Genomic DNA, 43986 nt, shown 5'->3' on the forward strand with positions numbered 1-43986 from the left:
GCCGACCTGACCTGGATCACCGCCTTACCCGCGATTTCAGCCAGCGGTCGAAGGCGACGGCGAGGATGAGGATCAGGCCGATGACGATGCTTTGCGTGTATGACGAGACGTTGTTGAATTGCAGCCCGTTCTGCAGGACGCCGATCAGCCCTGCACCGACCACCGTGCCGCCGACGCTGCCGATGCCGCCGAACAGCGAGGTGCCGCCGATGACGACCGCCGAGATCACCGTCAGCTCGTAGCCGATGCCGGCGACGGCTTCGGAGGAGTTGAGCCGCGCCGACAAAACGAAGGCGGCAAGGCCGGCGAAGAAGCCGACGATGATGTAGACCGAGATCAGGATGCGGTCGACGCGCAGGCCGGAGAGCCGCGCGGCCTCGGCATTGCCGCCGACGGCGTAGACGGCGCGACCGTAGCGCGTGTAGCGCAGCACGATGTGGCACAGGATTGCGGCAATCGCGAAGATGATCGCCGGCACCGGCACCGGGCCGATCAGGCCGGTACCGAACCAGCGCATCGAGGCGTCGAAGCCGGAGATCGGGCCGCCATTGGAGATCGTCAGCGTTAGGCCGCGAAACACGGTGAGGCCGCCGAGCGTGACGACGAAGGGCGGTACTTTCAGCCTGGTGATGGCAAAGCCCTGGACACCGCCGGCCACGGCGCCGACGACGACGGCGGCCAGAAGGGCGGCGAACCAGCCATAGCCCAGCGTGCCCGTTGTCGACAGCGACAGCGTGTTGGCGGTGCCGCCCTTGGCCACCACCGCCGCGACCATGCCGCAGAAGGCGAGCAGCGAGCCGACCGACAGGTCGATGCCGGCGGTGAGGATAACGAAGGTCATGCCTAGCGCGATCAGGCCGGTGATCGAGATCTGGCGCATGATGTTGAACAGGTTGATCGGGTCGATGAAGCTCGGCTTCAGCACGGTGAAGACGACGATCAGCACCGCCAGGAACATCAGCGGGCCGAAGCTCATCAGCAGGCGCGCAAGATTGACGCCGCCGCGCTGGCTCCGTTCGGTCGTGCTGGTCATTGCGTTGCTTCCTGATTCTGGGCTTCCTGCTTCTGGTCGAGCGCCATCAGTTCCATCAGTTTCTCCTCGGTCGCCTCGATGCCAGGCATCTCGCCGGTGATGCGCCCGCGCCGCATGGTGACGATCCTGTCCGACACGGCAAGCACTTCGGGCAGCTCGGACGAGATCATCATGATGGCGATGCCGCGCGCAGCGAGCTCTACCAGGATCTGATGAACCTCCGCCTTGGCGCCGACGTCGACGCCGCGCGTCGGTTCATCGACGATCAGCACCTTGGGATCGCGTGCCAGCCAGCGGGCAAGGATGACCTTCTGCTGATTGCCACCGGACAGTCCCTCGATCGCCTGCTCGGGCGAGGCCATGCGGATCGACAGCGTCTTCCTGTAGTTCGCCAACGCCTCGCGCTCGCGCCGCTCGGCCATGAAGCCGACATTGGAGTAGCGGTCGAGCGCGGCGATCGAGAAATTGGTGAGGATGGCGAGTGCGGCGAAAATCGCCTGGTGCTTGCGGTCTTCCGGCACCAGGCCGATGCCGAGCTCGATGGCGTCGGCGGGCGAGGCCGGCGCGATCGGCCTGCCGTCGAGCACGATGGTGCCGGCGGCAATGCGGTCGGCGCCGAAGATGGCGCGGGCGAGCTCGGTGCGGCCGGAGCCGACGAGCCCGGCGACACCCAGTATTTCGCCCGCCTTAAGGTCGAGATCGACGCCTTCGAGCACGATGGCGTGCGGCGCCTGCGGATCGCGCACCGTGCGCAGGCCGCGCACCGAGAGCCGGACGTCGCCGGCGACATCGCGCAGCGTCGGTCTGGCATAGAGCTCGGACGCGGCGCGGCCAACCATCTTCTCGATGATCTTTGGCAGCTTGATCGGCCCGCCTTCGCGGTCGAGATGGCCGGCCAGCCTGCCGTCGCGCAGCACCGTCATGCGGTCGCAGATCGCCGAGGCCTCTTCCAGCCGGTGGGTGACGAACATAATGGCGACGCCATCCTTGCGCAGCCGGTCCATGATCGACATCAGCCTGTGCACTTCGGTTTCGGTCAGCGCCGAGGTCGGCTCGTCCATGATGATCAAGCGGCTCTTCAGCGATAGCGCGCGGGCGATCTCGACCAGCTGCTGTTCGGCCACCGACAGAGCGGAAACCGGCGTCGCCGGGTCGAGATCGAGGCCGACACGAGCGATGATCGCGCGGGAATCTTCCTCCATTCGCCGCCAGCTGACCAGCCCGAACCGGCCGAGCGGTGCGCGGCCGATGAAAATATTCTCCGCCACGGTCAGCGTCGGGATCAGGCTCAGTTCCTGGTAGATGGTAACGATGCCGTGGCGTTTCGCATCCTGCGGATTGTGCGGATTGAATTCGACGCCGTCGAAGACGATGCGACCGCTGGACGGCGGCATCACGCCGGACAGGATCTTGAGCAGCGTCGATTTGCCGGCGCCGTTCTCGCCGAGCAGGCCGAGTATCTCGCCGGGGCGGACTTCGAGCGAAACGTCGTTCAGCGCGGTGACGCCGGCAAAGCGCTTGGTCACGCCCTCGACGGTGAGCAGGGCGGGGGAGGGTGAAGGCGCAGTGGCTTCAGTCGCGGGCAAAGGTTGCTCCCAATTTGCGATTGGCGGGACAGCACCCCCCTCTGGCCTGCCGGCCATCTCCCCCTCAAGGGGGGAGATTGGCAGCTTCATTGGCCTCGCTTCTTCTGCAAGATCGAAAATTAGCGAAAGCCCGGGTAACATCCAATCTCCCCTTGAAGGGGGAGATGGCCGGCAGGCCAGAGGGGGGTGCTGTCCCGCCGGCTTCGCCTACTTCGTCTCGCCCAGCCTCTCCGCCTTGTCGAGATTGTCCTTGCCGATGACGATCGGCGTCAAAAGCACCAGCTTTTCCTTCGGCTCGGTCTTGTCCCTGGCGTAGGCGACCGCGATCTGCACGGCGGTGCGCGACTGCTCGCCGGGGAATTGCTCGACCGTGCCGGCCAGCTTGCCGTCGCGCACAGCGACCAACGCTTCGGGAAGCGCGTCGAAGCCGTAGATCTTGACGTCGGTGAAGTTGCGCGCCGCGCAGGCTTCAACCGCGCCAAGCGCCATGTCGTCATTGGCGCAGATGATCGCGTCGGGCTTGCCGTTGGCGGCAAGGCCGGCCTCGGTGACGGACAGCGCCTCGGCGCGGGCGAAGTTGGCGGTCTGCTCGAAGATGATCTGGTACTTGTCCTTCATGGGATCAAGGACGTTGTGCACACCCTTGTTGCGGTCGATCGCCGGGCCGGCACCGGGCTGGCCCTGCAGATGGAAGATCTTGGCGCCGTTCGGGAACGCCGCCACCATGGCCTGTGCTTCGGCCTCGCCGCCCTTGACATTGTCGGCGCCGACATGGGCGAGGATGCCTTCGACGCCCTCGACGCGGCGGTCGATAGTGACGACGGGAACGCCGGCCTTCACCGCTTCCTCGATGGCTGGGGCCAGCGCGTTGACGTCGAGCGGCGAGATGACGATGGCGTTGACCTTTTGCACCAGTGCCGCCTCGATGTCGGCGGTCTGCTTGGGCGCCGAATTCTGGCCGTCGCTCTCGACCAGGTTGACGCCTTGCGCCTGCGCCTCAGCCTTGATCTGGTTCAGCATGTGCACGAAGAACGGAAAGCCGAGGCTCGGCACCGAACCGAGGATGGTCAGCTTGTCCTGGGCGAAAGCCAATTGCGGAGCGGCCAGCGCCAAGGCGCCCATCGCCGCGGTCGACAGCAGGAATTCACGTCTGTTGATCAATTTAGTCTCCTCCCAGATGAGCGCATGACCCCGAAACCGGAATGGGTTTTCCGGAAGGTTCCTTGCGTCGATTCAAAAATGGAGTGTCCTTCGAGCGCCCAACTCGTGTTTGAAGGGACGCAACGGCGCTCCAGCCGGTCCACCGCGACGTTCTCCTCCGCTCGGTGCCTGCCGGCGGATGCTAGCCAAGGCCGGAGCTTTGCGCAAGAACGGGAGAAGGCAAGACCTACCGATCGATCATCACCATGGTGCGCTCGCCGTAGCGCGGACCGGCGACCTTGCCCGGCGCCAGCGCGTCGTCGAGCACCTGCATCTCGGCGGCGTCGAGCCTGATCGAAGCCGCGGCGACGTTCTCCTCGAGATATTTTCTGCGCTTGGTGCCGGGGATCGGCACGATGTCGATGCCGAAGTCGCTCCCCTTGTGGAGCAGCCAGGCCAGCGCGATCTGGCCTGGCTTGACGCGCTTGGCCGCGGCGATGTCGAGTACCGTGGCTGCCGCCTGCATGTTGGCGTCATAGTTGGCGCCCTGGTAGCGCGGATCGCCGCGCCGGTAATCGCCCTCTGGATAGTCTTCGGCGCGCCTGACATCGCCGGTGAGAAAACCGCGGCCGAGCGGCGAGAACGGCACCAGGCCGATGCCGAGCTCCTTCAGCAGGGGAATGATTTCCGGCTCGAGATTGCGCTCCCACAGCGAGTATTCGCTCTGCACTGCCGACACCGGATGCACGGCATGCGCCCGGCGGATATTGGCGGCGCCGGCCTCCGAGAGGCCGAAGAAGCGGACCTTGCCCTGAGCAATCAGCTCGCCGACAGCACCCGCCACCTCCTCGATCGGTACCGCCGGATCGACGCGGTGCTGATAGAGGAGGTCGACGTGGTCGCTGGCTAGCCTCCTCAGCGAACCTTCGACAGCCTCGCGGATATGCTCCGGCCGGCTGTCGCGCTCGGTGCCGACTTGCTTGCCGTTTTCGATGCGAAAGCCGAATTTCGTCGCGATCGTCACCTCATCGCGCCGGCCCTGCAGCGCGCGGCCGAGCAGTTCCTCGTTAGCGTGCGGCCCATAGACTTCCGCAGTGTCGAGGAAGGTGCAGCCGAGTTCGATGGCGCGGTGCAGCGTGGCGGTCGATTCCGCCTCGTCGGCCTGGCCGTAGGACTGGCTCATGCCCATGCAGCCGAGGCCGATCATGGAAACCTGCAGCCCCTGGCCGCCGAGTTTGCGTGTCGTCAACGTCATGTGAAGTTCTCCAGGTCAGCATCGCGTTCCAAGCCGCCACGTTCAATATAGCGCGCCGGCTCGGTTTCCACAGAGCCAGAGACGCCACCGCGCGAGGGCTCGCAGCGGCCGCCAAATTGACAGCCGACCCGCTCTCGGCCATCCTTAGGCATGCCGCCTTGCGGCTTTGTGCGTGAGTAACCAGCATGGCCAGTTCCGTCACCAGCCAGAAATCCAAGCGCGCCGCGGTGCGCAAGGCGCTCGACCGCCACAAGGTCTACATCACCGCGCAGCGTTTTTCCGCCGGCGGCTACAGTGCGCGGGTGCTGGTCGACGGCGAGGCCTATTGGGTCGACGAATTCCGGCTCAGCCAGCTGCAGCAGGGCCTGTCGCCGGCCGAGCTCGAATTGACGCCGGCCACCGACGATTGAGCGGCGTGACCTCCCATCCTTCGTCATCCCAGGGCGGAGCAGGAGCGAAGCGACGTCGCGGAGACCCTGGGATCCATGCCGTGACATTGGAGCGCCGCTGCGATGGGATTTTGATGCTGCGTTCGTTGCTTTTGCCCACCACCTACGCCTAGTCCATGCCAGCTCCTTCGAAGCTCAAGGCCTATCGCGCCAAGCGCGAGTTCACGAGGACGCCGGAACCGGCCGGTGGCCTGGCTGCCGGTGAAGGCAACCGCTTCGTCGTCCACAAGCACCACGCCACCGCCGATCACTATGATTTGCGCCTGCAGGTCGGCGACGTGCTGAAGAGCTGGGCGGTGCCGCGCGGCCCGTCGCTGAACCCGGCCGACAAAAGGCTGGCGGTCGAGACCGAGGACCATCCGCTCGAATATATCGATTTCGAGGGCGTCATTCCCGAAGGCGAATATGGCGGCGGACCGATGATCGTCTGGGACACCGGCGTCTGGGCGCCGATGGACGACGTCGAAAAGAGCCTGCGCACCGGCTCCTTCAAGTTCCGGCTCGCCGGCGAGAAGCTCAATGGCGGCTGGATGCTGACGCGGCTGAAACCGAAGCCCGGCGAGGATGAGGGCAAGAAGAACTGGCTGCTGTTCAAGGAGCGCGATCTCGCCGCCGATGCCACGCTCGACATACTGGAAGCCCGGCCGGAAAGCGTCAAATCCGGCCGTCGTATTGAGGAACTGGTGGCACCGCCGAAGCCTGCCGCCAAACCTGCCAAGCCGGTGGTGCTGAAACCCGGCGCTTTGCCGGGCGCCGTCAAGGCGCCCCCGCCTTCCCGGATCGAGCCGCAGCTGGCGACCTCCGTGGCCAAGCCGCCGGACGGTGAGGATACTGGGGAGGAATGGCTGCACGAGATCAAGTTCGACGGCTACCGCACCATGGCGCACCTGGCCGACGGTGCGGTCAGGCTGATCACCCGCGCCGGCCTCGACTGGACGAAGCGCTATGGCGACCTGCCGCTTGCCTTCGCCAGGCTGCCGTGCCGGGAGGCGATCATCGACGGCGAGGTCGTCGCGCTCGACGCCAAGGGCATCAGCCGCTTTGCCCTTCTGCAGGACGCGCTGGCCGAAGGCGCCGGCAACAAGCTCCACTTCTACGCTTTCGACCTCGTCTATCTCGACGGCTGGGACCTGACAAAAGCGCCGCTTCGGCGGCGCAAGGCGCTGCTTTCGCAACTTCTGTCCGGTCTCGGCGCCAACTCCGCCATCCAGCTCAGCGATCATGTCGAAGGCGACGGCCAGGCGCTCTATGACCAGGCATCCGAGATGGGGCTGGAGGGTGTGGTGTCGAAACGCGCCACGGCGATCTACCAGAGCGGCCGCACCAAAACCTGGACCAAAACCAAGGCGCTCCAGACCGGCGACTTTGTCATCGCTGGCTACACCGTCTCCGACGCGGCCGAGGGACTCGCTGCACTTGGCCTCGGCGAATTCGAAGACGGCGAGCTGCACTATCGCGGCAAGGTCGGCACCGGCTTCGATGCCGCGACCGCAGGCGAATTGCTGGCGCGGCTGGAGCCGTTGCGGGCCGGTGCATCCGCGCCCGAGGGCGTTCCGCGCGAGATCATGCGCGAGATGAACTGGGTGCGGCCGCTGCTTTCGGCGCATATCCATTACGCCAACCGGACCACCGACAATGCGCTGCGCCATGCCGTGTTCCGCGGCCTGCGTGACGTCGGCCTGTCGACGCCGGTTTCGGCCAAGCGCAAGCGGCTGATCGCCGAGGCCGACCTCGCCACAATCTGGGTGACCAACCCGACGCGGCGGCTGTTCGGCAAGACCGGCCCGACCAAGCTCGATATCGCCGTCTATTACGCGCTGGTCGGCGATTTCATGCTGCCGCACATTCTCGGCCGGCCGGTCTCGCTGGTGCGCTGCCCGACCGGCAAGCCGCAGGACTGTTTCTTCCAGCGCCACGCCTTCACCGGCATGCCGTCCTCGGTGGCGACCTTCGAGGCGACGAATTCGGAGGGCGAGACCAAATCCTATCTCTCGGTGGAAGACGCCAAGGGATATCTGGCTCTGGCGCAGTTCGGCGTCGTCGAGTTCCACACCTGGGGCACCCATCGCACGCGGCTCGACAAGCCGGACCTGATCGTTTTCGACCTCGACCCGGGCGAAGGGATCGCCTGGCGCGAGGTGGTTGAGGCGGCGGTGCACATTAAGGGCGAGCTGGAAGCGCTAGGGCTGGTGCCGTTCGCCAAGACCTCCGGGGGGCACGGCATCCACATCACCGTGCCGGTGACGCAAAAGCAGAACTGGAAGAAACTGCACCAGGCGACCAGCGCCATCTCCACGCATCTTGCCGCCACCGCGCCCGACACTTTCACCACCACCATGGGCAAGGACAACCGCAAGCGGCGCATCTTCATCGATTTTCACCGCAATGCGCGCGGCCACACCTCGGCGGCTCCCTATTCACTGCGCGCCCGCACCAATTTGCCGGCCTCGACGCCGGTCAGCTGGAGCGATCTGGAATCCATCGATGCTCCGCAGGATCTGAATTATTCCTCGCTGCCGGGCCTTCTGGCGACGTCAGGCGACCCTTGGGCCGACATGGAAGATTTCGCCAGGGATTTGCCGGCGATAGGCACCGCGACGTAGTTCTGCGAGCGCGGCCCAGACTCCATCGACGCTCCGGAAAATTTGAATTATTCTTCGCCACGGACCTCTTGCCTGCAGGCGGCTCCCAGCGGAGGAAGATTTCGCTAGGGATTTGCCGGTATTGTAAGGGGCAATGTAGGATTTCGGCAGCCGCATTCGTCCTCCGGACGAAACAGCGCTGCGAACAGTTCGACAGCACAAGGCCGCGTAGGAGTATTTCATGGCGCCCAGGGCAAGTTGGAAAGGTTACCTCAAGCTCAGTCTGGTCAGCTGTCCGGTCCGGCTCTATCCGGCGACCAGTGCCAGCGAGCGCATCAGCTTCAACCAGCTGCACAAGAAGACGCACAACCGCATCAACATGAAGCCGGTCGACCCTGAACTCGGGTTGGTCGAGCGTTCGGACCTGGTCAAGGGCTACGAATACGAGGACAAGCAATACATCATCATCGACGATACCGATCTCGACGCGGTGCGCATCGAATCCAACCATACGATGAACATCGAGGCCTTTGTCGACGAGCGTTCGGTCGACGTCATCTACCAGGACGCGCCCTATTACCTGGCGCCGGATGGCGCAATGGCCGAGGAGACCTTTGCCGTGTTGCGCGAAGCGATGCGCAAATCCGGCAAGCTGGCGATCGCCCGCCTCGTGCTGTCCAGCCGCGAGCGCGTGGTGACGATCGGCGCGCGCGAGAACGGCATGTTCGTCTGCACCTTGAGGAATCCGAACGAAGTGCGTGGCACGGCTGAATATTTCGGCAATATCCCGGCCGGAAACCCCGATCCGGAAATGCTGCAATTGGCCGAAGCGCTGATCAAGCAGAAGGAAACCACCTTCGATCCGAAGAATTACGAGGACCGCTACGAGATCGCGTTGATGACGATGATCCGCGAGAAGCTCAAGGGCCACAAGCCGATCATCGCGGCGGCGCCTGAGCGCGGCAACGTCATCAATCTCATGGATGCGCTGAAGGCGAGCCTGTCGCAATCGGCCAAGCCGCCGGCCAAATCGAAGAGCAAGGCCGATGAAACGGCCAAGCCTGCGGCGAAATCCGCCAAGGCCGGCGCTGGCGCGGCCAAGGAAAACCCGCTCAAGGCGAACCTTCTCAAAGCCGTCGGCAAGAGCAAGGCGTGACGGCTCTTGCCGGCACGGTCTTCGGCATCGTCGGCGCGCTGGCGGCCTTTCCGCTCAGGCTGGCGGCGCGCGAGGTCGCGCGCCAGCACGGCCAGTTGCGGCGCGGCGTCACTCGGCGCACCACGCATGTCGTGTTGGGCCGCATGTTGCTCGCCAGGGCCGGCGACATCGAGATCGAGCGCCGCGTCGCTGCGGAACGTGCAGCCGGGCGCAGGCTGGTCAGCGAGAACGGCTTCCTGCGGCTGCTCGGGTTGATGAAGGCACCGGAAGCCTCGACGCTGTCGCGGCAGTCGCTGATCGATCAGTCGCGGCTGACCGGCGCCGATCTCGACCTTTTGTCGCTGTTCGACGCCTTCGAGCATGATTGCGAACCGTATTCCTTCCGCGACCTGATCCTCGCCCGCAAATATGCCGGGCTGGTCGCCGGCGGCGCCTCATGGGGGGCGATCGTGCGGTCGGTGCATCGCTCCGGCCCGATCGCCTCGCTCACCGCCAAATCGCTCAATGTCGGCTCGCAGCACGGGCGGGCCGACGCGATCTATCTCGAGGGCGGCCAGAGCGAAGTCAACGGCCAGCTGCTGTTCGATCTGGGAACGCAGGATGACGACACGCTGGAAGAGCTGTTCGCCGATGCCGAGGCGGCGGAAGAGGCTGAAGACCACGAGCAGGCCGCGGCACTCTACCAGCGCTGCCTAGCCATCGACCCGAGCGATGCCATCGCCGCCTTCAACCGCGCCAACTGCCTGCGCGCCTCCGGCCACGCGGCCGAGGCGGCGCACGACTATGCCCGCGCCATCAAGTGCGACCCGGTGTTCGTCGAGGCATGGTTCAATCTGGCCGGGCTGATGAGCGAAGAGGGGCGGGTGGCGTCGGCTCGGCGGCATCTGCTGAAGGCGATTTCGCTAGATGCGAAGTACGCCGATGCGGTGTTCAACCTTGCGAGGCTGGAGTTCGACGCCGGCAATCTAGCCGAAGCGCGGCGGAACTGGGCGCGCTACCTCGAACTCGACGCGGATTCCGAATGGGCACGTATGGCGGCCAAGGGTATCCAGTTCGTCGATTTGCAGCTGGCGCGGATGTCGGCGGGTTAGGGCTTCATTTGGTCGCGCTTGAACACCCCCCTCTGTCCTGCCGGACATCTCCCCCGCAAGGGGGGAGATCGGCAGCTTCTCCTTACCGCCCGCCTTCCAACGTTGGTGATTGGCGAAAGCGATGGCGACATCCAATCTCCCCCCTTGAGGGGGAGATGGCCGGCGGGACAGAGGGGGGTGCGAAGGAACTCGGCCTTCATCTGCGGGCCACCCCATGACGACCTTCCTCTTCGATGGCCCCGACACTGCCCCAATCACCATCTTGCTCGCCCACGGCGCCGGGGCGCCGATGGACTCTGCCTCGATGACCGCGACGGCAAAAGCGCTGGCCGAGGCCGGCTTCCGCGTTGCGCGCTTCGAGTTCCACTACATGGCGGCCCGCCGCTACGGCCATCGCAAGCCGCCGCCGCGCGCCGAGACGGTTAACCCGGAATATATCAAGGCAATCGCCGATCTCAGGGCGAAGGGCGTGAAGGGTCCGCTCATCATCGGCGGCAAGTCGATGGGCGGACGCGTCGCTTCGATGATCGCCGACGAGATGTTTTCAAAGGGCGAGATTTCAGGGCTGCTGTGTCTCGGCTATCCCTTCCATCCGCCGGACAAACCGACGCAGCTTCGGACAAAACACCTCGCCGACCTCAAGACGCCGACATTGGTCTTCCAGGGCACGCGCGACGAGTTCGGGACCAAAGACGAGGTCGCGACCTATGCTCTGTCCGACGCAATCGAGATCTTCTGGCTGGAAGACGGCGACCATGATCTGAAGCCGCGCAAAAACATCTCCGGCTTCTCCACCGCCGATCATCTGAAGACGCTGGCTGATGCAGTGAAGGCGTGGACCGAACGGATCGTGCGCTGAAGCAGGCCGATGAAGATCGCCACCTTCAACGTCAACAACATCAACGGCCGGCTGCCAAACCTGCTCGCATGGCTGGCCGCCGCCAAACCCGACATCGCCTGCCTGCAGGAGCTCAAGGCCAGGCAGACGCAGTTTCCGCGCACCGCGCTTGCGGCGGCCGGCTACGGGGCGGTGTGGGTCGGGCAGCCGACCTGGAACGGCGTCGCCATCCTTTCGCGTGGCTCGGAGCCGGTGCTGACCCGCGAGGCGCTGCCCGGCGACGACGGCGACCAGCAGGCGCGCTACATCGAAGCGGCGGTCAACGGCATCGTCGTCGCCTGCCTCTACGCGCCGAACGGCAATCCGCAGCCCGGCCCGAAATTCCAGTACAAGCTGGCCTGGCACGAAAGGCTGGAGACGCATGCGGCGCAGTTGCTCGACACCGGCCTGCCGGTGGTGCTGGCCGGCGACTACAACATCGTGCCCGAGCCGCGCGACATCTACCCGACCCGCTCCTATGACGACAACGCGCTGGTGCAGCCGGAAAGCCGGGCATCGTTCCAGCGGCTGCTCGACCAGGGCTGGCTTGATGCGCTGCGCAAGAAGCACCCGACGGAGACGCTCTACACATTCTGGGACTATCGCCGCAATCGCTGGCCGCGCGATGCCGGCCTGCGCCTCGACCATATCTTGCTCAGCAAGAAGCTGTCGCGCCGGCTGGTAGCGGCGGGCATCGACCGCGACGTGCGCGGCGAGGTCGGCGCCAGCGACCACGCGCCGGTCTGGCTGGAGTTGAAGTGAGGCACGAAAGCTGGCGCCGCCTTTCCGGGCGGCAACCAGTCAGGTTGGCCGCGCCGCTTCGCGGGCGAACGCCTCGATCAAAGGGGCGTATCCCTCAAGGTCGGGCTGAGTAGCGAAACTGTAGGTAGCGGCGGTCGAAGCCCAGGGCAGCTTTTCCGAAGTGAAGACTTCGACGAAGGGCACGTACCAATGGTGCTCGTCCAGCATGGTCGCGCGCACGTTGACAAGGAAATCCAGGCCATGCGGACGCGTGAACATCCAGTTCTTGCAGTGCGGGCAATAGAGCTGCCGGTGCGGGCCGTGCAGGCCGCCGACCACCGGCTCGCCTTGCGTTATGGCGAAACCGTCGCTGGGCACGGCGATGGTCAGGGAATACGCGCTGGCGCTCAGCTTCTGGCAGCCGGTGCAGTGACACGCCGTCGTCAGCAAGGGCGGCGCGCTGATGCGAAAGCGTATTCCACCGCACAAGCAACCGCCGTCCCAAGGTAGCTTCCAATCGTCCATCGCTGGCCTCGCCTTAGCCTCTGCCAGCGATCTAGCGCGCGACCGCCAAGCTGCAATCTCACCCTTGAGGGTCCCAGAAGGGAGGAGATCGGCAGCTTCACGTCCTTCCCCCAGGAATCGTGAACACCACGTCGGCGCGGCCGTAGCCGCCATCGGCGACCTCCTCGATCAGCACCATCGTGTAGGGGCGCATGCCTTCGCCGAACATCTCGACGAACAGGGCTGTGGTCTTGTGGACGAGGTCCTCCTTCTGTCCGGCGGACAGCGCGCGCTCAGGCACCTTGAAATTTGCAAACGGCATGATGTCGATTTCCTGTTGATTGTTGGAGGTAAAGTCAGACCGTGCCGCCATTGGCGCGCAGCACCTGGCCGTTGACCCAGCCGCTGTCCGGTCCGGCGAGGAACGACACCACGCCGGCGATGTCGGCGGGCTGGCCGAGCCGCCCGAGCGGGATCATCCTGGTGATCGTTTCGACCAGTGCCTCGGACTTGCCGCCGAGGAACAGTTCGGTGGCCACCGGCCCCGGCGCCACGACATTGACGGTGATGCCGCGCGGCCCGAGTTCCTTGGCCAGCACATGGGTCATCGCCTCGACGCCGGCCTTGGTGGCAGCGTAGACACCGTAGGTCGGCTGGTAGAGCCCGACCACGCTGGACGAGAAGCTGATGATGCGGCCGCCTTCGCGCAGCCGCCTTGCGGCCTCGCGCATGCCGCGGAAGACGCCGCCGAGGTTCACCGCGACCTGTTGCTCGAAACCGGCGTCGTCCGTCTGCGCGATCGGCGCGAGCTTCATGATGCCGGCATTGTTGACCAGCACGTCGAGGCCGCCAAAGGCCTGCTCGGCTGCGTCGAACAGATGCGCGACCCCCTTGGGATCACCGACATCGGCTTGAACTGCGATCGCCGTGCCGCCTGCCGCCTCGATCTCGCGCACCACCCCTTCGGCGGCTTCTGCGCCTCTGGCATAGTTGATGACGACCGAAAAGCCGTCGCGCGCCAGCCGCCTGGCAATTTCGGCACCGATGCCCTTCGAGGCGCCGGTTACCAGTGCCACCTTTCCATTCCGCGTAATCATGTCAGCTCTCCAAAATTTTTGTCGACTGAAAATAGGTGATAAATCTTGCGGGATAATCGCCCCGGGACTTGCCAACACCATTCGGATATGGCGAACAATGGCGATGGACAGTCTCGACCGGATGCGCCTGCTTGCCCGTGTGATCGAGCGCGGCAGCTTCACTGCGGCGGCCGCCGATCTGTCGATGTCGCGATCGACCGCCACCGAGGCGATCAAGGGCCTGGAGGCGCGGCTGGGGGTCAGGCTGCTCGAACGCACCACGCGCCATGTCACGCCGACGTTGGACGGCCAGGCCTATTACCAGCGCTGCCTCGCCATCCTTGCCGATGTCGAGGATGCCGAGGCAGGCTTTCAATCGGCGCAGCCGCAGGGCCTTTTGAGGATCGACGTGCATGGCTTCATGGCCCGCCATTTCATCCTGCCGCGGCTCTCCGAGTTCCTCGACCGCTATCCCGGGATCGACCTGCATATCGGCGACGGCGACCGGCTGGTCGATCTGGTGCGCGAGGGCATCGACTGCGTGCTGCGTTCCGGCGAACAGGCCGACAGCGGCATGATCGTGCGGCGGGTGGCAACATTGCGCGAAGTCACCTGCGCCAGCCCCGCCTATCTCGAAAAGCACGGCATGCCGGCAACCCCCGACGATCTCGAAGGCCATCTGATGGTCGGCTTCCGCTCGTCGCGGACCGGCGAGGTCATGCCGCTCGAATTCACCGTTGGCGGCGCGTTGCGCTATGTCAGCCTGCCCAACCGGGTGACGGTCAACGGCTCCGACACGATGGCGGAGCTGGCGCGTCTCGGCTTCGGCCTGGTGCAGGCGCCGCATTACCGCTTCGCAGGGGATTTCGCACGCGGCACGCTTGTCGAAGTGCTGCCGGATTACCCGCCGTCGCCGACTCCACTGTCGGCGCTCTACCCGCAGAACCGCCAACTCGCGCCGCGGGTACGCGTGTTCATCGACTGGGTGACCGGGATTTTTGGCGAGGATGGGACATCGGGCCGGGTGTGATCGTGCACCGGGCCGCCGGCTACTTTGCGAAGGGCGATCGGAACGAGATATGCCGTGACGGGCGGGGTTGGGTGAGGACCTAAGCTGCGCTCTCGCTGCGTTCGCGTCCAAGGGCCGGCAAACTGTAGGAGATCACCGACATCGTTGCGCTGATCGAAGCGAGGGAAGCCGAAAGCCGATGGTCGCGGAACGTACAAAAACGGACCGCGCCTCACGTTCACGATGGAAAATTCGGACAGTTAGCCGACAACTCGGCCCATGCTCGATCCAATTCGAGTTTCGATTGGGTCTTTTCAATGCTTTTCGCGGCAGCGTTGTCGATGAAGTTGCTTTCGATCCGCATGACTCGAAAATGTCCACCTGACGGCCGCTGATAGAGGACAATATAGCCGCAGTAACGATCGATGTTTTCAAACTTCGCCGCTATGTCGACCGCGGCATAAACGCCAGGAAAGGCAGCGTTCGCTGGGTCCTTCAACCACGTGAATTTGAGTAGCCGGCGCTCGCGCACAGCGCCGGCTTGAGAATGAAAATCTTTACTTTGCTCCACGAAGGCGTTCGATGGGATCGAAGCTTTCGCGGTATCAGTCATCATTTCGTATGCCCGCCCATACTCTTGGTTATCGAGCGAAAGGAAATAGCGACCAACCGTTTCCGTTGCATCTCGAACCGCGTCCTCCGAGGGCGTCCACTCTTGCGATTGTGCGGGTAGGATCGCAACCAACACCGAAGTCACGATCGCAAGGAAAGCTACGGCTGCATGTGTCATGGGAATTTCGTCGCAGGAGCTTGCCACGAATGCAATCCGGTCACGGCCGATAGCCAGAATTTCGAACTGACCCACATCCCAATAGCGCGCTATGTTAGCGCTGCTGCAAGCGGACTGTCACGGAACTCCAGCCACCTGCCATTGCGCTGCGCGTCATCGCGGCCCTGATCCTTGATCAGCTCCGCCCTCGTGCTATAAAAAGCTATGTCAGGGACCAGCCCCGCGGCCACTGCGCCGCTCATCGTGATCGATCTTCAGACCGGCATGTTCGACGGCGTTGCCGAACCGCCGATCCATGATGCCGACGGCATGGTTGCCCGGACCCGCGCGCTGATCGAATGGGCACGGCGGAGCGGGCGCAAGATCGCCTTCATCAGGCACGACGGCCCGCAGGGCGATCCTCTGGCGCCGGGTGAGCCGGGCTGGCCGGTGTGGCCGGCGCTCGGCCAGGCCGAGGACGAGCCGATTTTCGCCAAGCGTGTCGGCGACGCGTTCAGCAATGCCGCGCTTGCAGAATGGGTAGTCGGGCAGGGCGCCGGCGAGGTCATTCTGATCGGCGCGCAGACCGATTTTTGCGTGGCGGCCACGGTGAAGGGCGCCTTTGCGGCGGGCCTGGGCGTCACCGTGGTTTCCGACGCCCACAGCACGCTCGACACCACCAGCGAGACCGCGGCGGAGATCATCGTCCGGCACAATGCGGCATTTGCCGCCGCCGGGGTCAAGCTGGCGACGACAAAGGCCCTTACCGATAGCTGATCGCCGGCTCATTCGGCAGGGCTACTTAAGCCAAGACTCGTATGCGGCCCATTCCGTCGTATTCCCATTCGAAGCGTTTTCGTAATGCGCGGACGCTTTCCTTCCACGTTGTTCCTTCGCATTTATCGAGAATGTTGAGGAGGCTTTGTTTGAGACTGGGCCAGTCAAACTCTTCGACGAAGATGACCGCGCGCCGATTGAGATTTATCTGGTCTCTGATCTGGTTAGCGATGACGTACACCTCGAAGTAATCGCTTCCAATATCCTCGTCCCACCCGATCGCCAGGGTTAGTGCTAGAGCGAAGCTCTTGGGATCCGTCGGCCGCCACTGTTCCAGTATTTTCTCGCTGTCCGGGATTTTCATGCCGGAGCGGATTTCCTGCTCGGTACACCCCTCGCTGATCAGGCTTTCCGTAACAAGATGACCGTTTTTCAATATTGGACCGAGATTCCCTGCGCTAACGCCTCTCAACCTCAGCCGGGATGGATAGACGATATTTGACATGGCCGTCTTTGCAAGCTTGCAATCACCGCAAGGTAGTGACCAATTCTCGGCCGGGCAATCGATGTCCATCGACCCTGAAGGCTTTGGGCGATTTGGCGCAGGCGTTCATGATTTGCAGGCTTCCTCTGAGGGGGCCGATCGCGTAAGGCGCGGGGAAAATCCCTGAAGCCTCGCGTGGAAGCATGATACGTCTCGAAAATATCAGCAAGCAGAACGGCCGGCAGATCGTCTTCATCGAAGCCTCCGCCGCGTTGCAGAAGGGCGAGAAGGTCGGGCTGGTCGGGCCTAACGGCGCCGGCAAGACGACGCTGTTTCGCATGATCAACGGCGAGGAGCAGCCCGACGAGGGCCAGGTCTCCGTCGATCGCGGCGTCACCATCGGCTATTTCAGCCAGGATGTCGGCGACATGGAAGGCCGCAGCGCCGTTGCCGAAGTGATGGACGGCGCCGGGCCGGTGAGCGAAGTGGCGGCCGAGATGCGCGAGCTCGAGCACGCCATGGGCGACCCCGATCGCGCCGGTGAGATGGACGAGATCATCGCCCGCTACGGCGAGGCGCAGCACCGCTTCGAGGAGCTCGACGGCTATGCGCTGGATGGGCGGGCTCGCGAGGTGCTGGACGGGCTCGGCTTCAGCCAGGAGATGATGGACGGCGACGTCGGGAAACTCTCCGGCGGCTGGAAGATGCGCGTCGCGCTGGCCAGGATACTTTTGATGCGGCCCGACGCCATGCTGCTCGACGAGCCGAGCAACCATCTCGACCTGGAAAGCCTGATCTGGCTGGAGCAGTTCCTGAAGAACTATGACGGCGCGCTGCTGATGACCTCGCACGACCGCGAGTTCATGAACCGCATCGTCAACAAGGTGGTCGAGATCGACGGCGGTTCGCTGACCGCTTACTCCGGCAACTACGAATTCTACCAGCAGCAGCGGGCGATTGCCGATCGGCAGCAGCAGGCGCAGTTCGAGCGCCAGCAGGCGATGCTGGCCAAGGAGATCGCCTTCATCGAGCGCTTCAAGGCACGTGCCTCGCATGCCGCCCAGGTGCAGAGCCGGGTGAAGAAGCTGGACAAGATCGACCGGGTCGAGCCGCCCAAGCGGCGCCAGAAAGTGTCGTTCGATTTCCAGCCGGCGCCGCGCTGCGGCGAGGACGTGGTGACGCTGAAGAACGTGCACAAGGGCTATGGCAGCCGCTCGATCTACGAGGGGCTGGATTTTCAGGTGCGTCGCCGCGAGCGCTGGTGCGTGATGGGCATCAACGGCGCCGGCAAGTCGACGCTGCTGAAGCTGGTGGCTGGCGCTTCCGAGCCGGATAATGGCACGGTGGCGCGCGGCCCGAGCGTCAAGATGGGCTATTTCGCCCAGCACGCCATGGAAGTGCTGGAGGGCGAGCGCACCGTGTTCCAGACGCTGGAAGACGCGTTTCCGCAGGCCGGCCAGGCGCCGCTCAGGGCGCTGGCCGGCTGCTTCGGCTTTTCCGGCGACGAGATCGAGAAGAAATGCCGCGTGCTGTCGGGCGGCGAGAAGGCGCGGCTGGTGATGGCACTGATGCTGTTCGATCCGCCCAATTTGCTGGTGCTGGACGAGCCGACCAACCACCTCGACATCGCCACCAAGGAGATGCTGATCACGGCACTGTCGCAGTACGAGGGGACCATGCTGTTCGTCTCGCATGACCGGCATTTCCTGGCGGCGCTGTCGAACCGGGTGCTGGAACTGACGCCCGAGGGGATTCATACCTACGGCGGCGGCTATACGGAGTATGTCGAGCGCACCGGGCAGGAGGCGCCGGGGTTGAGGAGCTGAGGCGCGGACCCAGCTCTGCCGCTCGATTCCTGAGGCTAAGCACGAGCTGTTCAGCCGTGTATCGCAATTTCGCGCAGCGGATCGCCGCCGTCGATGAACAGCCGGCCTTGCGCGGTCAACACAGCGCCGAGCCGTTGCAGGGCGATTTTTCCCGCTTCGGGATGACGACCGTCCAGCGCGCCGACGCGCACCGCAACGGCAATGTCGAAGCGCTTCTCGTCGGCCTCCAACTCGAAATCTTCGATCGCGACCTGGCGAAGACTCAACCGGCCTGCCGCAATCTCGGCGCGCGAGGCGGCTCCGGCCTGTGCGATGGCCTTGGCGGAGCGATCGATCGCCAGCACATGCCCGCCGCCGATCCGGCGCGCGATCTCGCGCGCCGCAGCACCTGGTCCGCAGCCGATCTCCAGCACGCGCATGCCCGGCCGCAAAGGCAGCGCGTTGATGATCGCCAAAAGCCTTGGCGACAAGTCGTTCGCCATTCCCTGTTCTCCAGCTTTTTCGCGATCCGAGATTAGCGACCGCGGCCGGCGACGGGAAGAGACGCGGACATCGCCGATGCATTCACCCAGCTGCCGGGTCGAGGAGGGACATGATCAACATCGAAGAGAACTGGTCGGTCGCCTCAATTGCGGCGGCCGAGCGGCCCGGCGTCGTTGACCTGAGGGGTAGGGAGGGACTGGCGCCGAGCCTAACCGGTGGGGGGTAGATTACCGGCCGTTTATGTGTATACGCTCAAGCTAATATAAGAGCAAGCTAATGTTATGCGTCAGCGGGCGGGACGTTGGTTTCTGATCAGTGGACGGCCGCCGCCTCCTGGCCGCGCACTCCAACCGGCCCAACACCGCTTATTGCCTTCAAGTCGTGGCTCCAATGCTGTACCCAGCCCGAATTCAAGGAGCCTCCATGACCTCACATCCCGACATCCCCGACGCCAGCATGGCCGTCGATGCGGCCGGCATGACAGCCGATGACGAGCGTGCCGACGAGGCGGATGCCGCATGGCAGGACGATGTTCGCGAGGGCGTGCGGCACATAGGCGATCTGGATTCCCTGCCGCTGTCGCCTGCCGAGCGCGCGGCGGCCGAAGCCGCGGCCATGCGTCACAAGGTTCGCATTCCCAAGGCCTATCTCGACCTGATCGACTGGAGCGACCCGGCCGATCCGATACGGCTTCAGGTCATCCCGTCGCCCAATGAACTGACGGAGCAGGAGGGCGAGCTCGACGATCCGATCGCCGACCACGCCTTCAGTCCGGTGCCGAGATTGACGCATCGCCATGCCGACCGGGTTCTGCTGTTCCCGACCTATCAATGCGCGGTCTATTGCCGGTTCTGCTTTCGCAAGGAGTCGCTGACCTCGATCGGCCGGGGTTTTTCGCGCGAGGCGCTGGAGCCGGCGTTCGCCTACATCGAGTCCCATCCGGAAATCCGCGAGGTGATTCTGACCGGCGGCGATCCGCTCTCCCTGCCGGACAAGGCGCTGACGGAAATCCGCGCCCGCGTCGAGGCGATCCAGCATGTGCGGCTGTTGCGCATCCACACCCGCGTGCCCGTGGCGCTGCCCTCGCGCGTCACCGGCGGGCTGGTTCAAGCCTTGCAGGGCCGGCTGATGGTCACGGTCGTCACCCATTTCAACCATCCGCGCGAGATCACCGAGGCGACCGAGCGGGCCTGCCGTACTTTAAGGCAGGGCGGCTTCGTGCTGCTGAACCAGAGCGTTCTGCTGAAAGGCGTGAACGACACGGTCGAGGTGCTGGAAGAGCTGTGCCGCGAGCTGATGTACCGCCTTGGCGTCAAACCCTATTACCTGCACCACGGCGATCTCGCGCGCGGCATGGCGCACCGGCGCACCACGATCGCCGAGGGCCAGGCGCTGGTCAGCGCCTTGCGTGCGCGCCTGTCGGGCATCTGCAACCCCGTCTATGTGCTGGACCTGCCGGACGGCGGAGGGAAAGTGCCGCTCGGCCGGTCCTATCTCGAGGCGCGGGACGGGGAGACGTGGCAGATACGTGGGCTTGATGGGGTTGTGAGGGCGTACAGGGAGGTTGCTGGGGAGTAGGGGACGCGCAGCCACCGAACCGTCGAGGTCGCGTTCAGCTTATGTAGTAATGTCCCATATAGATATCATGGTCTAGACAGGACATGTTCGGTTCTGGGAATGTGCATTGGACGTTCCGCTAGTTTAGTCAACTAATATATATCGCCCAACTCATATCGTCGGTTTTGGGCTAGCGGGAAAACCTGCCTCCTGCTTGTACGACGGTGCCTGAGGCCACACTTTACAACCGGCTGGCAAAGCTCCCTTTTGTTGATGTCAGCCTAAATCCGGCTGGTGTTTCGATGCGGCGTTGAGGCTATAAAGCCGTTCAACCGGGCGGCCTTGAGATGCATTTCGGTCGGTCGAGAGGGGGTATGGTGATCGACGGAACGCCAAACGTGATTCTGCTGATCGGCAGCGCCCCCGATGTGGTGCGCTGCGCGGCCTGGCCCAAGCAGGCCTTCGGCAAGATCGTCGCCATCAACAATGCCTGGCGCGTGCGCCCCGACTGGGATTTCCTCGTCCATGCCGGCGATTTCCCGGCGGAGCGGATGCCGCAAGGCGATCCCCTGCAGCAGGCGCAGATCTTCAGCGCCTCGCATTACGTTCCGGCGCAAAACAGCTTTGGCGGCTTCGTCTATGCCGGCGGCACCATGTCGATGACGGCGGCCTACTGGACGATCCACAGCCAGAAGCCCGACGTGCTGGCATTCCTTGGCTGCGACATGATCTACGACCAGCCCGGCAACACGCATTTTTACGGCGTCGGCCGCGCCGACCCTTTGCGCAACGACGTCACGCTGCGCAACCTCGAGGCGAAGTCGGCCCGCCTGCTCATCCATGCGCTCCGGCGCGGGTGCCTGTGCGTCAACCTATCCGACCTGCCGCGCAGCCGGCTGATCTTCCCGCGGCTGACGCTCGACGAACTCGGCGCGCTGTCTTCCTCGCAGCTTTCGGAAATGAAGGCGGAGATGCTTGCCGGCCTGCAACTCGATCAGGCGGAGGAGGCCGACAGGATCGAGAAGGAACTCGGCTATTTCTTCGAGGACGGCATGTACTGGAAGCACCTCGACAAGCTCGACGAGAAATTCCTGGCCGATATCGACCGGCTGTGGATGGCGGCGGTGGAGGCGAGCCAGCCGAAGCTGCCAATCTCCCCCACGAGGGGGGAGATCGGCGTGGCATCCGCTTAGCTTTTGGCCGCCTCGAGCTTGTCTTGCGTCTTCGTCTCGAAATCGCTGGCGTCATGGCGCTCGTGCAGCTGCATCGAAGGCTCGCCGAAGGTGCGATTGACCATGCGGCCGCGCTTGATCGCTGGCCGGGCGTCGATGGCGTCGGCCCAGCGCTGCACGTTCTTGTACTCTTCCACCTGCAGGAACTCGCCGGAATCATCATACATGCGGCCCTTGGCCAGGCCGCCATACCAGGGCCACACCGCGATGTCGGCAATCGTGTAGTCGCTGCCGCCTAAATACTCGCTTTCGGCCAGGCGCCGGTCAAGCACGTCCATCTGCCGCTTGGTCTCCATGGCGAAGCGGTCGATGGCATATTCGATCTTCATCGGCGCATAGGCATAGAAATGGCCGAAGCCGCCGCCGAGATAGGGCGCCGACCCCATCTGCCAGAACAGCCATGACAGGGTTTCGGCACGAGCCGGCTGCTCTGTCGGCAGGAATTCGCCGAATTTTTCGGCGAGATAGAGCAGGATCGAACCGGATTCGAAGATGCGGATCGGCTTTTCGCCGCTGCGGTCCATCATGGCCGGGATCTTGGAGTTGGGGTTGACCTTGACGAAGCCGCTGCCGAACTGGTCGCCGTCATTGATCCTGATCGGCCAGGCGTCGTATTCGGCGCCGCTGTGGCCGAGCGCCAGAAGCTCCTCCAGCATGATCGTCACCTTGACGCCGTTCGGCGTCGCCAGCGAATAAAGCTGCAGCGGATGCTTGCCGACCGGCAGTTCCTTGTCATGCGTCGGGCCGGCGATCGGCCGGTTGATGCTGGCGAAAGCGCCGCCATTTGGCTTGTTCCAGGTCCAGACTTTTGGCGGCGTATATTGGTCCGTTGTGTAGTCGTTCATGTCGGGAGGCCTTTGGATTGGAAGGATTGGGGATTGGAAGGATTGGGGAGGATCTCAGGGTATCAACTTGGGTGATGGAGGAGGAACTTTGCATAGGACAGCTTCGGATAGCCGTAGGTACAGATAGGGCGGCCGGCGCTGTTGCAAAACCCCGGCGCCAACGGCGAGGCGCCGGTCCACACCAAAGCCGGCGCCGCCTCTTGCGCCTGGTCACCTGCGCCATACCTATAGCCCATATCGGCCTGCGAACCTCATATCAGCCTGCGAACATTGCCAGGAACCAAAGCATGAATATCGAGCCCCTTTTGCGATCCATCGTGGCCGTCCGCGCCACCGTCCCCGAAGACGCCTTCACGGCAGACGCGCTGGGCACCCGCCGCGAAGGCAGCGGCGTCGTCATCCGCGGCGACGGGTTGGTGCTCACCATCGGCTATCTCATCACCGAGGCCGAGGAGGTCTGGCTGGCCGACCAGGACGGCCGCGTGGTGCCCGCCCATGCGCTCGCCTACGATCAGGAATCGGGCTTCGGCCTGGTGCAGGCGCTGGCGCCGCTCGGACTGCCCGCCATTGCGCTCGGTGATGCGTCCAGGGCGAAGATCGGCGATCCCGTCGTGCTCGCCGACGGCGTCGGCCGCTCGGTGCGGGCGCAGATCGTCACCAAGCAGGAATTCGCCGGCTATTGGGAATATCTGCTCGACGAAGCGATCTTCACGGCGCCGGCCCACCCCTCATGGGGCGGCGCCGGCCTCATCGGCGCTGATGGCAGGCTGCTCGGCATCGGTTCGCTGCGCCTGCAGATGAGCCGCAACGGTGAGGTCGCCGACATCAACATGGTGGTGCCGATCGATCTGCTGCCGCCTATCCTCGACGATCTCCTGACGCGCGGCCAGGTCGCCAGGCCGCCGCGGCCGTGGCTCGGCGCCTTCTCGGCCGAGAGCGACGGCAAGGTCGTGGTGATGAGCGTCGCCGAGGGCGGCCCGGCCGCCCAGGCGGGCCTACGCCAGGGCGACGTCATCTCGGATGTCCGCGACGCGGCGGTCGACGGGCTCGCCGATTTTTATCGCAAGCTGTGGAAGAGCGGCCCGGCGGGCGCCGAGATCCCGATCCGCGTGCTGCGCGACGGCCGCGAAACCTGGCTGCGCGTCAAATCCGCCGATCGCAACAGCCTGCTGTGGAAGCCGCCGCTGCAGTGAGGCAACCGAAACCTCTCACGCTCCGCAAGCGCTGAAGCCAGTGCCTGGGGTCCACTCCGCGAACGGGATGACCTTGCCTTCGACCGATACGGTCGCGTGCCTGGTGGTGCCTTCCGCCAGCTTCTTGCTGCTTTTGCCCTTGCCGGTCAGCACATTGTAGTCGCAGTCGCCGGCAACCTTGTCGTCCATGTAATCCCAATATTCGTAGGCGAAAACGGCGACGACGAACGTGCCGTTGCGCCAGGCGAGCGTCAGCGTCTTGTTGGTCCGCTCGCTGCCGATCTCCATCGCCGGAATATAGAGCTTGATCGAGCCGTTGGGGAGCGCGGTGAGTTCGGGCTCGGCGTCGGATGTGGCGGGGCCTGGCCGATCGTAGTCCTTCCATTCCGCGTAAATCTGTTCATGCACGACCCCGGCAGGCCTGAGAAAATTGCCGTCGCGGTCCCTGAGGAACAAATGCAGGTCCATGGAATAGCCGGGCTCGGTCTCGACGATCATCGCCAGATCGGCGGCGCCATCGCCGTTCCAGTCGCCGGTCGCCGCCGTGATGATCTTCTGGGTCTCGATCGGCTCCGCCAGGGCGGCGGCCGGCAGCAACAGGACCAGACCGAATATTGTCGATCGCATGTAAATCCTCCGAGCTTGGGCAGGCCTGAGACGCACGCGCTTCTCAGGAGGCCCGGCTCTGCCGCGTCTCGGAACGGCTCGTCTCGTTGAGCAGCCGGCAGAGCGAAACCGCTTCACGACGGCTCAGGCCGATCAGCGCGATCTGCGAAAATTGCGCCGGCAGATCGTGAACGATGTCCCACACCATCCATCGTCCGTTCGGCTCCAAGACACATTCGTAGCGCAATAGTTGTTCCTGCATCCGACCCCCCGGCTTTGCTCACCGGACTGGTACAGTGTCGAGGTAAATGAGTTGTTGCGCCGCGAGAGTATTCCACGGCTATCAAAACCAGGCGTTGAATCCCGCAGCGGCGAGCCTGACACACAGCAGGCCGCCCGGCGGGCGGATCTCGACAAGGCGGCAGGGCAGGGACGCTTCTGGCGTGAGCGGCGCCGGCCGCCAACGTGGATCAGGCGTTGCGGCTCGCCATATGCGCGTCGAGCTTCCTCCTCGAGGGGCCGTAGCGCTTGATAATGGTCGCGGCCTCGCTTTGCGGTATGCCGTATTTGCGGGCAAACGCAGCGACCTCGTATGGCTCTTCGCCGGAGACCAGTTTGCGATCCTGCTTGGTCTTGGATTTGTCGTCGGCCATGGCGTCCTCCATCACATCTGGTCGTTATAGGGCTCCTTGGTCCGGCCGACCATCCTGGCCAGTTCGGCAAAGGACGGCACGCCGGTTTCGCCCTGGGCATTGTTGGCCGCCTGCAGCAGCCTGAGCGGAAAGCAGACGGCGTCGCGGTTGGACGGCGACATGTCTTCATAGAGACGCTCGTCGCTGGTCATCGCCGCCTCGGCCCGGCGCAACGCCATGTCGACTTCGTCGACCGATAACAGGCCCTTGTGGACCATCGCGTTGTTGACGGCCGCGATTGCCATCATCAGTCCTTCGAGCTGGAGATTGGCGACGTTCATCGTCTTGCGTCCTTGCCGGGCTTCTTGACGGTAGCCTTGCCGTCTGGACGGATCGCTGCGCGCGGCGGGTTCTGGCCCTCCGAATGCCGGGTCTTGTCGTCGAAATCGTCAGCCGGCCTGGTCAATCCCATGCCGCCGGGAGGTGGCTTGTTGCCGGCCGCATCCTGCGAGAATTCGTCGGCCGCGTCGGGGCTCGTCTTTGCCGGATATTTCCTCGCTCCGGTCTCGTAGCGGTTCTGGTCGTCGGCCATGTCCTGTGCTCCGGTTGCAATGAGCAGATAACTTTCATGCGACGGCAGCGGTTCCGTGGCGAAATCGACCTTGCCGGTGCCGCAGCCTTAGCAATCTGTCGGGTTTTCGTGCATTCTTGTGCATGCCAACGATGCTTCGCTCCGACGCGCCGGCAAAATGCTGCTCCTACTGCGGTGGGCGCGACCACAATTACGAGGATTGCCCGAAGCGCAAAAGCGATGCCGAACGGCAGAAGGACGCGTCAGGCAACGCCTACCAGCGCGGCGCTGCGCTGGAGTGGAAGTCCGCTAAAGCGGTTCCAGAAAAGTGTCGGCGGTTTTCCGTCCGGAACTGCGTCAAACAGACAAGCGGTTTTCAAAGCCAATCTCCATTGTCCGCCTAGCCTGGCGAGCTACCAATCGCTACCTTGCATAAACAGGTAGCGTGTTATATACAGCCATTGAATTGGAAGTTACGCATGACCGACTCGATCCAGGTGCAGTTGCGAAAAGGCGCTCTCGAGTTGTGCGTCCTGGCCGTGCTGTCGCGGGGCGAAAGCTATGGCTACGAGATCGCCAGCACGCTGGTCGCCGCTGTGAACATGGGAGAAGGCACGATCTATCCGCTGATGCGGCGGATGCAGAATGACGGCCTCGTCGCCACCCGCATCGTCGAGTCGAGCAGCGGGCCGCCGCGCAAATATTACCGGCTCACGCCGCTCGGCCAGCAGGCTTTCGAAGCTCATCGCCGCGACTGGCGCTCGCTCGCGGGCGCAGTCGACAAACTTCTTGAGGATTTGCCATGACCAGGGATGCCTTCCTGCGAAAATTGAGACTGGGGCTCGCCGGCCTGCCAACTCAGGAGATCGAGGATATTATTGGCGACTACGCCGCCCATTTCGCCGATGCCTCGGGCCGCAGCGAAGCGGAGGTCGCGGCGGCCCTGGGTGACCCGGCCAGGCTTGCCCGCGAACTCCGCGCCGAAGCTGGGCTGCGCCGTTTTGAAACTCATTGGAGCGTGTCGAACATGTTGGCGGCGACGTTCGCGCTTGCCGGCCTTGCCTTCGTCGACATCGTCTTCCTGCTGCCGCTGCTCATCACCGCGGTCGTGCTTGCGCTCGGCCTTGGCATCACGCTTGTCGCCATCGGTGCGCTGGGCATCAAGATCATTCTGACCACGCTGCTGTTCGAGCCCGGCGGCACGCTCACGGCGATGCTTGGCCGCGTCTTCATCGGCGCCGGACTGGTGTGCGGGTTCCTCGGCGGCGGCGCCCTGCTGTTGCTGGGGTCGAGCGCCGGCATACAGGTCTTCGGGCGCTATGCCCGGATGCATTCCCGTCTGACCCACCCGGACCGCAACCAGGCTTGAGCGGTGCCAAGATCGCAATTTGTCATCACGTTGAAGGAAACGGACCATGACGGGAAAACTGGCATTCGTCGCAGCGGCGGGACTGGCCGGCGCCGCGCTCTTCCTGGCCGTCGGCATCGGGCTGGCCGGGCCGGACTGGATCAACGCCGGGGGTTCATGGATTGGCGGACAATCCACCTGCGGAGCAACCACATCGACCAGAAAAGAGGTCACGCTGCCGTTCCGCAACGACGGCAGTTTCACGATCGCTTTGCCGGCTTCAGTCCGTTATCAGCCGGGTGACAAGGCCGAGGCCGTCGTCAGCGGCGAGTCGACCCTGATCGACCATGTGCGGATGGAAGGCAGCAGGCTCACCTTGGATTGCGAACCGGGCTGGTTCGCGTCCCGGTTCGATGTCAGCGTGTCGGGGCCGGCAATTTCAGACTGGAAAGTGGTCGGCAGCGGCGACCTTGCCCTGTCGCAGATCAATCAGCCCGGGCTGCAGCTGAACATCCGCGGCAGCGGCAGCGTTGCCGCAACCGGAACCGCCCAGACGGTCGATCTGGATATCCGCGGTTCGGGCACCGGCCGGCTCAGGAACCTTATCGCCCAATCCGCGCGGATCGAGATCCGCGGCAGCGGCGATGCGGAGATTACCGCACAAGCGTATGCGGACGTCACGATTTCCGGCAGCGGTGACGGCGACGTCTATGGGCACCCGACCATGCGGCGTTCGGAGGTCAGAGGCAGCGGCAGCATTACGCAGGTGCCGTAAAGCAATTTCGGCGTAGGGAATTGCCCTGGCCGGCCCGAACCACCCGGCCGGTCCGACCGGCCGGCGCGAACATCCTTCCATGTCCAGAGGATTGCAATGCCGCCACTATTGTGGGCAAAACCAGCACGGGCAATCAAGTTGGGGTGGGCAATGACCGATACGCGAGGCAATTCGGGCCGTCCGCAGGGCAAGCCGGGGACGGCGTCGATCGGTTCCGGCCTGATCGCCCTCGTCATCGTGGCGCTCGGCGTCTTTGCGCTCCTGGGATCCTGGTACACGATCGACCAGGGCGACCGCGGCGTGCTCTTGACCAACGGGGCGCTGAGCTCGGTCGTCGATCCCGGGCTGCATTTCAAGCTGCCATGGCTGCAGCGCGTCGAGAAGATCAGCCTGCGCCAGCAGGTGCTCAAATGGGGCTGCGAGAACCAGAACGATTGCAGCGGCCTGCCGGCCATGCAGGCCTATTCGCGCGACCAGCAGCCGGCGGACATGCGCGTCACCGTCAATTTCCACGTGCCGGCCGCCGAAGTCAGCAACGTCTACACCAATTACGGGTCGATCGAGGCACTGGCCGACCGTGTCATCGCCAGGAAAGCACCGCAGGAAATCAAGACGGTGTTCGGCCAGTACGACGCGGTGTCGGTGATCCAGAACCGGGCGAAGTTCAACAAGGACGTCGCCGAGGCCATTGCGGCGGTAACCGATGGCCCGGTGATGATCGACAGCGTGCAGGTCGAGAACATCGACTTCTCCGACGCCTACGAGCAGGCGGTCGAAGCCAGGATGACGGCGCAGGTCGAGGTGCAGAAGCAGGAACAAAACCTGCAGCAGGAAAAGATCAAGGCCGACATCGCCGTCACCCAGGCCAAGGGCCGCGCCGACAGCGTCAAGGCCGAAGCCGAAGCCAGCGCCTACAAGACCAGGATCGAAGGCGAGGCGACCGCGGAAGCCATCAAGGCCCGCGCCGCCGCAATCGCCAACAATCCGCTGCTGGTCGAACTGACCAAGGCGGAGAGATGGAACGGGGAATTGCCGAAGTCGATGATCCCGGGCTCAACCGTACCGTTCCTCGAACTCAGCTCGCCGGCCGCAGCATCGAACTGAGGCGCGGCATCGCGGCGCAACCAGGTCAGGGCGGCGGCGCGGTAGCCGTCCTGATGCGGTCACGGCTGAAGCACGGCGCCTCGGGCGCTTGCTTGCGTTTGCCCGAGAAAAGCCGTCAGCAGCTCCATTCCCGCCGGCCAGTCGCCGAGCCCGCTGTCGCCATTGATGTGGCCAAGCGGTCCGGCGATATGGAGATCGCTGCCCCAGCGCTCGGATTTTGCCCTGACATAGTCCAGCGAGCCGTAGGGATCGTTGGTGCTGGCGACAATCAGCGAGGGAAAGCGAAGCCGTTGTTGCGGTGTCTCGGCGAAGGCGCGGGCGGAGGAGGGGAAGGCCGGCGACGCAGGGTCCGGAACCGCAACCAGCAACGCGCCGCCGACCTCGCGGGGCGAGATCCGCTGCCAGTGCGCGACTAGCAGGCAGCCGAGGCTATGGGCGACGAGCACCGGTGGTGTCCTTGCCAGGCCTACAGCGGCTTCCAGCGCAGCCACCCAGTCGTCGAAGTCCGGCGCGTCCCAACTCGCCGGGCTGAACCGCCGCATCGCCAGGTCCGCCTGTTGCCAACGTGTCTGCCAGTGGGCTTTGCCCGATCCGCCGATGCCCGGCACAATGATGAATTCGGTCATGCGAAGCCCTTCTCTCCTGATGCAACGCGCGCAATTCTAGGTCTTCTCCCAGGCGGCGGAATGAGAGATCATCGGAAAGCAGCGAAGAAATCCGATGGATTAAAGGTGATCATGCGGAACGGCGATTATCGGCCAAGGCTCGATCCCACCGATCTGGCGATCATCGAGATCATGCAGGAGGATGCCCGCATCGGCATCTCCGAGCTTGGCCGCCGCGTCGGCCTGTCCCAGCCCGCCGCTTCGGAACGGGTGAAGCGGCTGGAGGAGCGCGGCGTCATCACCGGTTACAAGGCGGTGATCAATTCGGCAGCGCTCGGGCTCGGCACCATGGCGGTCATCCGCTTGCGCACCACGCATGAGCATATCCAGGCCTGCCTGAAGAAGTTCGCCCAGTTGCCGGAGGTGATCGAGGTACTGCGGGTGACCGGCGAGGACTGTTTTCTGGTCAAGGTCGTGGTCCCGTCACCGCCCGACCTTGAAAGCATCGTCGACAGCATCGGCCACTACGGCACGGTGACGACAAATGTGGTTCTGCGCGCCGAGCCACCGAAGCGGCTGGGGCGCGAATTGGTGACGAGGGCCTGACCGGGGCGCCGCCCCGCCGCCCGTCTATCGCTTTGTCTGCGTATGCCCGACGGCATTGGCGAACGAGATGCCGCCCTTGATCTCGCGCATCGCCATCGAGGTGATCGTGCGCCGCACGCCGGGTAACCGGCTGAGCTCCTCGCGCAGCATCCTGTCGAGCGCCATCATGTCGACGGTGACGATCTGCAGGAGATAGTCGGCCTCGCCTGTCGTGGCGTGGCAGCGGCGGATCAGCGGATGCTTCTGCACCGCCGCCTCGAAGGCGTCCGACAGCTCGAAATCGATCGACACCTGGATAAAGGCTTCGATGCCGAAGCCGAGCTTGGCCGGGTCGATGCGGGTCGAGTAGCCGCGGATGACGCCGGCGTCCTCCAGCGCCTTGACCCGCTTCCAGCACGGCGTCTTGCTCAGGCCAACCTCGTCGGCGAGCGCGGCAAAGGAGATGCGGGCATCGCGTTCGAGCGCCGCGACGATCTTCCGGTCGACCGCATCCAGCAGCATTCGTTCTTTCCTTCCGCTTCAGATGCAGTTTTTGTCCTTTGTTTCCCGCCAGCCGAATAACAGAAAGGGACAATGTTCGGCAAGAAAGCGATTAGACTCGGGGACCGGGACCCAACAAGCGCCTGCGGCCCGACGGCCGGGGCAAGGAGCATGGCCATGGACAAGCAGGACTATTATGCCCGCATCGAAACGCCTGAGATGCGCGACTATGGCGTCTACCTCAAATGCGACAGGCTGCTCGCCTGCCAGAAGCCGCTGGCCGAGATGGTCAATGCCGACGAGCTGCAGTTCCAGATCGTGCATCAAGTCGAGGAACTGTGGATGAAGCTCATCGCCTATACGCTGGTCGACGTCGTCGATTTCCTGGAAAAGCAGGACACGCATCGCATCGTCACGCTGATGGGGCGCGTGCACCGGCTGATGCGCATGATGACGGCGCAGCTCGACCTGCTCGAAACCATGTCGCCCAAGGAATACCAGCAGATCCGGTTGCAGCTCGGCAATGGCAGCGGCCAGGAATCGCCGGGCTTCAAGCAGCTGCTGCGGCTGCCGCCCGATCTGTGGCGGGCCTTCAAGGCGTCCTACCTCGATGGCCGCGGGCTCTCGGTCGAGGACGTCTACGATGCCGGCTACGATCACGGCGACAGCTATGTCGTTGCCGAAGCGCTGGTCGAGTTCGACGAGCTGTTCCAGAAATTCCGCGCCAACCACCTCTACCTCATCCACCGCACGATCGGCCTCGGCGCGAAATCGCTGAAGGGCCGGCCGGTCGAATTGCTGGAGGCCGGCGCCCGCCACCGCTTCTTCCCGGAGCTCTGGGACATACGCTGGGCGATGACCGACCGCTGGGGCAGCCAGTATGGAACGATACGGGAGCCGATCAGCAAGCCGGGGGCCAAGGTGGGGTAGTCCTGAACCTGGTTCCTCGCCCTAGTAAAGGCAGACAATCGATAGGGAGTCCCCCTCATCCGGCCGCGGAGCCTGTCCTCGGGCTTGCCGGAGGCAAGACCCGTGGGCGGCCACCTTCTCCCCGCTGGGGAGAAGAGGCTGGCATCAACGCAGGCGACCTCCTCTCCCCTCGGGGAGAGGTCGGATTGCCCCGAATTGCCCTTCGCAATTCGGTTGGCAATCCGGGTGAGGGGGCACTTGCCCATATGCGCCCTGCCTCCATTGGGCGAGGAACCAGGTTCTGCAATGTCTGGCCCGCTACGCGCTTGTATCCTGCAGGTTTTTCGGGGGATGATGTCGGGCTTGCGGCTGGTGGTGCGTCCTTGGGGCGAAACCGTCGCAACTCTTGGGAGGACATCATGACCTTGGAAACCACTCAATCATCCGTTCAGTCGCCGTGGCAGACCGCGGCAATCCTTGTCGCCCGCCTGATCTTTGCCGCCGTCTTCCTGATGGCCGTGACCTTCAAATTCATCGATATCGGCGCCACCGCCGGCTATATCGCGGCGGCCGGATTTCCGTTCCCGCTGTTCCTGGCCTGGTGCGCAGCCCTGCTCGAGGTCGTCCTCGTCCTATGCTTCCTGACCGGCGCCTTCTTCTCCTGGGCAGCACTCGTCGCCGGCGCCTATGTGCTGTTCCTGGGCTTCGCCTTCCACGGGCCATCGCACTGGGCCGGCAACCAGGCGGAGTTCGGCTTCTTCGTCGACCATTTCACCTTCCTGGCCGGGCTGCTGTTTGCCGCCGTGCACGGGCCAGGCCGCGTCCTGGCGCTGAAGCTTGGCAGGGGGTGATGCCGGAATTTCGGATCCGGCGTCTCGATCCGCACCAGCATCGTCGTGACATCGAGGACGGCCGGGTCCCGTCATTCAGGCCATCGCAGGTCGACTGCAATAAAAGCGACAGCTAAAGTAACGGGCGTTCTAGGTTTATGCTTTTTGTAGAGGCGCCTGCATTCCCTCTGTACTTCCAACTTTCGACGGGCTAAGCAAGACACGGGTCTTGAGGGGGAATTCATGAACATCGCCACGCGTTTTGCTGCCGCCATGATCGGCGCGTCACTGCTTGCCGGCTGCACCACGTTGACCGAAGGCGAATTCAACACGATGCATGCCACGCTTGAAGGCAGCCCTGCCGTGAAGCGCCTGGTCATCAAGGACTGCATTGCAAGAGAGAAATCCACGTCGCTCGGCGAAAAGAAGACTTACGCTGCGTTCATGAATGTGAGCGTGGCGAAGTACGAGACGGCCCTGTGCAGCCGTATCAGCAATGCCATTGCCAGTGGCAGACTGACCTACGCCGACTATGTGAAGCTGCATTCGCCAACCGCCGACAACAGCAAGGTCATCAGGATCATGCAGGGCCGCTAGCAGTCGCCGCCAGCCCGGCACGGCAGCCGTTATCGCTGTGTCAACTCCGATCGCGGCGCCAGTTATGATCGCCGCGTCACATCTGGTCGTTGTAAGGTTCCTTGATCTGACCGACCATGCGCGCCAGTTTCGAGAAGGACGGCATGTCCGTCTCCGGCTGACACTGATTGGCCAACTCCAGCAGTCGGATCGGGAAGTTGACGGCGTCGCGGCTCGACGCCGACATGCCTTCGGACCTTTCCTCGTTGGTCTCGCTGGCTTCGGCCTTGCGCAAGGCGATGTCTATCTCCTCGACAGAGAGCACGCCCTTGCGGACCAGGACCTGATTGATCGATGCGATGGCCATAAGCAGGCCTTCGAGTTGCAGATTGGCGACGTTCATGGCTTTTGCTCCCATTGGCTAAGCTTCAAACGCGCGAATGCCTGTTCTGATCCGGACGGTGGCGTCTCGCCGGCCGGTGTGCTTCGCCCACCACCTCGCATTTTTTGCCGCCGCAACGTATTTTGTTCTTGCTTTGTGCCGGCAGCTATGCTACTAATCTAGGTACGGTGCTAACTGGCTCCAACGATCCGCCCGCCGAGGCGGGTTTTTTGTTTCAGGCCGGTTTGGAGACGATCACGGCGAGCGAGGCGAGCTTTCCGTCACTCAGGCTTCGGATGTAGTTGCGGCGGCGCTGCAGGAATTCCGCGCCCATGACGATTTCATTTGCCTGCTGCTGCGTCGGCGAGGGCACGATGCCGGAATTGGCTCTCTGCAGCGCCAGCTCAACATGTTCGCCGGTTTCGTCGACGATCTCGTCGATGCGAAACCCGGCATCTGCAAACAGGGTTTTCAATTTTTCCCGATCGGCGAGGTGACTGGTCGCCGGCGAAACCGCCCAGGGCATGGGGTAGTACGGCTCGCCGCCGGCGAGCACGGCCTCGGTCCAGATCAGCCTGCCTCGCGGTTTCAGCACGCGCCAGGCCTCGTCGATGACCGCGGCCTTATTCTCGATGTTCATGCCGACATAGAAGCAGATCGCCGCATTGAACGTGCTGTCGCCAAAAGGCAATTTCGTCGCGTCGGCCTGATGGAAGCGAACCTTGTCGGACAATCCGCTGAGTGCGGTCAGTCGGCTCGACGCGGCGACAAAGGCCGGCGTCAGGTCGATGCCGTCGACCTGGCAGCCATAGGTCGAGGCCAGAAATCTTGCCGGCCCGCCAATGCCGCTGCCGATATCCAAGATCCGATCTATCGGCGAAGGCGCAAGACGGGCAGCATGCTCCCGCGTGGCGATCAGTTCGCGGCCATGGAGCTGATCGAATGGATAGAGTTGCGCGGCGGCGAGTTTGCCGGCCGGGTCGGCGTCCGGGATCGCGGCCAATATGCGATCGACGATGCCGTCGCTGCCGTAGTGACCGGTGACATTGCCCATGACGCGCTCCCCTCAAGCGCAAACACCATCCCATCAACGCAAGTCTCACGCAATGCCCCGCCTTTCTCGCCAAAGAACCCCTCTTTCCAGCCGTCCACCGATGAAGGGTGCGAGGTCGTCAGTGCATTTTTTTCCGCTGATGCCACATTTTGTTCTTGCTTTGTGCCGGCAGCTATGCTACTAATTTGGGTATGGTGCCAATTGGCTCCAACGACCCGCCCGCCGAGGCGGGTTTTTTGTTTCAGGCTTCTTTTTCGACCAAACGTTACGTGAGCTGCCAGCTGTGGGGCCGGCAGGACAGGGGCGAGAAGGAACGCGACCTGACGATCGTCGGAACCGCGAAATCACCAACCATGAATCCCGCAACGCGCTCGTGCGCCCACCCCAGAGAACATCCCCATGTCCAACCGTTACGCCACCATCATCACCGACGATGACGGCCACGAGGTCGTCAGCGCCATTGGCGAGTTCGCCGGCGCCGCACCCTGTGCACGCATCGGCCGCTTCGAACTGGTCGCCGCCGGCGTGCGGATCGGTATGCTGCGTGGCGGTACCGTCGATGCGGTCGGCGGCTTCGGCTTCCCGTCGGAAGCACTCGACGGCAAGGCGGTGGCAATTCTCAGGGCACGGCTGAATGCCTTGCCTGACGCCGGTGCGATGAAGCCCGGCACGCCGACTGATGCGAAGCCGGCGAGCCAGCCGCACAAGCCGAAGTCGGCACGCGCCGGCAAGAAGGCCAAGCCGCGCAAGCGCATTGTGCGGCCAGCCAACAAGAAGCCGGCGATCTCCGCCGGGACGGCAGAGTAGGGCATGGCCAAGGCTCCTTCCACCGGCGATCCCCAGCCGCACGATCAAGCACCCGGCAAGCGAACCAAGCGGGCGAAGAAGACGCTGGCCGACGGCTTCCTCGAAGCGATCCGCGCCGATTTCCGCGCCCATGGCGCCGGCGTCATCGCCGAGGTGCGCGCCGAAAAGCCCGATCAGTATCTGAAGCTCGTGCTCTCGGTGCTGCCCAAGGATCTTAGTGTCAACATCAACAATCTGGATGCATTGAGCGATGACGAAATCAGGCAGCGCATCCGCGGCCTCGAAGCCGTCCTTAGGCCGTTCCTCGAGAAGCCGGACTTCGCAAAAGGCTTCGCCCAGCCGGGCGGCAAGGAAGGAATATCTCAGCCTGCTGGCGGAGCTGGACCGGAGGCGCCGCACTAACCAGCTTGCCGCCTATCGGCCTTATCCCCGACAGGCCGAATTTCACGCAGCCGGCGCGACCAATCGCGAGCGCCTGTTCATGGCCGGCAACCAGCTCGGCAAGACCAGGGCGGGCGGCGCCGAGTGGGCGATGCACCTCACCGGCCGCTATCCCGATTGGTGGCAAGGCAAGGTTTTCGATTGTGCGGTACGGATGTGGGCGGCCGGCGTCACCGGTGAAAGCACGCGCGACAACCCGCAGCGCATCCTGATCGGCCCGCCGCAGCAGCAGGCGGCCTGGGGCACCGGGATGATCCCGGCCGACGCGATCGTCAGCACGATGGCGGGACGGGCGCCGGGCGCGCTCGACAGCATCGTGGTGCGCTGGGGCGGCGGTGGCGATGTCCAGGCCGACGAATCGGTGCTGTCGTTCAAGAGCTACGAGAAAGGCCGCGAGAAATGGCAGGGCGAAACGCTGCACGGCGTCTGGTTCGACGAGGAGCCGCCGCTCGACATCTATTCCGAGGGACTGACCCGCACCAACGCCACCGGCGGCATCACCATCGTCACCTTCACGCCGCTGCTCGGCATGTCGGACGTGGTGCTGCTGTTTTTGTCCGCGGAGCAGGTGGGAGGGATGGGGAGGGGATGACAGGGCTGCGAAATCGCGCAACTCGCGTTCCTTCGCGCCCCCTCTGTCCTGCCGGACATCTCCCCCTCTAGTGGGGAGATTGGATGTCGCATTGGCTTTCGCCAATCTCCAATGCTTGCGGATAAGCGAGACGCTGAAGCTGCCATCTCCCCCCTTGAGGGGGAGATGTCCGGCAGGACAGAGGGGGGCGCTGTCCCGCCATCATGAAAACATCTTACCGAACAGCAGCATACGTCCAACACCTGCCACCATGATTCAATGCCGCGAGGGTGAAAACAATGACCCGTCACGTCACCTTCATGACCATCGACGATGCCGAGCATTATACGCCGCAGCAGCGCGCCGAGATCATTGCCGCCTATCCGGCGCATGAGCGTGAGGCGCGGGCCAAAGGCATTCCGGTGCTCGGCTCCGGCCGCATATTTCCGGTGGCCGAGGAGCTGATCGCCTGTGAGCCGTTCCCGCTGCCGCGCTATTGGCCGCGGCTCGGCGCACTCGATTTCGGCTGGGACCATCCCTCGGCGGCGGTCGAGCTCGCCTGGGATACGGAGGCCGACGTCGTCTATGTCACAAAGGCCTGCCGCGCTTCGCAGCAGACTCCCGCCATGCAGGCGCTGACTCTGAAACCGTGGGGCGAATGGCTGCCATGGGCATGGCCGCGCGACGGCCGCCGCGAGACACTGGAGGGTGCCGGCACCGCGCTTGCCAAGCAATATTCGGCACATGGGCTGAACATGCTCGCCAGCCATGCGCAGTTCGCCGACGGTTCGGTATCGGTCGAGGCCGGGCTGATGGACATGCTCGATCGCATGCAATCAGGCCGCTTCAAGGTGTTTTCGACGCTTTTGCCGTGGTTCGAGGAGTTCCGGCTCTATCACCGCCGGGATGGCCAGGTGGTGAAGTTGCGCGACGATTTGATGGCGGCGACCCGCTATGGCGTGATGATGCTGAGGGAAGCGGTGGTCGACCCGGCGGTGTTCAAAGCCGCGCGGCGGAAGGCGGGGCAGGCCGATCCGCTGGGGGCGTTTCGGTGACCATCCGCATCATCCCCGCCACACTGCGCGATCTCTCCTATATCGCCGCCAACCTGCGGCCGGAGGACCGAGCCGAGATCGACTGCCAGTTCGACGAGTGGTCGCCGGCTTTGCTGGCGCTGACGGCGCTGCAGGGGTTTGCCTATGTTGCCGAGCTCGACGGCAATCCGGAGGCCGGCTTCGGCGCCGCCGAACAGCGCAGCGGGCTGTGGATCGCCTGGAGCTGGGGCACGCGCCGCATGAGGCGCTGCGTGCCTGGGATTACGGAATTCTTTCACGCCGTGCTCGGGCCGCAGGTTGCGGCGCACGGCGCCTGGCGGGTCGAGGCGCGAGCGCTGGCCGCCAATGAATTGGCGCTGCGCTGGCTGGCCCGGCTTGGTGCCACGCAACGCTGCCGCCTGCCGGGCTACGGCCGGAACGGCGAGGATTTTCTGCTCTACGACTGGACGAGAATCTCTCACTTTGGAGAAAACCATGTGCCTTTTTCAAAAGCCGCCGGCGCTGAAGCCGTTGCCGCCGACACCGACCATTGCCGACAAGGACGTGCAGGCGCGCGAGGCCGCGTTGCGGGCCCAGCTGGCGGCCAATGATGGGACCGCGGGAACGGTGAAGACCGATTTGTCGCCCAGTGAGCTCACCGGCCAGCGCCGCGTGCTGCTGGGGGTTTGACATGGGCGCGATGAGAAGAGTGTTCCGCAACCGCGTGCTGGCGTGGTGGTACTGGCGCCGGCACGCAAGGTTGGTGAAGAAGAGAGGCGGGTGATGCTGCCGATCTCCCCCCTCGAGGGGGGAGATCGCAGCTTCCGCGTTTTCCGTAACAACCGAGCGCAAATCGTGTTCCTTCCGCACGGTTGACATTCTTCCCTCAGCCGCCATGCTGCATTGCAACATGGCTATCGAGAAGTTCGGCATGACGGAAACATCGCGCATCGAGTGCCTGGACGGGCTTCGGGCGCTCGCCGCGATCTGGGTGCTTATCGGGCACTGCCTGCTGTTGACCGGCTGGCAGGTTCCTATCCTCGGCGAACCGGACCTCGGCGTCGATCTGTTCATCATGCTGTCCGGCTTCCTGATGGTGTTCCATTACCAGCTGCGCCAGGACAAGGAGCCCTGGCAAAGGCCGGAAACCTGGCTGAAATTCTGGACCCGCCGCTACTTCAGGATAGCGCCGCTGTTCTACATCATGCTGTTCGCTGCCCTGGCGCTTGGCCCCTATCTCTACCAGTCGAGGATGGTCATCGACGAGTTCCTGCTGAGGTCGCCGCAGGCGCCCGAGCGTTATCTCGACAGCGGCCTGAAGAATATTGGCGCCCATCTGCTGTTCCTGTTCGGCCTGGTGCCGAATTTCGCCTATCGCACGCCGCTGCCGGACTGGAGCCTCGGGCTGGAGATGCAGTTCTATGCGGTGTTTCCGGCGATCATGCTGCTGGTGCGCAGGCTTGACTGGGTATGGAGCGCCATTCTGGTAGCGGCCACCGGCAGCGCGATCGTGTTGTTGATGGGGCAATTGTCGGTGCATTTTCCGATGCCGTCGTTCCTGCCGCTGAAGATGCAGATTTTCCTGTGCGGGATGCTGCTGGCGGGCGTCGTCCATCAAAGGCAAAAGCGGCCCTTCGCATATCTGGCGTTGGCCATGGCTCTGGCCGCGCTGCCCTTCGGCGGCGGCTATGGGCTTGGCAAGCTTTTGATGCGGGAAGCGCTCGTATTGGGTTTCTTTGCCCTGGTTCTCTACCGGATGCTGCCGGGAATGATGGGCATCGTGGCCAGAAAGATCGCCATGACGCTCGCCAACAGGTTCTTTCATCTGATGGGTGAGCTTTCCTTCAGCATCTATTTGATCCATCTGCTGGTTCTCCAGCCGGTCGCGGCCCTGGTCATCACCCAGTTCGGCCACGAATTGTCGGCGCCGCTGCGCTTTGCGGTCGTCACTGTCGTCGTTCTGCCGGTGGTGTGCCTGCTGTCCTGGATCACCTACACGCTGATCGAAGTGCCCGGCCAGAAGATGGGACGTTTCGTGGTGCAGCGTTTTGGGCGGAGCCCGGCGCTCGAGGGCAGCGCATGATCAGCTGAAACTGCCGATCTCCCCCCCTCGTGGGGGAGATGCCCGGCAGGGCAGAGGGGGGCGCTGTCCCGCCGGCTTGTGGATCATTTGTAACGCGACGTTAGGCGAATTCCGGTTGGGCGAATCCGGTCGGAAAAACATAAAAAACGCAGGCTTGCGATCCTTCGCGCCCCCCTCTGTCCTGCCGGACATCTCCCCCACAAGGGGGAGGTCGGCAGCTTCGGCGTCCCGCCGCTTCTTTTCAATCAAATCCATCAAGCGAGGCTGACCATGAGCGATTCCCGTGCTCGCGATATTCTGTCGCGACAGGCAGAACTGGAGAGCGAACGCAGCCAGTACGAGCATGTCTGGGAGGCGGTGTCCGAATTCTGCGACCCCGATGCGCCCGATATGTGGAGCGGCCGCCGCCAGGCCGGCACGGATTCGCAGGCCGAACGGCAGGAGCGGCGCGGTGCGCGCGTCTACGCCAACACCATCAACTCGGCCGCCAACCGGCTGGCCGCCGGGCTGGAAAGCCTGATCATCCCGCAGTCAGAGAAATGGCATGGGCTGTCGACCGCGGCAATCAACGACGAGGAAACCGACGAGGAAAAGGAATGGGCGGAAGCGCTGCGCGATTTCCTGTTTTCGCTGCGCTACTCCGCCAATTCGAACTTCGTGCCGGCAACACAGGCATGCCTGCGCAATGTCGTGCGCTACGGCCCAGCCTATCTCTACGCCGAGGAGGGTTTTGGCGGCACGCTGATCCGCTATGCCTCGATCCCCGTGGTCGAGGGCTATCTCTCGCGCAACCGCTGGGGCCAGGTCGATATTTTCCACCGCCGCTACGAGCGCACGGCGCGGCAGGCGGCGCAACTGCTCGGCTATGAAAAGCTGCCGGTGCGGATCAAGGTTCTGGTCGACGACCCCTCGAAATGCGAGACGAAGATCTCGCTGATCCAGTGCATCCAGCCGCGCGACGAGCGCAAGATGTACAGTCTGAGCGGCACCTATCAGTATCTCGATACGGCGTTCGCTTCCTATCACGTCATCGAGGACGAGGAGGTGATCGTCAGGGAAAGCGGTTTTCGCTCGTTCCCGGTATCGTGCTTCAACTGGCGCCGCTACGAGGGCGATCCCTACGGCATCTCGCCGACCATCGAGGCGCTGACGACGGTGCGCGAGGAGAACGCCGTGCGGCGCTCCGGCCTGCGCGCCCTGCAGCAGATCACCGATCCGGCGACCGCGTCCAAGGCGCGGCTCGACTATGTGCCGGTGCTCAATCCCGGCGAGAATTATCCGGGCCTGATCGACGATGCCGGCCGGCCGCTGATCGCGCCCATCGCCACCGGCCAGAACCCGACCTATGCGTTCAATTATGCCGACAGCCGGGCCGAGGAGATCCGGGACATGATGTTCGTCAACCTGTTCCAGACGCTGGTGCAGAACCCGCAGATGACGGCGACCGAGGCCTTGATCCGGCAGGAGGAGAAGGGCGCGCTGCTCGGGCCGTCCGGCTCGATCATCCAGGCCGGCTTTGCCAGCAATCTCGACCGCGAGCTGGGTATTCTGGAAGACAAGGGACTTTACGAGGAAGACAGCCGCTTCCTGCCGCCGGCGAGCCTCGCCGGCAAGGCGCTGCGGCCGACCTTCACCGGCCCGCTCGACGTGCTGCGCCGCTCGGCCGAAGCCCGCGACACCATCCAGGTGGTGACGACGGCCATGCAGATGGCGCAATTCGATCCCGGCATCATGGACAATATCGACGGCGATGAAGCACTGAAGATCGTGCAGGGCGCGGGCCGCAGCCCGCAGCGCATCTTTCGCCGCCAGGACGAGGTGGCCGGTATTCGCGATGCTCGTGCCAAGGCCCAGCAGGAACAGGCCGGCATGGCGGCGGTCGCCGCCGCCGGCAAGGTCGCCAGGGATGCGGTGCCGGCGGCCGTACAGGCGCGCGATAGCGGCCTGCTGGATGGACTCGGCGAGCTGATGCCGCAGGGTGTGCAAGATGCTTCGGGCGGGCAGGGCGTATGAGTGGCAAACGCTTCGCCCATTCCAGCCAGGCCGGCGGCCCGGCCAAGGCGCAAGATGCGCTGGCCAAGGCCTATCTCAGGGTGTTCTCAGGCCAGGACGGCGAGATGGTGCTGGCCGACCTCACGGCGACGACGGGTTATTACCGCCGGCCATCCTATGGCGAGTGGCTGGCCAAGACCAAGACGCCGAACGGGTTCGAGCTGCACAGCGCGCTGAGCAATGCCCGCGCCGAAGTGGTGCAGCATATTATGGGGTTTTTGATGCTGGACGAAGCGCAACTGGCGGCACTGGAGAAGGCGGCGAGGGCGGAGGGGAGGTAGGGTTTGCGGCTACAGGATATCTGAACGCGAATAGCCATCGGTTCTGCGGTGCATCAATTCTGCAAGGCGCAGTCCAAATACCACGTGTTCAGATATGTTGGAGTTTGCAGCGTGACCCGCGCCTTGGTCGGAGGACCTTCAACATCTGCTGTCCTCATAACGAACGTGTCGAGCATGAATGTCGTGCTATCAAATGCAGCGACCTGATACACGCTGCGTTGGAAGATATCGTATTTCGTTGAGGATGGTTTGAACGTGCTCGATTTGCTGGTTACAATGAAGTGATCGGCAAATTCTTGGATATCGAATTTCCTGGCCTTGTTATTTGCGACGAATTCCGGGCTACCAGATGACGGTATGTCGGACCACGTGCGGAAGTCGCTCACCGTACATAAGAAGACGTCGCCGTCTTTCGAGTTTGCCGGCTCCATCGCAAACAAGCAAGCCAGCAAAAGGATTACGAGGCGGAGGATCACCGGCCTCGAAGTTGCAATAGCCCGCATCGCTCGTCCCCCTTGGTAGGGAAGATAGCGCTGACCTCTAATCAGCGGAAGGACCAAATCAGGGAAAAGGATGCGCCGAGGCTGAAGCTGCTTCCCTCTCCCCGTTTTACGGGGAGAGGATGCCGGCAGGCAGGTGAGGGGCGGTGCCGGCATTTCAGAAGTTTGCGCTGCCCCTCATCCCCCTGCCGGGACCTTCTCCCCGCAGAACGGGGAGAAGGGGGCACGCTCAATAATCGCCGTTATAATAGCGGTCGTCACAGGGGGCGGTGTAGATGCGGCCGCTGTTGCGATCCTGATAACGGCAAAGCTGTTCGCCGCGCGGCTGCGGCGTGGTGGCGTTGCCAACCACGGCACCCAGAAGGGCGCCGGCGCCCGCGCCGATGACCGTGCTCTTGGTGTTGCCGCCGATCGCCTGGCCGGCGAGAGCGCCGGCGCCGGCACCGAGCAGCGCACCGGTGCTGGTTCTCTGCTGTGCTTCGGTCTGCGCGCAGCCTGCCAATGCGGCAGTCACAAGCATGGCGGCAATGGCTTTGTACATGGTCATCATCTGGTACTCCCTTGAAGCCTATGAACTAATACGCTGGCTGATTTTGCCAAGTGCGGTGGCATTTGCGGCGGAACATAGGCACTGAGCCTCACGAAATAAGACATGGTTGTTTTAGTCTGACAGCTCGGTTTCGGAAAGAAATGTAACCGAACAAGACGACGGAGCTTCATCTCAAATCGACCTTCGAGGGGCTACGCTGCCTCGATCTGCATCACCTTTTTTGCCGCAGCGGTCAGAAATCCGGATCGGCTGTAGCCGTGGCGCTCTGCATATCGATCGATCTGATCGAGGATATCTTCCGGAATGGTGACATTGACGCGCACGACTTTCGCCGCTTCGGCTTTCAAGGGAACCAGGATGGCGACACCGCTCAGATTGTCCTTGTCCGACATCACTTCCTCCAGGGACGACGGCTCGGGAATTGCTTCGCCATCCTCGACCAGCCCCTCGACATGAAAGGCCAGTGCTTCCTCGGCCATGGCGCGGGCATCATCCAGATTGACGCCTGCTGTCACCAGGCCCGGAAAATCGGGGAAGGAGACGCCGAAGTCGCTGTCCGCTTGCTTGTGGATCAGTCCGATGTAGTTCCGCATTTCTCTACCTCAGCTTCAAGCCGGATTGTTTTTCAATGCTCTTCAGAGTGCCGATCGGGATGTCGCGCTTGGGATGCGGAACTGTCACGCGGCCCGGCTTGGCTTTGTGCTTGAACTGGGCGTGACTTCCTTTTCGAGCCACTTCGTACCAGCCATCCGCCAGCAGCCTATGAATGACATCGGCGCTCTTCATGTTGTGTATAGATACACACAGAAGGCCTAAATGTCCATGAGATTTGCGGCAGATTACGTGCCGCGGTCCAGTTGAACCTTCCTCAAATCCCCAAAAAATGGAGATACCAGATGACCCGAGGTCTTCCCCGGACGCTTTCGCGTGCCGCCGCCAGAGAAGCCGGCCTTGCCCCGCCCAAGGCGGGGCTTACCGCCAGGACGACCGGGCAGGGCGGCGCCTACCGCACCGTCTTCTCCTTCAATGCCATGCCGGTGCCGGTCACCGATGCACTGGCCTATGCCAGTCAGAAGCTGTTCGATTTCATCGATGGCAAGATCCGTATCAAGGGCGGCACGGCGAGATTGCAGTTCGCGGTGCTGACTACCCGCGCGTCGACCATCAACGACAATGCCGCGCTAACCTGGTCGCTCGGCTCGACGGCGGCGTCGAGTGCTGCGCTCGCCGGCACCATGGTCAATGTGCTGGGCGCGACCGGCCGTACGCTGGATGGCGCGGGTGCCGCGCTGTCGAGCGCATCGATTGCCGATGTTGCCGCAGCCGCTACGCTCGACGGCACCGTGACGCCGGTCGACCTCTATCTCAACCTGGCGTTTGCCACCGGCACGGATATCGACGCTGACGGCACGGTTGCCGTCACCGGCACTATCACGCTGCTCTGGGAGAACTGGGGCGACAATATCTAGGTTCCCTCCAGATATGGGTGATTGGCGAAAGCGGAAGTGATGGCCAATCTCCCCC

53 protein-coding genes are annotated in these 43986 nt (G+C 63.7%); 29 read left to right on the plus strand and 24 right to left on the minus strand.

Annotated features, from left to right (window positions below; translation table 11 throughout):
• Window positions 1-16: 16 nt before the first annotated feature.
• The 4 genes from NKH89_RS33450 to NKH89_RS33465 form a co-directional block, all read right to left on the minus strand.
• Window positions 17-1033: an ABC transporter permease gene (locus NKH89_RS33450; protein WP_023718108.1), complete on the minus strand. Its 1017-nt coding sequence runs from the start codon at window positions 1031-1033 to the stop codon at window positions 17-19.
• Window positions 1030-2619 (minus strand): sugar ABC transporter ATP-binding protein, encoded by a 1590-nt coding sequence (locus NKH89_RS33455; protein ID WP_352911541.1) that lies wholly within the window; start codon window positions 2617-2619, stop codon window positions 1030-1032. Before NKH89_RS33455 ends, NKH89_RS33450 begins: the two co-directional genes overlap by 4 nt.
• A 207-nt stretch (window positions 2620-2826) precedes the next feature.
• On the minus strand, window positions 2827-3777 hold the full coding sequence (locus NKH89_RS33460) for a substrate-binding domain-containing protein (protein ID WP_023718110.1): 951 nt from the start codon (window positions 3775-3777) through the stop codon (window positions 2827-2829).
• A 229-nt stretch (window positions 3778-4006) separates the two neighbouring features.
• Window positions 4007-5014, minus strand: coding sequence for an aldo/keto reductase (locus tag NKH89_RS33465; protein WP_352911544.1), 1008 nt, complete (start codon window positions 5012-5014; stop codon window positions 4007-4009).
• Between the two features lie 185 nt (window positions 5015-5199).
• On the opposite strand from NKH89_RS33465, the gene NKH89_RS33470 reads away from it, so the two are divergent.
• The 6 genes from NKH89_RS33470 (at window position 5200) to NKH89_RS33495 (ending at window position 11931) form a co-directional block, all read left to right on the plus strand.
• Window positions 5200-5424: a hypothetical protein gene (locus tag NKH89_RS33470; RefSeq protein ID WP_023718112.1), complete on the plus strand. Its 225-nt coding sequence runs from the start codon at window positions 5200-5202 to the stop codon at window positions 5422-5424.
• Window positions 5425-5579: 155 nt separating this feature from the next.
• Entirely contained in the window at window positions 5580-8066 is a 2487-nt protein-coding gene (gene ligD, locus NKH89_RS33475; RefSeq protein ID WP_352788715.1) for a DNA ligase D, read from the plus strand.
• A 220-nt stretch (window positions 8067-8286) separates the two neighbouring features.
• Window positions 8287-9201, plus strand: a complete 915-nt coding sequence (ku, locus tag NKH89_RS33480; protein ID WP_023718114.1) for a non-homologous end joining protein Ku — start codon at window positions 8287-8289, stop codon at window positions 9199-9201.
• Window positions 9198-10292 carry a tetratricopeptide repeat protein gene (locus NKH89_RS33485; protein WP_352481636.1) on the plus strand — a complete coding sequence of 365 codons (1095 nt, stop codon included), beginning with the start codon at window positions 9198-9200 and terminating at the stop codon, window positions 10290-10292. Before ku ends, NKH89_RS33485 begins: the two co-directional genes overlap by 4 nt.
• A 214-nt stretch (window positions 10293-10506) precedes the next feature.
• Window positions 10507-11151 carry an alpha/beta hydrolase family protein gene (locus NKH89_RS33490; protein ID WP_352844587.1) on the plus strand — a complete coding sequence of 215 codons (645 nt, stop codon included), beginning with the start codon at window positions 10507-10509 and terminating at the stop codon, window positions 11149-11151.
• A 9-nt stretch (window positions 11152-11160) separates the two neighbouring features.
• Window positions 11161-11931: an exodeoxyribonuclease III gene (locus tag NKH89_RS33495; RefSeq protein ID WP_352496062.1), complete on the plus strand. Its 771-nt coding sequence runs from the start codon at window positions 11161-11163 to the stop codon at window positions 11929-11931.
• 39 nt (window positions 11932-11970) lie between these two features.
• Here the strand turns inward: NKH89_RS33495 and NKH89_RS33500 are convergent, their stop codons facing one another.
• The 3 genes from NKH89_RS33500 to NKH89_RS33510 all read right to left on the minus strand — a co-directional run bounded on the left by NKH89_RS33500 (window position 11971) and on the right by NKH89_RS33510 (window position 13511).
• A complete protein-coding gene (locus NKH89_RS33500) occupies window positions 11971-12435 on the minus strand; it encodes a GFA family protein (protein WP_352481634.1) in 465 nt (154 codons plus the stop codon).
• Between the two features lie 97 nt (window positions 12436-12532).
• On the minus strand, window positions 12533-12736 hold the full coding sequence (locus tag NKH89_RS33505; RefSeq protein WP_023718119.1) for a tautomerase family protein: 204 nt from the start codon (window positions 12734-12736) through the stop codon (window positions 12533-12535).
• A 34-nt stretch (window positions 12737-12770) separates the two neighbouring features.
• A complete protein-coding gene (locus NKH89_RS33510) occupies window positions 12771-13511 on the minus strand; it encodes an SDR family oxidoreductase (protein WP_352481632.1) in 741 nt (246 codons plus the stop codon).
• 103 nt (window positions 13512-13614) lie between these two features.
• Between NKH89_RS33510 and NKH89_RS33515 the strand changes: the two genes are divergently transcribed.
• Window positions 13615-14520 carry a LysR family transcriptional regulator gene (locus NKH89_RS33515; RefSeq protein ID WP_352516249.1) on the plus strand — a complete coding sequence of 302 codons (906 nt, stop codon included), beginning with the start codon at window positions 13615-13617 and terminating at the stop codon, window positions 14518-14520.
• A gap of 217 nt (window positions 14521-14737) precedes the next feature.
• Here NKH89_RS33515 and NKH89_RS33520 read toward each other — a convergent pair whose 3' ends face one another.
• Window positions 14738-15289: a DUF4019 domain-containing protein gene (locus NKH89_RS33520; protein ID WP_352496063.1), complete on the minus strand. Its 552-nt coding sequence runs from the start codon at window positions 15287-15289 to the stop codon at window positions 14738-14740.
• Window positions 15290-15493: 204 nt separating this feature from the next.
• Between NKH89_RS33520 and NKH89_RS33525 the strand changes: the two genes are divergently transcribed.
• On the plus strand, window positions 15494-16045 hold the full coding sequence (locus NKH89_RS33525; RefSeq protein ID WP_352764397.1) for an isochorismatase family protein: 552 nt from the start codon (window positions 15494-15496) through the stop codon (window positions 16043-16045).
• A gap of 25 nt (window positions 16046-16070) precedes the next feature.
• Here the strand turns inward: NKH89_RS33525 and NKH89_RS33530 are convergent, their stop codons facing one another.
• Window positions 16071-16550 (minus strand): Imm8 family immunity protein, encoded by a 480-nt coding sequence (locus NKH89_RS33530; protein ID WP_352911550.1) that lies wholly within the window; start codon window positions 16548-16550, stop codon window positions 16071-16073.
• Window positions 16551-16732: 182 nt separating this feature from the next.
• On the opposite strand from NKH89_RS33530, the gene NKH89_RS33535 reads away from it, so the two are divergent.
• Complete coding sequence (locus NKH89_RS33535) at window positions 16733-18355, plus strand: ABC-F family ATP-binding cassette domain-containing protein (protein WP_023718122.1); 1623 nt, start codon at window positions 16733-16735, stop codon at window positions 18353-18355.
• 50 nt (window positions 18356-18405) lie between these two features.
• Here NKH89_RS33535 and NKH89_RS33540 read toward each other — a convergent pair whose 3' ends face one another.
• Window positions 18406-18837 (minus strand): SAM-dependent methyltransferase, encoded by a 432-nt coding sequence (locus tag NKH89_RS33540; RefSeq protein WP_352496066.1) that lies wholly within the window; start codon window positions 18835-18837, stop codon window positions 18406-18408.
• A 424-nt stretch (window positions 18838-19261) separates the two neighbouring features.
• On the opposite strand from NKH89_RS33540, the gene NKH89_RS33545 reads away from it, so the two are divergent.
• Window positions 19262-20416: a KamA family radical SAM protein gene (locus NKH89_RS33545; protein WP_502896979.1), complete on the plus strand. Its 1155-nt coding sequence runs from the start codon at window positions 19262-19264 to the stop codon at window positions 20414-20416.
• A 377-nt stretch (window positions 20417-20793) separates the two neighbouring features.
• Window positions 20794-21588 carry a hypothetical protein gene (locus tag NKH89_RS33550; RefSeq protein WP_198030471.1) on the plus strand — a complete coding sequence of 265 codons (795 nt, stop codon included), beginning with the start codon at window positions 20794-20796 and terminating at the stop codon, window positions 21586-21588.
• Here the strand turns inward: NKH89_RS33550 and yghU are convergent.
• Entirely contained in the window at window positions 21585-22472 is an 888-nt protein-coding gene (yghU, locus tag NKH89_RS33555; RefSeq protein ID WP_023718126.1) for a glutathione-dependent disulfide-bond oxidoreductase, read from the minus strand. The two genes, NKH89_RS33550 and yghU, sit on opposite strands and share 4 nt — an antisense overlap.
• A gap of 287 nt (window positions 22473-22759) precedes the next feature.
• Between yghU and NKH89_RS33560 the strand changes: the two genes are divergently transcribed.
• A complete protein-coding gene (locus tag NKH89_RS33560; protein WP_023718127.1) occupies window positions 22760-23665 on the plus strand; it encodes a S1C family serine protease in 906 nt (301 codons plus the stop codon).
• A gap of 15 nt (window positions 23666-23680) precedes the next feature.
• Here the strand turns inward: NKH89_RS33560 and NKH89_RS33565 are convergent, their stop codons facing one another.
• From NKH89_RS33565 to NKH89_RS33585, 5 genes are all read right to left on the minus strand, one after another.
• Window positions 23681-24292, minus strand: a complete 612-nt coding sequence (locus NKH89_RS33565) for a hypothetical protein (protein ID WP_352911554.1) — start codon at window positions 24290-24292, stop codon at window positions 23681-23683.
• Between the two features lie 43 nt (window positions 24293-24335).
• Window positions 24336-24533: a hypothetical protein gene (locus tag NKH89_RS33570; protein WP_031193725.1), complete on the minus strand. Its 198-nt coding sequence runs from the start codon at window positions 24531-24533 to the stop codon at window positions 24336-24338.
• A 208-nt stretch (window positions 24534-24741) separates the two neighbouring features.
• The gene (locus tag NKH89_RS33575; protein WP_023675702.1) at window positions 24742-24924 is read right to left on the minus strand and encodes a DUF3606 domain-containing protein; all 183 of its coding nucleotides are present in this window, start codon (window positions 24922-24924) and stop codon (window positions 24742-24744) included.
• Window positions 24925-24935: 11 nt separating this feature from the next.
• Window positions 24936-25244 carry a hypothetical protein gene (locus NKH89_RS33580; protein WP_352911557.1) on the minus strand — a complete coding sequence of 103 codons (309 nt, stop codon included), beginning with the start codon at window positions 25242-25244 and terminating at the stop codon, window positions 24936-24938.
• Window positions 25241-25495 (minus strand): hypothetical protein, encoded by a 255-nt coding sequence (locus NKH89_RS33585; protein ID WP_023718130.1) that lies wholly within the window; start codon window positions 25493-25495, stop codon window positions 25241-25243. Before NKH89_RS33585 ends, NKH89_RS33580 begins: the two co-directional genes overlap by 4 nt.
• Before the next feature lie 458 nt (window positions 25496-25953).
• Here NKH89_RS33585 and NKH89_RS33590 point away from each other — a divergent pair, with 458 nt between their 5' ends.
• The 4 genes from NKH89_RS33590 to NKH89_RS33605 all read left to right on the plus strand — a co-directional run bounded on the left by NKH89_RS33590 (window position 25954) and on the right by NKH89_RS33605 (window position 28701).
• Window positions 25954-26280 (plus strand): PadR family transcriptional regulator, encoded by a 327-nt coding sequence (locus tag NKH89_RS33590; RefSeq protein WP_023718132.1) that lies wholly within the window; start codon window positions 25954-25956, stop codon window positions 26278-26280.
• Window positions 26277-26843 carry a DUF1700 domain-containing protein gene (locus tag NKH89_RS33595; protein ID WP_023718133.1) on the plus strand — a complete coding sequence of 189 codons (567 nt, stop codon included), beginning with the start codon at window positions 26277-26279 and terminating at the stop codon, window positions 26841-26843. The genes NKH89_RS33590 and NKH89_RS33595 overlap by 4 nt, the downstream gene beginning before the upstream one ends.
• A gap of 46 nt (window positions 26844-26889) precedes the next feature.
• Complete coding sequence (locus NKH89_RS33600; RefSeq protein WP_352911560.1) at window positions 26890-27597, plus strand: GIN domain-containing protein; 708 nt, start codon at window positions 26890-26892, stop codon at window positions 27595-27597.
• A 150-nt stretch (window positions 27598-27747) separates the two neighbouring features.
• Window positions 27748-28701 (plus strand): prohibitin family protein, encoded by a 954-nt coding sequence (locus tag NKH89_RS33605; protein ID WP_352496070.1) that lies wholly within the window; start codon window positions 27748-27750, stop codon window positions 28699-28701.
• Between the two features lie 59 nt (window positions 28702-28760).
• Here NKH89_RS33605 and NKH89_RS33610 read toward each other — a convergent pair whose 3' ends face one another.
• Entirely contained in the window at window positions 28761-29327 is a 567-nt protein-coding gene (locus NKH89_RS33610; protein ID WP_352481625.1) for an RBBP9/YdeN family alpha/beta hydrolase, read from the minus strand.
• Window positions 29328-29438: 111 nt separating this feature from the next.
• Here NKH89_RS33610 and NKH89_RS33615 point away from each other — a divergent pair, with 111 nt between their 5' ends.
• The gene (locus tag NKH89_RS33615; RefSeq protein ID WP_352496077.1) at window positions 29439-29912 is read left to right on the plus strand and encodes an Lrp/AsnC family transcriptional regulator; all 474 of its coding nucleotides are present in this window, start codon (window positions 29439-29441) and stop codon (window positions 29910-29912) included.
• Window positions 29913-29936: 24 nt separating this feature from the next.
• Here the strand turns inward: NKH89_RS33615 and NKH89_RS33620 are convergent, their stop codons facing one another.
• Window positions 29937-30413 carry an Lrp/AsnC family transcriptional regulator gene (locus NKH89_RS33620; RefSeq protein ID WP_031193729.1) on the minus strand — a complete coding sequence of 159 codons (477 nt, stop codon included), beginning with the start codon at window positions 30411-30413 and terminating at the stop codon, window positions 29937-29939.
• Window positions 30414-30569: 156 nt separating this feature from the next.
• On the opposite strand from NKH89_RS33620, the gene NKH89_RS33625 reads away from it, so the two are divergent.
• The 3 genes from NKH89_RS33625 (at window position 30570) to NKH89_RS33635 (ending at window position 32728) form a co-directional block, all read left to right on the plus strand.
• A complete protein-coding gene (locus tag NKH89_RS33625) occupies window positions 30570-31322 on the plus strand; it encodes a tryptophan 2,3-dioxygenase family protein (RefSeq protein WP_352481624.1) in 753 nt (250 codons plus the stop codon).
• Window positions 31323-31720: 398 nt separating this feature from the next.
• Entirely contained in the window at window positions 31721-32152 is a 432-nt protein-coding gene (locus tag NKH89_RS33630) for a DoxX family protein (protein WP_352481623.1), read from the plus strand.
• Between the two features lie 222 nt (window positions 32153-32374).
• The gene (locus NKH89_RS33635; protein ID WP_023718140.1) at window positions 32375-32728 is read left to right on the plus strand and encodes a hypothetical protein; all 354 of its coding nucleotides are present in this window, start codon (window positions 32375-32377) and stop codon (window positions 32726-32728) included.
• Window positions 32729-32804: 76 nt separating this feature from the next.
• On the opposite strand, the gene NKH89_RS33640 is transcribed toward NKH89_RS33635, so the two are convergent.
• Entirely contained in the window at window positions 32805-33110 is a 306-nt protein-coding gene (locus NKH89_RS33640; protein ID WP_023675713.1) for a hypothetical protein, read from the minus strand.
• Between the two features lie 214 nt (window positions 33111-33324).
• Window positions 33325-34143, minus strand: coding sequence for a class I SAM-dependent methyltransferase (locus NKH89_RS33645; protein ID WP_352496072.1), 819 nt, complete (start codon window positions 34141-34143; stop codon window positions 33325-33327).
• A 399-nt stretch (window positions 34144-34542) separates the two neighbouring features.
• Here NKH89_RS33645 and NKH89_RS33650 point away from each other — a divergent pair, with 399 nt between their 5' ends.
• The 8 genes from NKH89_RS33650 (at window position 34543) to NKH89_RS33685 (ending at window position 41412) form a co-directional block, all read left to right on the plus strand.
• Window positions 34543-34950 (plus strand): hypothetical protein, encoded by a 408-nt coding sequence (locus tag NKH89_RS33650; protein WP_352911564.1) that lies wholly within the window; start codon window positions 34543-34545, stop codon window positions 34948-34950.
• 3 nt (window positions 34951-34953) lie between these two features.
• Window positions 34954-35352: a hypothetical protein gene (locus tag NKH89_RS33655; protein WP_023718144.1), complete on the plus strand. Its 399-nt coding sequence runs from the start codon at window positions 34954-34956 to the stop codon at window positions 35350-35352.
• 79 nt (window positions 35353-35431) lie between these two features.
• Window positions 35432-35983 (plus strand): terminase large subunit domain-containing protein, encoded by a 552-nt coding sequence (locus NKH89_RS33660; protein WP_352642931.1) that lies wholly within the window; start codon window positions 35432-35434, stop codon window positions 35981-35983.
• 278 nt (window positions 35984-36261) lie between these two features.
• Entirely contained in the window at window positions 36262-37017 is a 756-nt protein-coding gene (locus tag NKH89_RS33665) for a phage terminase large subunit family protein (RefSeq protein ID WP_051409635.1), read from the plus strand.
• Complete coding sequence (locus tag NKH89_RS33670) at window positions 37014-37607, plus strand: hypothetical protein (protein ID WP_352496074.1); 594 nt, start codon at window positions 37014-37016, stop codon at window positions 37605-37607. The genes NKH89_RS33665 and NKH89_RS33670 overlap by 4 nt, the downstream gene beginning before the upstream one ends.
• A gap of 320 nt (window positions 37608-37927) precedes the next feature.
• The gene (locus tag NKH89_RS33675) at window positions 37928-39079 is read left to right on the plus strand and encodes an acyltransferase family protein (protein WP_352516075.1); all 1152 of its coding nucleotides are present in this window, start codon (window positions 37928-37930) and stop codon (window positions 39077-39079) included.
• 270 nt (window positions 39080-39349) lie between these two features.
• Window positions 39350-41092: a portal protein gene (locus tag NKH89_RS33680; protein WP_352642935.1), complete on the plus strand. Its 1743-nt coding sequence runs from the start codon at window positions 39350-39352 to the stop codon at window positions 41090-41092.
• Window positions 41089-41412 carry a Bbp19 family protein gene (locus NKH89_RS33685; protein ID WP_352858057.1) on the plus strand — a complete coding sequence of 108 codons (324 nt, stop codon included), beginning with the start codon at window positions 41089-41091 and terminating at the stop codon, window positions 41410-41412. Before NKH89_RS33680 ends, NKH89_RS33685 begins: the two co-directional genes overlap by 4 nt.
• Window positions 41413-41465: 53 nt before the next feature.
• On the opposite strand, the gene NKH89_RS33690 is transcribed toward NKH89_RS33685, so the two are convergent.
• The 4 genes from NKH89_RS33690 to NKH89_RS33705 form a co-directional block, all read right to left on the minus strand.
• On the minus strand, window positions 41466-42068 hold the full coding sequence (locus NKH89_RS33690; protein ID WP_156948043.1) for a hypothetical protein: 603 nt from the start codon (window positions 42066-42068) through the stop codon (window positions 41466-41468).
• A 73-nt stretch (window positions 42069-42141) separates the two neighbouring features.
• The gene (locus NKH89_RS33695; RefSeq protein ID WP_352524211.1) at window positions 42142-42459 is read right to left on the minus strand and encodes a YMGG-like glycine zipper-containing protein; all 318 of its coding nucleotides are present in this window, start codon (window positions 42457-42459) and stop codon (window positions 42142-42144) included.
• A 194-nt stretch (window positions 42460-42653) separates the two neighbouring features.
• Window positions 42654-43055: a type II toxin-antitoxin system HicB family antitoxin gene (locus tag NKH89_RS33700; protein WP_023718152.1), complete on the minus strand. Its 402-nt coding sequence runs from the start codon at window positions 43053-43055 to the stop codon at window positions 42654-42656.
• 4 nt (window positions 43056-43059) lie between these two features.
• Complete coding sequence (locus tag NKH89_RS33705) at window positions 43060-43248, minus strand: type II toxin-antitoxin system HicA family toxin (RefSeq protein WP_352496017.1); 189 nt, start codon at window positions 43246-43248, stop codon at window positions 43060-43062.
• A 110-nt stretch (window positions 43249-43358) separates the two neighbouring features.
• Between NKH89_RS33705 and NKH89_RS33710 the strand changes: the two genes are divergently transcribed.
• Window positions 43359-43931 carry a hypothetical protein gene (locus tag NKH89_RS33710; protein ID WP_352844574.1) on the plus strand — a complete coding sequence of 191 codons (573 nt, stop codon included), beginning with the start codon at window positions 43359-43361 and terminating at the stop codon, window positions 43929-43931.
• Window positions 43932-43986 lie beyond the last annotated feature (55 nt).

It is taken from the genome of Mesorhizobium sp. M0923, assembly GCF_040319365.1.
Classification (GTDB): Bacteria; Pseudomonadota; Alphaproteobacteria; order Rhizobiales; family Rhizobiaceae; genus Mesorhizobium.

What these genes read in the sequence shown, in the direction of transcription:
- NKH89_RS33675 (WP_352516075.1), top strand. Translation starts at nt 37,928, where the DNA reads ATGACGGAAACATCGCGCATCGAGTGCCTGGACGGGCTTCGGGCGCTC.
- NKH89_RS33620 (WP_031193729.1), bottom strand. Translation starts at nt 30,413, where the DNA reads ATGCTGCTGGATGCGGTCGACCGGAAGATCGTCGCGGCGCTCGAACGC.
- NKH89_RS33500 (WP_352481634.1), bottom strand. Translation starts at nt 12,435, where the DNA reads ATGGACGATTGGAAGCTACCTTGGGACGGCGGTTGCTTGTGCGGTGGA.
- NKH89_RS33580 (WP_352911557.1), bottom strand. Translation starts at nt 25,244, where the DNA reads ATGAACGTCGCCAATCTCCAGCTCGAAGGACTGATGATGGCAATCGCG.
- NKH89_RS33605 (WP_352496070.1), top strand. Translation starts at nt 27,748, where the DNA reads ATGACCGATACGCGAGGCAATTCGGGCCGTCCGCAGGGCAAGCCGGGG.
- NKH89_RS33505 (WP_023718119.1), bottom strand. Translation starts at nt 12,736, where the DNA reads ATGCCGTTTGCAAATTTCAAGGTGCCTGAGCGCGCGCTGTCCGCCGGA.
- ku (WP_023718114.1), top strand. Translation starts at nt 8,287, where the DNA reads ATGGCGCCCAGGGCAAGTTGGAAAGGTTACCTCAAGCTCAGTCTGGTC.
- NKH89_RS33535 (WP_023718122.1), top strand. Translation starts at nt 16,733, where the DNA reads ATGATACGTCTCGAAAATATCAGCAAGCAGAACGGCCGGCAGATCGTC.
- NKH89_RS33595 (WP_023718133.1), top strand. Translation starts at nt 26,277, where the DNA reads ATGACCAGGGATGCCTTCCTGCGAAAATTGAGACTGGGGCTCGCCGGC.
- NKH89_RS33515 (WP_352516249.1), top strand. Translation starts at nt 13,615, where the DNA reads ATGGACAGTCTCGACCGGATGCGCCTGCTTGCCCGTGTGATCGAGCGC.
- NKH89_RS33650 (WP_352911564.1), top strand. Translation starts at nt 34,543, where the DNA reads ATGTCCAACCGTTACGCCACCATCATCACCGACGATGACGGCCACGAG.
- NKH89_RS33570 (WP_031193725.1), bottom strand. Translation starts at nt 24,533, where the DNA reads ATGCAGGAACAACTATTGCGCTACGAATGTGTCTTGGAGCCGAACGGA.
- NKH89_RS33450 (WP_023718108.1), bottom strand. Translation starts at nt 1,033, where the DNA reads ATGACCAGCACGACCGAACGGAGCCAGCGCGGCGGCGTCAATCTTGCG.
- NKH89_RS33545 (WP_502896979.1), top strand. Translation starts at nt 19,262, where the DNA reads ATGACCTCACATCCCGACATCCCCGACGCCAGCATGGCCGTCGATGCG.
- yghU (WP_023718126.1), bottom strand. Translation starts at nt 22,472, where the DNA reads ATGAACGACTACACAACGGACCAATATACGCCGCCAAAAGTCTGGACC.
- NKH89_RS33495 (WP_352496062.1), top strand. Translation starts at nt 11,161, where the DNA reads ATGAAGATCGCCACCTTCAACGTCAACAACATCAACGGCCGGCTGCCA.
- NKH89_RS33640 (WP_023675713.1), bottom strand. Translation starts at nt 33,110, where the DNA reads ATGAACGTCGCCAATCTGCAACTCGAAGGCCTGCTTATGGCCATCGCA.
- NKH89_RS33590 (WP_023718132.1), top strand. Translation starts at nt 25,954, where the DNA reads ATGACCGACTCGATCCAGGTGCAGTTGCGAAAAGGCGCTCTCGAGTTG.
- NKH89_RS33540 (WP_352496066.1), bottom strand. Translation starts at nt 18,837, where the DNA reads ATGGCGAACGACTTGTCGCCAAGGCTTTTGGCGATCATCAACGCGCTG.
- NKH89_RS33655 (WP_023718144.1), top strand. Translation starts at nt 34,954, where the DNA reads ATGGCCAAGGCTCCTTCCACCGGCGATCCCCAGCCGCACGATCAAGCA.
- NKH89_RS33560 (WP_023718127.1), top strand. Translation starts at nt 22,760, where the DNA reads ATGAATATCGAGCCCCTTTTGCGATCCATCGTGGCCGTCCGCGCCACC.
- NKH89_RS33520 (WP_352496063.1), bottom strand. Translation starts at nt 15,289, where the DNA reads ATGACACATGCAGCCGTAGCTTTCCTTGCGATCGTGACTTCGGTGTTG.
- NKH89_RS33660 (WP_352642931.1), top strand. Translation starts at nt 35,432, where the DNA reads ATGGCCGGCAACCAGCTCGGCAAGACCAGGGCGGGCGGCGCCGAGTGG.
- NKH89_RS33685 (WP_352858057.1), top strand. Translation starts at nt 41,089, where the DNA reads ATGAGTGGCAAACGCTTCGCCCATTCCAGCCAGGCCGGCGGCCCGGCC.
- NKH89_RS33665 (WP_051409635.1), top strand. Translation starts at nt 36,262, where the DNA reads ATGACCCGTCACGTCACCTTCATGACCATCGACGATGCCGAGCATTAT.
- NKH89_RS33600 (WP_352911560.1), top strand. Translation starts at nt 26,890, where the DNA reads ATGACGGGAAAACTGGCATTCGTCGCAGCGGCGGGACTGGCCGGCGCC.
- NKH89_RS33625 (WP_352481624.1), top strand. Translation starts at nt 30,570, where the DNA reads ATGGACAAGCAGGACTATTATGCCCGCATCGAAACGCCTGAGATGCGC.
- NKH89_RS33645 (WP_352496072.1), bottom strand. Translation starts at nt 34,143, where the DNA reads ATGGGCAATGTCACCGGTCACTACGGCAGCGACGGCATCGTCGATCGC.
- NKH89_RS33635 (WP_023718140.1), top strand. Translation starts at nt 32,375, where the DNA reads ATGAACATCGCCACGCGTTTTGCTGCCGCCATGATCGGCGCGTCACTG.
- ligD (WP_352788715.1), top strand. Translation starts at nt 5,580, where the DNA reads ATGCCAGCTCCTTCGAAGCTCAAGGCCTATCGCGCCAAGCGCGAGTTC.
- NKH89_RS33615 (WP_352496077.1), top strand. Translation starts at nt 29,439, where the DNA reads ATGCGGAACGGCGATTATCGGCCAAGGCTCGATCCCACCGATCTGGCG.
- NKH89_RS33710 (WP_352844574.1), top strand. Translation starts at nt 43,359, where the DNA reads ATGACCCGAGGTCTTCCCCGGACGCTTTCGCGTGCCGCCGCCAGAGAA.
- NKH89_RS33470 (WP_023718112.1), top strand. Translation starts at nt 5,200, where the DNA reads ATGGCCAGTTCCGTCACCAGCCAGAAATCCAAGCGCGCCGCGGTGCGC.
- NKH89_RS33510 (WP_352481632.1), bottom strand. Translation starts at nt 13,511, where the DNA reads ATGATTACGCGGAATGGAAAGGTGGCACTGGTAACCGGCGCCTCGAAG.
- NKH89_RS33530 (WP_352911550.1), bottom strand. Translation starts at nt 16,550, where the DNA reads ATGTCAAATATCGTCTATCCATCCCGGCTGAGGTTGAGAGGCGTTAGC.
- NKH89_RS33630 (WP_352481623.1), top strand. Translation starts at nt 31,721, where the DNA reads ATGACCTTGGAAACCACTCAATCATCCGTTCAGTCGCCGTGGCAGACC.
- NKH89_RS33680 (WP_352642935.1), top strand. Translation starts at nt 39,350, where the DNA reads ATGAGCGATTCCCGTGCTCGCGATATTCTGTCGCGACAGGCAGAACTG.
- NKH89_RS33695 (WP_352524211.1), bottom strand. Translation starts at nt 42,459, where the DNA reads ATGACCATGTACAAAGCCATTGCCGCCATGCTTGTGACTGCCGCATTG.
- NKH89_RS33490 (WP_352844587.1), top strand. Translation starts at nt 10,507, where the DNA reads ATGACGACCTTCCTCTTCGATGGCCCCGACACTGCCCCAATCACCATC.
- NKH89_RS33465 (WP_352911544.1), bottom strand. Translation starts at nt 5,014, where the DNA reads ATGACGTTGACGACACGCAAACTCGGCGGCCAGGGGCTGCAGGTTTCC.
- NKH89_RS33700 (WP_023718152.1), bottom strand. Translation starts at nt 43,055, where the DNA reads ATGCGGAACTACATCGGACTGATCCACAAGCAAGCGGACAGCGACTTC.
- NKH89_RS33690 (WP_156948043.1), bottom strand. Translation starts at nt 42,068, where the DNA reads ATGCCGGCACCGCCCCTCACCTGCCTGCCGGCATCCTCTCCCCGTAAA.
- NKH89_RS33610 (WP_352481625.1), bottom strand. Translation starts at nt 29,327, where the DNA reads ATGACCGAATTCATCATTGTGCCGGGCATCGGCGGATCGGGCAAAGCC.
- NKH89_RS33525 (WP_352764397.1), top strand. Translation starts at nt 15,494, where the DNA reads ATGTCAGGGACCAGCCCCGCGGCCACTGCGCCGCTCATCGTGATCGAT.
- NKH89_RS33705 (WP_352496017.1), bottom strand. Translation starts at nt 43,248, where the DNA reads ATGAAGAGCGCCGATGTCATTCATAGGCTGCTGGCGGATGGCTGGTAC.
- NKH89_RS33585 (WP_023718130.1), bottom strand. Translation starts at nt 25,495, where the DNA reads ATGGCCGACGACCAGAACCGCTACGAGACCGGAGCGAGGAAATATCCG.
- NKH89_RS33575 (WP_023675702.1), bottom strand. Translation starts at nt 24,924, where the DNA reads ATGGCCGACGACAAATCCAAGACCAAGCAGGATCGCAAACTGGTCTCC.
- NKH89_RS33565 (WP_352911554.1), bottom strand. Translation starts at nt 24,292, where the DNA reads ATGCGATCGACAATATTCGGTCTGGTCCTGTTGCTGCCGGCCGCCGCC.